General features: G+C 61.8%; 56 protein-coding genes and 2 tRNA genes (2 of these 58 cut by a window edge). 20 read left to right on the top strand and 38 right to left on the bottom strand.

Annotation, left to right across the window (positions count from 1 at the left end; translation table 11 throughout):
* The 6 genes in view from BUB72_RS10560 to BUB72_RS18830 are tightly spaced (at most 31 nt apart) and all read right to left on the bottom strand, a layout consistent with a single transcriptional unit that may run on beyond the window.
* On the bottom strand, positions 1–394 hold the 5' portion of the coding sequence (locus tag BUB72_RS10560; RefSeq protein WP_073143665.1) for a UPF0262 family protein. Its footprint begins 77 nt before the window's first position; 394 of the gene's 471 nt are visible here — the first part of the coding sequence; the start codon lies at positions 392–394; its stop codon lies beyond the left edge, outside the window.
* Positions 391–1,695 carry a histidinol dehydrogenase gene (hisD, locus tag BUB72_RS10555; protein WP_073143664.1) on the bottom strand — a complete coding sequence of 435 codons (1,305 nt, stop codon included), beginning with the start codon at positions 1,693–1,695 and terminating at the stop codon, positions 391–393. The genes BUB72_RS10560 and hisD overlap by 4 nt, the downstream gene beginning before the upstream one ends.
* A gap of 31 nt (positions 1,696–1,726) precedes the next feature.
* Positions 1,727–2,296: a GNAT family N-acetyltransferase gene (locus tag BUB72_RS10550; RefSeq protein WP_083588633.1), complete on the bottom strand. Its 570-nt coding sequence runs from the start codon at positions 2,294–2,296 to the stop codon at positions 1,727–1,729.
* Positions 2,218–2,697 (bottom strand): DUF2948 family protein, encoded by a 480-nt coding sequence (locus BUB72_RS10545; protein ID WP_073143662.1) that lies wholly within the window; start codon positions 2,695–2,697, stop codon positions 2,218–2,220. The genes BUB72_RS10550 and BUB72_RS10545 overlap by 79 nt, the downstream gene beginning before the upstream one ends.
* Positions 2,694–3,959: a UDP-N-acetylglucosamine 1-carboxyvinyltransferase gene (gene murA, locus BUB72_RS10540; protein WP_073143661.1), complete on the bottom strand. Its 1,266-nt coding sequence runs from the start codon at positions 3,957–3,959 to the stop codon at positions 2,694–2,696. Before murA ends, BUB72_RS10545 begins: the two co-directional genes overlap by 4 nt.
* A 3-nt stretch (positions 3,960–3,962) precedes the next feature.
* The gene (locus BUB72_RS18830; protein WP_175549149.1) at positions 3,963–4,133 is read right to left on the bottom strand and encodes a hypothetical protein; all 171 of its coding nucleotides are present in this window, start codon (positions 4,131–4,133) and stop codon (positions 3,963–3,965) included.
* A 95-nt stretch (positions 4,134–4,228) separates the two neighbouring features.
* Here BUB72_RS18830 and BUB72_RS10535 point away from each other — a divergent pair.
* Both BUB72_RS10535 and hemN read left to right on the top strand, forming a co-directional pair.
* Positions 4,229–4,303, top strand: a tRNA-Thr gene (locus tag BUB72_RS10535).
* 112 nt (positions 4,304–4,415) lie between these two features.
* Positions 4,416–5,771, top strand: a complete 1,356-nt coding sequence (gene hemN / locus BUB72_RS10530) for an oxygen-independent coproporphyrinogen III oxidase (protein WP_073143660.1) — start codon at positions 4,416–4,418, stop codon at positions 5,769–5,771.
* Here the strand turns inward: hemN and BUB72_RS10525 are convergent.
* Genes BUB72_RS10525 through BUB72_RS10490 form a run of 8 tightly spaced genes read right to left on the bottom strand, consistent with a single transcriptional unit; the run spans position 5,768 to position 12,557 of the window.
* Complete coding sequence (locus BUB72_RS10525; RefSeq protein ID WP_073143659.1) at positions 5,768–6,436, bottom strand: NnrU family protein; 669 nt, start codon at positions 6,434–6,436, stop codon at positions 5,768–5,770. The two genes, hemN and BUB72_RS10525, sit on opposite strands and share 4 nt — an antisense overlap.
* Before the next feature lie 4 nt (positions 6,437–6,440).
* Entirely contained in the window at positions 6,441–7,631 is a 1,191-nt protein-coding gene (locus BUB72_RS10520; RefSeq protein ID WP_073143658.1) for an NnrS family protein, read from the bottom strand.
* A gap of 10 nt (positions 7,632–7,641) precedes the next feature.
* Entirely contained in the window at positions 7,642–7,881 is a 240-nt protein-coding gene (locus BUB72_RS10515; protein ID WP_073143657.1) for an NnrT protein, read from the bottom strand.
* Positions 7,878–8,051 (bottom strand): protein NnrT, encoded by a 174-nt coding sequence (locus BUB72_RS10510; RefSeq protein WP_073143656.1) that lies wholly within the window; start codon positions 8,049–8,051, stop codon positions 7,878–7,880. The genes BUB72_RS10515 and BUB72_RS10510 overlap by 4 nt, the downstream gene beginning before the upstream one ends.
* A 1-nt stretch (position 8,052) precedes the next feature.
* Positions 8,053–9,939: a nitric oxide reductase activation protein NorD gene (locus BUB72_RS10505; protein ID WP_083588632.1), complete on the bottom strand. Its 1,887-nt coding sequence runs from the start codon at positions 9,937–9,939 to the stop codon at positions 8,053–8,055.
* 5 nt (positions 9,940–9,944) lie between these two features.
* Positions 9,945–10,739: a CbbQ/NirQ/NorQ/GpvN family protein gene (locus tag BUB72_RS10500; protein ID WP_073143654.1), complete on the bottom strand. Its 795-nt coding sequence runs from the start codon at positions 10,737–10,739 to the stop codon at positions 9,945–9,947.
* A 3-nt stretch (positions 10,740–10,742) separates the two neighbouring features.
* Positions 10,743–12,092: a cbb3-type cytochrome c oxidase subunit I gene (locus BUB72_RS10495; protein ID WP_073143653.1), complete on the bottom strand. Its 1,350-nt coding sequence runs from the start codon at positions 12,090–12,092 to the stop codon at positions 10,743–10,745.
* A 12-nt stretch (positions 12,093–12,104) separates the two neighbouring features.
* Positions 12,105–12,557, bottom strand: coding sequence for a c-type cytochrome (locus BUB72_RS10490; protein ID WP_073143652.1), 453 nt, complete (start codon positions 12,555–12,557; stop codon positions 12,105–12,107).
* A gap of 120 nt (positions 12,558–12,677) precedes the next feature.
* Between BUB72_RS10490 and BUB72_RS10485 the strand changes: the two genes are divergently transcribed.
* Positions 12,678–12,893, top strand: coding sequence for a DUF1858 domain-containing protein (locus tag BUB72_RS10485; protein WP_073143651.1), 216 nt, complete (start codon positions 12,678–12,680; stop codon positions 12,891–12,893).
* A 15-nt stretch (positions 12,894–12,908) separates the two neighbouring features.
* Here BUB72_RS10485 and BUB72_RS10480 read toward each other — a convergent pair whose 3' ends face one another.
* The 4 genes from BUB72_RS10480 to BUB72_RS10465 form a co-directional block, all read right to left on the bottom strand.
* The gene (locus tag BUB72_RS10480) at positions 12,909–13,625 is read right to left on the bottom strand and encodes a Crp/Fnr family transcriptional regulator (protein WP_073143650.1); all 717 of its coding nucleotides are present in this window, start codon (positions 13,623–13,625) and stop codon (positions 12,909–12,911) included.
* A 134-nt stretch (positions 13,626–13,759) separates the two neighbouring features.
* Positions 13,760–15,640: an acyl-CoA synthetase gene (locus tag BUB72_RS10475; protein WP_073143649.1), complete on the bottom strand. Its 1,881-nt coding sequence runs from the start codon at positions 15,638–15,640 to the stop codon at positions 13,760–13,762.
* 146 nt (positions 15,641–15,786) lie between these two features.
* Entirely contained in the window at positions 15,787–16,212 is a 426-nt protein-coding gene (gene lysM / locus BUB72_RS10470) for a peptidoglycan-binding protein LysM (protein WP_073143648.1), read from the bottom strand.
* A 443-nt stretch (positions 16,213–16,655) separates the two neighbouring features.
* Positions 16,656–18,443 (bottom strand): ABC transporter transmembrane domain-containing protein, encoded by a 1,788-nt coding sequence (locus tag BUB72_RS10465; protein ID WP_073143647.1) that lies wholly within the window; start codon positions 18,441–18,443, stop codon positions 16,656–16,658.
* A gap of 156 nt (positions 18,444–18,599) precedes the next feature.
* On the opposite strand from BUB72_RS10465, the gene BUB72_RS10460 reads away from it, so the two are divergent.
* Complete coding sequence (locus BUB72_RS10460; RefSeq protein WP_073143646.1) at positions 18,600–19,445, top strand: DMT family transporter; 846 nt, start codon at positions 18,600–18,602, stop codon at positions 19,443–19,445.
* Here BUB72_RS10460 and BUB72_RS10455 read toward each other — a convergent pair.
* Positions 19,430–20,455, bottom strand: coding sequence for a GlxA family transcriptional regulator (locus tag BUB72_RS10455; RefSeq protein ID WP_073143645.1), 1,026 nt, complete (start codon positions 20,453–20,455; stop codon positions 19,430–19,432). The two genes, BUB72_RS10460 and BUB72_RS10455, sit on opposite strands and share 16 nt — an antisense overlap.
* Positions 20,456–20,591: 136 nt before the next feature.
* On the opposite strand from BUB72_RS10455, the gene BUB72_RS10450 reads away from it, so the two are divergent.
* Entirely contained in the window at positions 20,592–22,193 is a 1,602-nt protein-coding gene (locus BUB72_RS10450; RefSeq protein ID WP_073143644.1) for a thiamine pyrophosphate-binding protein, read from the top strand.
* Here the strand turns inward: BUB72_RS10450 and BUB72_RS10445 are convergent.
* Positions 22,190–23,017, bottom strand: coding sequence for a nitroreductase family protein (locus tag BUB72_RS10445; protein WP_073143643.1), 828 nt, complete (start codon positions 23,015–23,017; stop codon positions 22,190–22,192). The genes BUB72_RS10450 and BUB72_RS10445 overlap by 4 nt on opposite strands.
* A complete protein-coding gene (locus BUB72_RS10440; protein WP_073143642.1) occupies positions 23,010–23,624 on the bottom strand; it encodes a glutathione S-transferase family protein in 615 nt (204 codons plus the stop codon). Before BUB72_RS10440 ends, BUB72_RS10445 begins: the two co-directional genes overlap by 8 nt.
* A 190-nt stretch (positions 23,625–23,814) precedes the next feature.
* Between BUB72_RS10440 and BUB72_RS10435 the strand changes: the two genes are divergently transcribed.
* The 7 genes from BUB72_RS10435 to BUB72_RS10405 are packed head-to-tail and all read left to right on the top strand — an operon-like array spanning position 23,815 to position 29,685.
* Positions 23,815–24,519 (top strand): succinate dehydrogenase/fumarate reductase iron-sulfur subunit, encoded by a 705-nt coding sequence (locus BUB72_RS10435; protein WP_073143641.1) that lies wholly within the window; start codon positions 23,815–23,817, stop codon positions 24,517–24,519.
* Positions 24,516–24,845, top strand: a complete 330-nt coding sequence (locus BUB72_RS10430) for a succinate dehydrogenase (RefSeq protein ID WP_073143640.1) — start codon at positions 24,516–24,518, stop codon at positions 24,843–24,845. The genes BUB72_RS10435 and BUB72_RS10430 overlap by 4 nt, the downstream gene beginning before the upstream one ends.
* Positions 24,842–25,183 carry a succinate dehydrogenase, cytochrome b556 subunit gene (gene sdhC, locus BUB72_RS10425; protein WP_073143639.1) on the top strand — a complete coding sequence of 114 codons (342 nt, stop codon included), beginning with the start codon at positions 24,842–24,844 and terminating at the stop codon, positions 25,181–25,183. Before BUB72_RS10430 ends, sdhC begins: the two co-directional genes overlap by 4 nt.
* Positions 25,183–26,940, top strand: a complete 1,758-nt coding sequence (locus BUB72_RS10420; protein WP_073143638.1) for an L-aspartate oxidase — start codon at positions 25,183–25,185, stop codon at positions 26,938–26,940. Before sdhC ends, BUB72_RS10420 begins: the two co-directional genes overlap by 1 nt.
* On the top strand, positions 26,937–27,896 hold the full coding sequence (locus tag BUB72_RS10415) for a fumarate hydratase (protein ID WP_073143637.1): 960 nt from the start codon (positions 26,937–26,939) through the stop codon (positions 27,894–27,896). Before BUB72_RS10420 ends, BUB72_RS10415 begins: the two co-directional genes overlap by 4 nt.
* Entirely contained in the window at positions 27,893–29,023 is a 1,131-nt protein-coding gene (locus BUB72_RS10410) for a CaiB/BaiF CoA transferase family protein (protein WP_073143636.1), read from the top strand. The genes BUB72_RS10415 and BUB72_RS10410 overlap by 4 nt, the downstream gene beginning before the upstream one ends.
* On the top strand, positions 29,020–29,685 hold the full coding sequence (locus tag BUB72_RS10405) for a fumarate hydratase C-terminal domain-containing protein (RefSeq protein WP_073143634.1): 666 nt from the start codon (positions 29,020–29,022) through the stop codon (positions 29,683–29,685). The genes BUB72_RS10410 and BUB72_RS10405 overlap by 4 nt, the downstream gene beginning before the upstream one ends.
* Here BUB72_RS10405 and BUB72_RS10400 read toward each other — a convergent pair.
* Genes BUB72_RS10400 through BUB72_RS10390 form a run of 3 tightly spaced genes read right to left on the bottom strand, consistent with a single transcriptional unit; the run spans position 29,682 to position 32,469 of the window.
* Positions 29,682–30,815 (bottom strand): mandelate racemase/muconate lactonizing enzyme family protein, encoded by a 1,134-nt coding sequence (locus tag BUB72_RS10400; RefSeq protein ID WP_073143632.1) that lies wholly within the window; start codon positions 30,813–30,815, stop codon positions 29,682–29,684. The two genes, BUB72_RS10405 and BUB72_RS10400, sit on opposite strands and share 4 nt — an antisense overlap.
* Positions 30,816–31,559 (bottom strand): sulfite exporter TauE/SafE family protein, encoded by a 744-nt coding sequence (locus tag BUB72_RS10395; protein ID WP_073143631.1) that lies wholly within the window; start codon positions 31,557–31,559, stop codon positions 30,816–30,818.
* A 4-nt stretch (positions 31,560–31,563) separates the two neighbouring features.
* Positions 31,564–32,469 carry a LysR family transcriptional regulator gene (locus BUB72_RS10390; protein WP_073143629.1) on the bottom strand — a complete coding sequence of 302 codons (906 nt, stop codon included), beginning with the start codon at positions 32,467–32,469 and terminating at the stop codon, positions 31,564–31,566.
* A gap of 163 nt (positions 32,470–32,632) precedes the next feature.
* Between BUB72_RS10390 and BUB72_RS10385 the strand changes: the two genes are divergently transcribed.
* The 3 genes from BUB72_RS10385 to BUB72_RS10375 all read left to right on the top strand — a co-directional run bounded on the left by BUB72_RS10385 (position 32,633) and on the right by BUB72_RS10375 (position 35,659).
* Positions 32,633–33,610, top strand: a complete 978-nt coding sequence (locus BUB72_RS10385; protein WP_073143626.1) for a Bug family tripartite tricarboxylate transporter substrate binding protein — start codon at positions 32,633–32,635, stop codon at positions 33,608–33,610.
* A 70-nt stretch (positions 33,611–33,680) separates the two neighbouring features.
* The gene (locus BUB72_RS10380; protein WP_073143624.1) at positions 33,681–34,163 is read left to right on the top strand and encodes a tripartite tricarboxylate transporter TctB family protein; all 483 of its coding nucleotides are present in this window, start codon (positions 33,681–33,683) and stop codon (positions 34,161–34,163) included.
* On the top strand, positions 34,160–35,659 hold the full coding sequence (locus BUB72_RS10375) for a tripartite tricarboxylate transporter permease (protein WP_073143622.1): 1,500 nt from the start codon (positions 34,160–34,162) through the stop codon (positions 35,657–35,659). The genes BUB72_RS10380 and BUB72_RS10375 overlap by 4 nt, the downstream gene beginning before the upstream one ends.
* On the opposite strand, the gene BUB72_RS10370 is transcribed toward BUB72_RS10375, so the two are convergent.
* Entirely contained in the window at positions 35,656–36,519 is an 864-nt protein-coding gene (locus tag BUB72_RS10370) for a LysR family transcriptional regulator (protein ID WP_073143620.1), read from the bottom strand. The genes BUB72_RS10375 and BUB72_RS10370 overlap by 4 nt on opposite strands.
* A gap of 75 nt (positions 36,520–36,594) precedes the next feature.
* On the opposite strand from BUB72_RS10370, the gene acdA reads away from it, so the two are divergent.
* Complete coding sequence (gene acdA, locus BUB72_RS10365; RefSeq protein WP_073143617.1) at positions 36,595–37,791, top strand: 3-sulfinopropanoyl-CoA desulfinase; 1,197 nt, start codon at positions 36,595–36,597, stop codon at positions 37,789–37,791.
* Here the strand turns inward: acdA and xylB are convergent.
* Both xylB and BUB72_RS10355 read right to left on the bottom strand, forming a co-directional pair.
* A complete protein-coding gene (gene xylB / locus BUB72_RS10360) occupies positions 37,785–39,230 on the bottom strand; it encodes a xylulokinase (RefSeq protein WP_073143615.1) in 1,446 nt (481 codons plus the stop codon). The two genes, acdA and xylB, sit on opposite strands and share 7 nt — an antisense overlap.
* Positions 39,231–39,361: 131 nt before the next feature.
* Positions 39,362–39,435, bottom strand: a tRNA-Gly gene (locus tag BUB72_RS10355).
* Positions 39,436–39,647: 212 nt separating this feature from the next.
* Between BUB72_RS10355 and BUB72_RS10350 the strand changes: the two genes are divergently transcribed.
* From BUB72_RS10350 to BUB72_RS10335, 4 genes are read left to right on the top strand one after another with little or no spacing between them, the layout of a single operon-like run.
* The gene (locus BUB72_RS10350; protein WP_073143613.1) at positions 39,648–40,622 is read left to right on the top strand and encodes an SLAC1 anion channel family protein; all 975 of its coding nucleotides are present in this window, start codon (positions 39,648–39,650) and stop codon (positions 40,620–40,622) included.
* A gap of 31 nt (positions 40,623–40,653) precedes the next feature.
* The gene (locus BUB72_RS10345) at positions 40,654–41,094 is read left to right on the top strand and encodes a hypothetical protein (protein ID WP_342742161.1); all 441 of its coding nucleotides are present in this window, start codon (positions 40,654–40,656) and stop codon (positions 41,092–41,094) included.
* A gap of 60 nt (positions 41,095–41,154) precedes the next feature.
* Positions 41,155–42,471: an FAD-dependent oxidoreductase gene (locus BUB72_RS10340; protein WP_073143611.1), complete on the top strand. Its 1,317-nt coding sequence runs from the start codon at positions 41,155–41,157 to the stop codon at positions 42,469–42,471.
* Between the two features lie 12 nt (positions 42,472–42,483).
* Positions 42,484–42,837, top strand: coding sequence for a DUF5368 domain-containing protein (locus tag BUB72_RS10335; RefSeq protein ID WP_073143608.1), 354 nt, complete (start codon positions 42,484–42,486; stop codon positions 42,835–42,837).
* A 35-nt stretch (positions 42,838–42,872) separates the two neighbouring features.
* Here BUB72_RS10335 and BUB72_RS10330 read toward each other — a convergent pair whose 3' ends face one another.
* The 11 genes from BUB72_RS10330 to BUB72_RS10280 form a co-directional block, all read right to left on the bottom strand.
* On the bottom strand, positions 42,873–43,889 hold the full coding sequence (locus tag BUB72_RS10330; protein ID WP_073143606.1) for a Gfo/Idh/MocA family protein: 1,017 nt from the start codon (positions 43,887–43,889) through the stop codon (positions 42,873–42,875).
* 338 nt (positions 43,890–44,227) lie between these two features.
* Positions 44,228–45,142 (bottom strand): DMT family transporter, encoded by a 915-nt coding sequence (locus tag BUB72_RS10325; protein WP_073143604.1) that lies wholly within the window; start codon positions 45,140–45,142, stop codon positions 44,228–44,230.
* Between the two features lie 3 nt (positions 45,143–45,145).
* A complete protein-coding gene (locus BUB72_RS10320) occupies positions 45,146–46,027 on the bottom strand; it encodes an NAD(P)-dependent oxidoreductase (RefSeq protein WP_073143602.1) in 882 nt (293 codons plus the stop codon).
* Positions 46,024–47,133 (bottom strand): NAD(P)/FAD-dependent oxidoreductase, encoded by a 1,110-nt coding sequence (locus BUB72_RS10315; RefSeq protein ID WP_073143600.1) that lies wholly within the window; start codon positions 47,131–47,133, stop codon positions 46,024–46,026. The genes BUB72_RS10320 and BUB72_RS10315 overlap by 4 nt, the downstream gene beginning before the upstream one ends.
* Positions 47,130–48,020: a phytanoyl-CoA dioxygenase family protein gene (locus tag BUB72_RS10310; RefSeq protein WP_245814797.1), complete on the bottom strand. Its 891-nt coding sequence runs from the start codon at positions 48,018–48,020 to the stop codon at positions 47,130–47,132. The genes BUB72_RS10315 and BUB72_RS10310 overlap by 4 nt, the downstream gene beginning before the upstream one ends.
* Positions 48,021–48,085: 65 nt before the next feature.
* Positions 48,086–49,096 carry a Gfo/Idh/MocA family protein gene (locus BUB72_RS10305; protein ID WP_073143595.1) on the bottom strand — a complete coding sequence of 337 codons (1,011 nt, stop codon included), beginning with the start codon at positions 49,094–49,096 and terminating at the stop codon, positions 48,086–48,088.
* Entirely contained in the window at positions 49,072–50,574 is a 1,503-nt protein-coding gene (locus BUB72_RS10300; RefSeq protein ID WP_073143593.1) for a UxaA family hydrolase, read from the bottom strand. Before BUB72_RS10300 ends, BUB72_RS10305 begins: the two co-directional genes overlap by 25 nt.
* Positions 50,575–50,585: 11 nt before the next feature.
* Positions 50,586–51,515 (bottom strand): phytanoyl-CoA dioxygenase family protein, encoded by a 930-nt coding sequence (locus BUB72_RS10295; RefSeq protein WP_073143590.1) that lies wholly within the window; start codon positions 51,513–51,515, stop codon positions 50,586–50,588.
* A 9-nt stretch (positions 51,516–51,524) separates the two neighbouring features.
* On the bottom strand, positions 51,525–53,150 hold the full coding sequence (locus tag BUB72_RS10290; protein WP_073143588.1) for a TRAP transporter large permease: 1,626 nt from the start codon (positions 53,148–53,150) through the stop codon (positions 51,525–51,527).
* On the bottom strand, positions 53,150–54,055 hold the full coding sequence (locus BUB72_RS10285) for a TRAP transporter small permease subunit (protein WP_083588630.1): 906 nt from the start codon (positions 54,053–54,055) through the stop codon (positions 53,150–53,152). The genes BUB72_RS10290 and BUB72_RS10285 overlap by 1 nt, the downstream gene beginning before the upstream one ends.
* A 146-nt stretch (positions 54,056–54,201) precedes the next feature.
* On the bottom strand, positions 54,202–54,487 hold the final stretch of the coding sequence (locus BUB72_RS10280) for a TRAP transporter substrate-binding protein (protein WP_073143586.1). The gene runs 740 nt beyond the window's last position; 286 of the gene's 1,026 nt are visible here — the last part of the coding sequence; the start codon falls outside the window, past its right edge; the stop codon is at positions 54,202–54,204.

The following is a 54,487-nucleotide window of genomic DNA, read 5'->3' as shown; positions in this document are numbered from 1 at the left end:
CCAGACGGTCCTCAAGCACGCGGGCACCTTCGTTGTGAATACCCCGCCGCGCCATGTCGATGGTTTCGATCTGGCTTGGTGGCAGTTTCTTGACGGCGTCAAAGTAGCTTTCGCAAATCTGGAAGTAGTCCTTCACCACCTGACGGAACGGCCCAAGCGACAGATGGAACTCCGCCGCCTTGTCGCCGCCTTCGGTATGCAGATCAAAGACCAGCCTCCGCTCGCGAATGGACAGGTCCAGCTTATACGGCCCGTCCGGTGCGCCGTCTTGCGGCAGGTCGAACAAATTGTCTTCTATCAGGTCGAAAATAGCGACTTTGCGTTCTTGCTCGATCTCCGCTGTGGGCGTCGGCAAGCCGCTGTCGTCGATGGTGACTTCGCAAAGTTTACTCATTCTTCATTCAACCTATTCAATCTTGCGCGGACCGACAATCCGTGGGCTTCCAAGCCTTCGGCTATGGCCAAAGTCTCTGCAGCGGGGCCGATGGCTTTGAGGGCTTCCGGCGTCATGCGGGCAAGCGTCGTACGCTTCACAAAATCCATCACCGACAGGCCTGACGAGAAGCGCGCCGAACGTGCTGTTGGCAACACGTGGTTCGGCCCGCCGATATAGTCCCCGATGGCTTCAGGTGTATACGCACCAATAAAGATGGCCCCTGCATGGCGCACCCGCGCGGCTAATTCATCGGCATTTTCGCATGCAATCTCAAGGTGTTCCGGCGCAATCTTGTCAGACAGAATTAACGCCTCTTCCATATCGCGCACAACAATCACCGCGCCGTAATCGCGCCAGCTTGGTCCGGCAATCGCCCGACGCTCCAGCGTTTCCAGCCGTGCCTCGACCGCTTTGACGACCTCCAAACCGAACCCTGCGTCGTCGGTGATCAGGATGCTTTGTGCGCTTTCGTCATGTTCGGCTTGCGACAACAAATCAACCGCCACCCAGTCAGGATCGTTGTCCTTATCGGCAATCACCAAAATCTCGGATGGCCCCGCGATCATATCAATGCCGACCCGCCCAAATACGCGACGCTTGGCGGCGGCGACAAACGCATTGCCCGGTCCGGTGATCTTGTCCACCGCGGTGATCGTCTCCGTGCCGTAAGCCAATGCTGCAATCGCCTGAGCGCCGCCAATGCGGTAGACAGTCTCGACGCCAGACAAGCGCGCCGCCAATAGCACCAACGGGTTCGCAACCCCGTCCGGTGTGGGGGCGCAGATCACTAACCGCTCCACACCCGCAACTTGCGCGGGAATGGCGTTCATCAACACCGATGACGGGTAGCTCGCCAATCCGCCCGGCACGTATAGCCCCGCGGCCTCGACCGGAGTCCAGCGCCAGCCAAGCATCTCGCCATGGGGACCGTCCCACGCTTCGTCTTGGGGTAGTTGGCGGTCGTGATAGGCGCGGATGCGCTCGGCGGCCAGCGCAAGTGCTGCGCGCTCCTCAGCCGGAACTTTCGCGATTTCCGCGTCCATTTCCTCGCGAGAGAACGCCAGCGTCTCGGGCGTCAATTCCATCCGGTCAAATTTGGAGGTTAACTCGATAACCGCCGCGTCACCGCGCGATTGCACATCGGCAATTATCCCTGCAACCACAGCGTCCACATCGGGGCTGTCTTCACGCTTCATCGTCAGAAGCCGGGCAAATTGAGTGTCGAATTCAGCGTCAGCGCTGTTGAGAAACATAGGCATGTCGCCTCCATACCGCGCAGGCGCGGAAGGCTCAACGATCCAAAGCACGTACCATCAATAAATCGTCGCACTCTTCGCCGTCGATGATCACGGATCTCGGAATTCGGCCCACTTGTTCGAAGCCGTTGCGGATGTAGAACCGCTGGGCGCGCGGGTTCTTCGCCCAAACGTAGAGTTCCAATTGCAGCACACCCATCTGTCTGGCTTTCACAACCAGCGCGTCCATCAGCGCCTGCGCAGCACCCTGCCCCTGACTGGCCGTGCTCACATAGAACGGCCCGATCATTGCGCGATGCCGTGCCGAGGCAAAGCCGTTCTGGGCCAACCCCGCAAGGCCAATCAGCGTCTTGCCCGCAAAAGCGCCCATAATCTTGCCGCTATCCAGAACCCGCGCCAACTCGTCCAAGCTCGTATCGCGAACCTCACCAAGCGACCTGAGGAACGCGGTCGGGTAGTTGGTGACCCCTTCGATGTGGAGCGCTTGAAACGCCTCCGCATCCGCGCTGGTGAGCGTCCGGATTTTCACTGTGGGTGTGTCGGTGCTTTGCGTGATGGCGCGATATAAGGGCGCGTGACGTCTTGCAGCGTTATGTTCACGCATTCCGCTTCCAGCGCAATTGCGCCGTCGCCTGCGAGTGTCAGCTCGAACCGCCCCGCTCCGTCCTCACCCGCCATCCACGTGATGGACAGCAAAGACAACACAATTTCAGGGTCGGACCGGTCCAAGCCGCTAGACGACACCTTGGTCACGTCATCAAAGGCCAGAACCGCACGCACACGCTCGAAATCCCGCCCACGCCGTTCGGCGGCAGGCAAATCTTCCCACCGGAAGCGGTTCAATAACACTGCAAAGCGACGTTGCGCAGGCTTCCAAGCCATCTCGCTCACCGGAAAGACCGCGTCCTGCGCAAGCGACGAGATCACCGTGACATCATCGGCGTCCTCCGCCGTCAGGCGAAGGGGCCGCTCGGCACCATCCTCGAAGCTTGCGTCACGGCTCATTCTGGCACCCGTTTGATTAACGCGCCTACGCCACCCAGTTTCTGCTCGATCCGCTCGTATCCACGGTCTAGGTGGTAAACACGGCCGACGGTCGTCTCCCCCTCGGCGGCAAGGCCCGCCAGAATGAGGGAAACCGATGCCCGCAGGTCGGTCGCCATAACCGGTGCGCCATTCATTTTCTGAACGCCCGTCACCGTGGCATGGCCACCCTGAACATCAATTTTGGCCCCCATGCGGATCAATTCGGGCGCGTGCATGAAGCGGTTCTCGAAGATCGTTTCGTGCAGTTTCGAGGTGCCATCAGCAAGGCACAGTGCCGCCATCATCTGCGCTTGCAGGTCGGTCGGAAAGCCCGGGAAGGGTTGGGTCTCGACGTCGACAGGCTTCAGACGGTCGCCATTGTGGGACACCTTCAAGCCACGCGCGGTTTCGGTGACCACAACGCCCGTTGCTTCCAGCTTGTTGCAAAACGCATCTACCAGATCACGGCGGCCGCCGATCAGCTCAACCTCGCCCCCTGCAATAGCAGGCGCGATCATGAACGTGCCCAACTCGATGCGGTCGGCGATCACTTCGTGGGTCGCACCATGCAGGCGGTCGACGCCTTCAATGGTAATCTCGGAGGTGCCAGCACCGGAAATCTTGGCGCCCATGGCGCTCAGGCATTTACACAAATCAACTGTATCCGGCTCGCGCGCCGCGTTCTTGATGATGGTCGTGCCTTTCGCCAGTGTCGCGGCGGTAATCGCGTTCTCGGTCCCGCCCACCGTGACGAACGGGAATTCGATTACTGCGCCCGTCAAACCGTTCGGGGCGGAGCAATGCACGTAGCCTTCGTCCAGCGTAATCGTGGCCCCCAGCTTTTCCAGCGCCATCAGGTGCAAATCCACCTTGCGTGCGCCAATGGCGCAACCGCCGGGCAGCGACACCGTCGCCTCGCCTTCGCGGGCAACCAGCGGACCCAGCACGTTAAACGACGCCCGCAACTTGCGCACCATTTCGTATTCGGCTTTGCGATTGGTGATTTCGCCGGCAGACAACACCATGACGTTGCCCCCGTTCAACAGCGCCACTTCGCAGCCAAGGGATTCCAGCAGTTCCGACAATGTCCCGATGTCGGACAGGCGTGGCACATTGGTCAGCGTCAGTGGCTCGTCGCTCAGAAGTGCGGCGGTCATCAGTTTCAGGCAGGTGTTCTTTGCCCCGGAGATCGCGATCTCCCCCTTCAACGGGCCGTTGCCCGTGACGATGATCTTATCCATATATTACTGCCCTTTTGTCTCGTTTTTGCCCGTCTCGTCGGGGGATTTTCGCGCGCGCGCCTGCTGCTTCCTGCGTCCCATATTGGCCTTCAACGCCGCCTTCAACCGCGCTTCGCGCGCTTGCGCGCTGTTTTGCGGCTTTGGCGGGTTATTCGGGGACATCTTGTCGCTCATGGGACCGTCTTAACCTAGGGCGGTAAAAGGGTCCAGATTAGGGTTGCACCGAGTAGACTTTCACCCTAATACCCCGCCCACACGCAAGTGTAGATGCTGTGGTAGCTCAGTGGCAGAGCACACCCTTGGTAAGGGTGAGGTCGAGAGTTCAATCCTCTCTCACAGCACCATCTTTCCAAGCCAGACATTTATCGCCCTCAGATGGCAGCGGGCGCGCAAACTTTTCGACAAAGTTTGATATCGCGCAAAAACAATCGCGTCGATTTCCGTCATTGCAGGGTCATGAAACATATAGACACCCTCAAGGCTCACGGCCTCTTCGATGCGCGCGTGCCGCGCTACACTTCGTATCCGACGGCTGCGGTCTTCACCACGGATGTGCGCGATGATTTCCAAGCGCAATCGCTTGGCTCCCTTGATCCCGATGTGCCGGTGTCTGTCTATCTCCACATCCCGTTTTGCGAGCGGCTTTGCTGGTTCTGCGCCTGCCATACGCAAGGCACCGTGACCCTCAGCCCCGTCGAAAGCTATGTTGGAACGCTGGAAGCCGAACTGGAACTGCTGCGCGCAACCTTGCCCAAGGGCATACGCATGGGGCGGCTGCACTGGGGTGGCGGGACGCCCACCATTTTGCCACCGCACCTGATCCATCGCTTGGCGAAAGCCGTTCGCGATGTCTTCCCACCTGCCAAGGACTTTGAATTCTCGGTCGAGATTGATCCGACTATGGTGGACCGCGCCAAGATCGACGCGCTGGCCGCCGAAGGTATGACCCGCGCCTCTATCGGCATTCAGGATTTCGACCCGCTGGTGCAAGCCGCCATCGGTCGCGAGCAACCGTTCGAAGTTACCCGCGCCTGTGTCGCCGATCTGCGCGCGGCGGGGATCACCTCGCTCAACACCGATCTGGTTTACGGGCTTCCGCACCAAACCGAGGCGCGCATTTCCGACACCATCGACAAAGTTCTCACCTTCGCGCCTGACCGCGTGGCGCTGTTCGGCTATGCCCATGTTCCTTGGGTGTCGAAGCGGCAAAAGCTCATTGACGAGGACGCCTTGCCCGACGATCTGGCCCGCTATCATCTGGCGCAGCTCGCCGCGGAGCGATTCGAGATCGCAGGACTTCCCGCCGTCGGCATCGACCATTTCGCCCGCCCCGGTGACGAGCTGGACACGGCCCGCCGCACTGGCCGTTTGCGTCGCAACTTCCAAGGCTACACCGCCGACACCTGCCAGACGCTGATCGGGCTTGGCGCATCGTCCATCTCGCGCTTTCCCAACGGCTATATCCAGAACGCCCCCGCAACGGCGGCCTATATCCAGCGCATCACGGCAGGCCAGCTTGCAGGTACACGCGGATACGAGATGAATTTCGACGACCAGGTTCGCGCCCGCGTAATCGAGCGCGTGATGTGTGATTTCAGGTTGGACATTGCGGACCTGCAAGATGAGTTCGGCGCACAGGCAGCGAATATTGCACCGCTTTTGCCGCAGATCGCCGCCAAGTTTGACGGGTTGGTATCGCTGCAAAACCAATGTCTCGAGATCAAACCCGAGGGCCGCGCACTGACCCGCATTATCGCAAGTTGCTTTGATGCGCATGTTCCAGAAGGTGTGCGCTACTCCCGCGCGTCCTAGAGCGCGGGCACGCCGATCACCACCGGATGCAGCCACAATAGCGTCGCGAAGGCCACGACGCTTGCGCCGACGCGCACCACCAGTTCCAGCCAAGAGCGCGGGCGGTAGAAGCGCGGGGCTGCGCGGGTCGCATCGCGCAACGCCTGCCACCGTTCCGCGCCCATAACGCACCGTTTGCGCCTGTCGATCAACCGGCGCCCGATGACCGCAAAGCCTCCAAGCGTGCCAAACAGGATCACATGGGCAAGGTCGCCGTTTGGCAGCAAATGCAGCCCTGCCCAAAGGGCCAGCGCCAGCAAAACCGGATGGCGGGACCATCTGACAACGCCCGCCTTGGCCGGATCAAATTCGTCATTCCGCGCCCCGCCAAAAGAAAACGGGTTAGGCCGCCCAAGCGACAGCGCTAGGAGCAAACACACCGCCAGCATGCCCAGATGAACCGCGTGGCGATGCCACGGCATTTGGGGCCACAACACTTCAAACGGCGCCTTCCCAGCGGCCCAGATCAGCAAGGCCAGCATGGCAATGGACAGCGTGGAATAGGCCATGCCGAATCCCGCCGCACCAATCCGCGCGACGATCCGCGACTTCACAGCGGGGCGCACGGGGATCGAATGGGTCACGAAGAACGCCACAAAAACAACGGCAAAGGCAGTCCAGCTCATGGGCTCAGGCACCGTCTTTGCGGCGCAGCAACAGCGGCCCGTAGGCCACGGCGAAGCCGCCAAAGGCAACGATCCACAGCAGCCCTGAGATATGATAGAACACCGGCTCCCCTCCGGCGAATACCCGCGCGGCGACCGACCCGAACAGCGCAAGATAGATAAACAGCGTCCCAACGCCCGCATGCAAGCTCTGCCCAGTATGTCCCAGCGTCGCACGGGTCATCACCGCCAAGGTCATGGCCCCAATCGCACCCGCCATCCACAGATGCTGCGCCGATTGCGTAAGCACAAGGTCAGGCAGCACAATCGCCAACCCGATGACAATCGCGCCCAGCGGAATGAAGGCATAAGCGACGTGCAGCACCCAAACCAAGGCCTCGCCGCCCGTGTGATGCCCTTTCCAGCGCACCACCCGCACCAGATGCAGCGCGCCCAACACAAGAAGCGCCACGCCAGTGACCCCGCTTTCCGGACGCAAAACCCAAAGCAACAATCCCGCGACACTCGCCAGCAAGACACCCTTGTCGAACATTTGCATCGGCGGGGTCGGGCGCGCCTCCTTGCCCTCCCGGGCCAGCCAGTTGCGGGTGAAAGATGGCACGATGCGCCCGCCGATCACGGCAATCATCATCACCCCCGTGCCAACGCCAAGCCGCAGCCCGACGCCCTGCGCGGCAATATCGCCTTGCCCGGCTTCAATGTGGAACAGCAGGTTCGCGAAGGTGAAGACCGCGAGCAGGCCCAGCACCATCAGGTTGCGCCAGTTCTTTCCGGCGACAATCTCGCGCAGGATCACCGCGCCAAGGATAACGGGGAATGCCAGATCAATTGCGGCGGCGACGCCAGACGGCAGAAACTCCGAAAACAGCACCGCCACACGCCCCGCCAGCCATATCCCGAACATCGCCGCCAGCGGCCAGCCAACCAATGGCAGGCGTCCGGTCCAGTTCGGAACCGCCGTCAGCAGGAAGCCCGCCAGCACCGCGCCCAGATAGCCGAACAAGAACGCATGCGCGTGCCATGAGACGGGATCGAACCGCGTGGGTAATGTCACCGCGCCCGACAGCGCCGGTATCCAGAGCAGCATCGCGAAACAAGCCCAAACCGCCCCGAACAAAAAGAACGGGCGGAAGCCGAAGCTGAACAGCGCCGGCCCTTGCCACGCGCGCATCTGCTCTGCGGATGAAGTTGCCATGTCGTGTTCCTTAGTCTGCGCTGCGGGCGTCTGCCGTATCCATAAGATAGCGGATATGGCGGGCGAAATACCATGTGGCGGGAATGCCAATCACACAGCCAATCGAGATTGACCAGAAGGCCGTCAGAACCGGCCCGCCGATCCAGCTGAAGATCAGGGAGGCGAAAAACACATTCACCGCCATGGCCCCTGCCCCGAACGGGTAAAGGACCACCGCGATACGTGCAACGGACCAGCCCCGATCCGTCATTTGCGAGAGACCAATCTGTGCACCAGATACAGCGCTGCGATTAGGCCGAGACTGCCTACGGCGAACCAGAATTCTGCGGTGGCAGATTGGGCCTGCGGGATCGGGCGGTCAAATGAGCTGGCCCAGACGGGCATCGCCATCAGCGAAAAAACGAGAGCAAGGATACGCATGTCAAACCTCCTGCGTGAGTGTGCGGTAAATGTCGGGCAAGGCCCGCGTAAGACGTTCAGGGTTGGGCAACAACGCGAAGCCGCCGCGCCCGAAAATGCGCGCGAACCAGTCCTGCCCGTCCTCGTCGATAATAACGCCGAACAGGTTCTGCCCCGCGCGACGGGCTTCCTTGACGGCCATATGGCTGTCTTCGATGCCGTGCTGGCCTTCGTAGTGGTCAAGGTCATTCGGCTTGCCATCGGTCAGCACGATCAGCAGCTTTCGCGCGCTCGGCTCCTCGGCCAGTTGCGCGCTGACATGGCGGATGGCCGCCCCCAGCCGCGTGTAATGGCCAGGTTTCAACGCACCTATATTGTTGGTCACCTCGGCGTTCATCGGGGCCTCGAACCCTTTGCAGCGGGTCAGGAAAACGCGGTCACGGCGCAAGGACGAAAAGCCCCAGATGCCCAGCCGGTCCCCTGCCGCATCGATACCAGCGGCCAGTGACGCCATGGCCTCTCGGGCAACCTCGATTACCGAAGTATCGCCAATCGCCGCCTCGGTCGAGCGCGACGTGTCAATGAGGAACGCCACCGACAAATCACGCTCCACCTGACGCGCGCTTTGCCAGATCCGGTCGGACCCGCGTCCGGTGGCCAGAAGGTCCGCTCGCGCCGTTAACAGCGCGTCAAGGTCCAGTTCCGTGCCATCCACCTGACGCGGCTGCAGAATGCGGCGCGGGCGCAGGGCCTCAAACTGGCGGCGCACCTCGCGGATGCGGCGCTCGTTGGGGTGGTAGCTGGAGGCCGGATCAGGCTGCGCAGGGGCATCCAGCACACGGCAATGACCATCCATATAGCTGCGGCTGCGGTGGTTCCATTCCGGGTATGTGTGTTTCCCCGCCAGCGCCTCGTGATCCGCGTCCGACGGTGACAGGTCCAGATGCAGCCGCAAGCGCGTCGCGGCTTTGCGGTCATGTTTGGACAAGACAATCTCGTCCTGATCATCCGCCGCCTTCTGGGCGTTCTCGTCGTCGTCATCATCCACGCTGCGGTTGATGTTCATCGACTCGACCCAAGACAGGATCGACTCGAAGCGGTGAATGATGAAGCTGTCCTTGCGGTTTTGCTGCTCCTGATCCTTGCGGCTGCCAAGCTTGCGCGTGGTGGTCGCGGCATTGGGTGGCGGGGCGGCAGGGTCTGCGTGTTCCTCGCTCGCTGCGGCCCCTGAACCGGCGGGCGAAAACCGCAGCCAGATCGGTACAGGCGCGAACGGCATGTAGCCGCGCGGCGTGTCATTGCTCACCATAACGGGGGTTCCACCGCAAAGCTGGTCCCGCAGGGCGGACTCGATGATGCCTTCTTGCGCGGGGCGCGTCACGTCGGGCCGGTTGGCCGCGCAATACTGCACCATTTCAGCGTAGGCACCGCTCAGCCCCGGACAGGTCGCGTAGGCCTGATCGGCGGCGATGGCATTGGCGCGAATTTGGGCGCAATCCGATGCGGCCCCCTCGCCCGACAGATCAAGCGCCAACACATCCGTCACGGCGGCCAGCGCCGTCAGCCAGAAATAGGCGGCACGATTCAGCCGCGCCTCTGGGAAATCCGCGATGACTGGTGGTAACGCCAAGCGCTCCCCGTCAAAGCCCGCGACCCATTCGCGGTCGCGCTCGGCCCCCAGTTTGCGACGCAAAACGCGGCGGTGACGGGCAAGCGTCGCAGGGGCTTCACCCAGTTCAACGCCCGCGGCACCACCCAAGGCGCGAAACAGCACCGCAAGGCTGGGCCGGACCGAGGCGAGTGTAACACCCGCCTCGGGGTACGAAATGTGCGCCCCGATCCCGCTGGCCATGTCATGCCACAGGTTGCCGACCGTTTCTTCGGGTTCCATGAGATCGAGGAGTTTCATTGCGCTTATCCGTAGATCGTGGAGATCAGATTACGCAAAGCCAGACCCACATCCGGCTCGTCGCTCAGAGGCTCGATAATCGCCGCCTCAAGGGCTTGGTCCACCCCCATGCCGCTGGCCATCAATGTGGCGGCGTAGATCAGCAGGCGGGTGGAAACCCCCTCCTCCAAATCCATACCCGACAAGGCGCGGATATGGCCGGCAAGCCGCACCAACGGGGCCACGCGTCCCGCATCCAGCCCGCTTTCCTTCACGACAACAGCAATCTCGATCTCGGGGGTCGGGAAGTCGAACAACACCGACAGGAACCGCTGGCGCGTCGACGGTTTCAGCCGCTTCAGCACGTTCTGGTAGCCGGGGTTGTAGCTTGCCACCAACATGAAGCCTTTGGGGGCCACCAGTTCCTCGCCCGTCCGGTCGATCATCAGCGTGCGCCGCGTATCGGTCAACGGGTGCAAGACCACGGTAACGTCCTTGCGGGCCTCCACCACCTCATCGAGGTAGCAGATGCCGCCTTCGCGCACCGCGCGGGTCAGCGGGCCGTCGACCCAGACCGTCTCCCCGCCTTTCAACAGGTAGCGCCCGATCAGGTCGGCTGCCGACAGGTCGTCATGGCAGGCCACCGTGTAAAGCGGCTTGCCCAACTTGGCGGCCATATGCTCCACAAAGCGGGTTTTGCCGCAGCCGGTCGGCCCCTTCAAAAGAAGGGGCAAACCATTTTCATACGCCGTTTCGAACAGCTCACATTCGCGCGCCGTCGCGTGGTAGAACGGCAAGTGCGGAGTTGTCTGCATGTTCATCACCTACTCCCCCGCAACAGGGTTGGCCGAGCCGGGCGTGATAACTTCACGCTTACGGACCACCAGCATGGAGTAGATGAACAGAATGGCACCAGCGACGACCGCCACCCCTGCGCCAAAGCGCATCAGGTAGAAGATCGACAGCGCATCCTGCACGTCCATGTAATAGTCCCCTACCACACGCTGCATATGCGTCTGGATGGTGCCGGCAAAGGTCAGCACGAAGGTCATGAACGCCATGCCACCCGTCATCAGCCAGAACGACACCATGTTGAGCACTTGGTTATAAGGCTCGCGGTTGCGCAGCATCGGCATCGCATAGGTGAACATTGCCAGGTTCAGCGCCACATACGCCCCGTAAAAGGACAGGTGACCATGGGCGGCAGTGATCTGCGTGCCGTGAGAGTAGAAGTTCACCCCGTGCAGCGTATGCAGAAAGCCCCAGACACCCGCGCCGAAGAAGGCAACGGTCGACGACCCCAGCGACCACAAAAGCGCGGCCTTGTTGGGATGGTTCTTGCGGCCCTTCCAGACCATGACGAAGGCAAAGCTCATCATCAGGAAGAACGGGATCACCTCGAAGGTCGAGAAGATCGAGCCGACCCACTGCCAGTAACCCGGCAAGCCGATCCAGTAGAAGTGGTGTCCGGTGCCAAGGATGCCCGAGAACAGCGCCGTTGCGACGATGACATAAAGCCATTTTTCCACGACCTCGCGGTCTACACCTGTCAGCTTCAAAAGCAGGAAGGCGAGGATTGCGGCCATGACCAGCTCCCACGTGGCTTCCACCCACAGGTGAACCACGAACCACCAGTACATCTTGTCGAGCGACAGGTTGTCGGGGTTGATGAAGGCGAAAATCCATAGCAATGACAGCAGCCACAGCCCCATCAACAGCACGTTGGTGATGGCGGTTTTCTTGCCCGCCAGCACGGTCATCGAGATGTTGAACAAGAAGATCAGCGCCGCGACGAGGATGCCGAATTTAACCCAGAGCGGTTGCTCCAGAAATTCGCGTCCGCCGTGGATGCCCACAAGGTAGGAGCCAACCGCGCCCAGCGTGCCGATCATTAAGATCGCCAGTTGGATATAGGCCAGCTTGACCGAATAGATTTCCCGCTCGGATTCTTCCGGCACAAGGAAGTAGGCCGCGCCAAAGAAGCCCAGCAGCAGCCAGACGATCAGCGCGTTGGTGTGGATCATGCGGATGATGTTGAACGGCAACAGCTCCGACAGAAAGTTGGGCGAGACGTAGATCCAGCCCGCGAGCAACCCGCCCAGAACCTGAATTCCGAACAGCGCCATGGCGCAGACGAAATAGGCCATCGCGACTTTTTGAGATTGATATTTCATGATGTTATCTCCTTAACCCGCGTCATTGGGCGGCCAGCCCTGCGTGTCGGTCTGATCTGCCCAGCGAAGGAACTCGGCCAGGCCGCGCATTTCTTCTTCGGTGATCTCGAAAAGCGGCATCTGGCGACGCCCCTCGATGCCCGATGGCTGGGAACTCATCCAACCTTCCAGCGTCTCGTAGGCAGCTTCGGGGTCGTTTTGCACGTCCCAGCGGGTCATGACGTTGCCAAGTTCGGGCGCGAAGTAAGCGCCTTCTCCGTGTAGCGTGTGACAGTTGATGCAGGAATGGCGCTCCCACACATGTTTGCCAAGTGCCACCTCTTCGGTCAGCGGCATGCCGGCGGTCGATACTTCTACCACGTATTTGTGGCTCTGAACGGTCAACGCAATGAAGACGACCACGAAGAATAATGATCCCCCGTAGAAGATATTGCGCGCCCGCGATTTGGTAAGAAACTCAGCCATTCTCGGGCCTCCTCTTGGTTCGGGATGCCTCGGGCTTAACCCGCACCGAAAACACAGAGTTTGCGCCAGAGCAAAGTTTCAGGCGGTAGGGGTGGTATCATAAGTTTGAAAGGACATGCGATGCCTCACAGGAAATTCGACGACCCAGACCTGCCCTTGCAGGACTTGATGAGTCGCTGGCCTCAAACCATAGAGGTCTTCCTGCGTCATAAGATGCTGTGCGTGGGGTGCATGATCACCCCGTTTCACGCCGTTATCGATGCCTGCATCGAATACCATCTGGATTACGACACGTTCATCGACGAGCTGCGTGCGGTCATAGAAACAGGCGTCTAGATCAAGCGCGCCTTGCTAGGGCTGGCTCAGAACCACCAGTGCGTGGGCGTCGCAAACCATGATCCGTTTGCGTTGGCTTTTCACCAGCCCCTGCTTTTCCCAACCGCTTAAAAGACGGCTCACCGTATGCAATGTGGTGCCAGTCATTTCCGACAGGTCCTGACGGGTGATCGGGAAGTCGATCTCTATTCCGCCCGCAACCTTGCGGCCTGTCTGGTTGATCAGCCGAAGCAGCGAGTTTGCTACCCGTTGCTCGACATGCTGCGTCGCAAGCTCCATGATCCGCTCGCTCATCTCTTCAAGGCGCTGCCCGACCACCGCGTAAGTCTCGGTCGAAAAGCCCTCATACTCGGCGACAAAGCTGTCCCATAACCGTGTCGGCCAACTCAGGACAATCGATTCCGCCGCTGCAACTGCCGTTGCAGGGTAATCGGTACGGCCAAGCGCGCGCGCAATGCCCAGCAATTGCCCGGGCGGGATATGAAGCGCGGTGATGCGCTCTCCGGTCGGTGACAGGCGAACCACCCGCACATATCCATCCAACAACAGGTAGAACCGCTCCGCAGGCGCACCTTCGTCGAAAATGGCAGCCCCCTCCTCGATTCTCCGTGTCGTGGCTTGGTCCAAAATCGCCCTGATCTGCCGCGTCTCCAGCTTGGAGAACGGTGGCAAATGCACCAGCAGGCTTTCATCAAGCTGCGGTTGTGTTTTTCTGGCAAGAGAATCCGACATATCCTCTCATGACACAGCATGCGCGCGGCTTCCACACATCTCGTCGATCTATCTTGGCGCCTCTCGAAGAAACACCCGCCTCGCATTCACTGCGAGACGGGTGCTTTTGGATCACGCGTTTTGGGGAGGCAGTACTAGTCCACCCATTCCCACGGACGGGTGAACGAGCCGAGCACATGGCTCACTGCTTCGGAATTGACGTCGCCGCGCTTGGCAACTTTCGCCACCAAACCGCGCTTCTTGTCTTCAACGACCGAAACCACTTCCGCTGCAATATCGGCTTTTTTCAACGCTTCGTTATAAATGCGTGTGATCGCCATCTTGCGCAGTTCCGGCTTGAAAATCTTGCCGACCGCTGTTTTCGGCAGCTCGTCCATCAGCTCGATATATTTCGGATGGGCCGCGCGTTCGTGCACCTTCTCTTTGGCGAAGGTCATCAAATCGTCAACCGTTGCCGTGCCGCCATCTACAAGCTCCACATAGACACATGGGATTTCGCCAGCATGGGCGTCGGGTTGCCCGATTGCCCCGGCAAAGCCGACATCCGGATGTCCGGCCAAGGCTTCCTCGATCTCGGCAGGGTCAATATTGTGACCGCCGCGAATGATCAAATCCTTGGCGCGGCCTGTGATCCACAAATAGCCGTCCGCATCCAGACGCCCCAAATCACCGGTGCGCAGATACTTGTCGTCATAATACAGGCCTACATTCTTGTCGGCCTCAGTATAGGTATGGCCTTCGTAAACGCCGGGGTTGTGCAGGCAGATCTCGCCGATCTCGTCCACATCGCAGACCGATCCGTCGGCGACGCGGCGGATGGTGACGTCCGTATACGGGAACGGAATACCGATCGAGCCGACCTTCTTCTCACCCGACGGCGGGTTGATCGACACAAGGCAGGTCGCCTCGGTCAGCCCGTAGCCTTCAACGATGGTCACGCCGCAGGCTTTCTCGAAACGGTTATACAGCTCCACCGGCAAGGGCGACGAGCCCGAGAAGGCTATTCTCAGACTGGAGATATCCGCATCAACAGGCCGCTGCATCAACGCAGAAATCGCGGTCGGCACGGTGATCATGAAGGTCACCTTGTATCTGTCGATCAGCTTCCAGAAGTTGTCGAACACCCCGTCGCCGCGATAGCCTTGCGGGGTGGGGAACACCACATGCGCGCCGGAAGCGATCACCGACATCAGCACCACATGCGATGCGAAGACGTGGAACAACGGCAGCGGACACATTAGAACGTCTTCCTCGGTGAACAGCAGCTTGCGCCCCAGCCAGCCGTTATAGACGACGCCGGAATACTTGTGCTGCGCCACTTTCGGCATGCCGGTCGTCCCGCCGGTGTGGAAGTAGAAGGCCACACGGTCACCGGCGCTGTCTTCAAACGCAAGCGAGGTGGGCTGCTTGTTCAACTCGGTGCAAAAGTCGAGCACCTTGGCATGGTGGACGGCATGAACCTTGGGCCGGATAAACGGCACAATGAATTTCTTCAGACCCGTCAGGTAGCGCAGCAGGTCGATTTCCAGCACATGCTTTACATTCGGCGCATGACCAACCGCTTCCGCGACTTTCTGGGCAAGGTCCGTTTTCGGGAACGCTTTCAGCGTCACCACCACCTTGGCGTTGGTTTCGCGCAGGATGGCGCTGATCTGCTCGGGTTCCAGCAGCGGGTTGATCGGGTTCACGATCCCCGCGATGGAGCCGCCAAGCAATGTATATGCGGTCTCCGACGCGTTGGGCAGCACATAGGCCACCACATCATTCTCGCCCACGCCCAAGGAGCGGAACAGGTTAGCCGCCTGACAACATTTGCCGTGCAACTCGTCCCATGTGAGAGTTTCGTTCTTGTCCGTAGGTCCCGAGGTCAGTTGATACGAGAACGCGTTGCGCGACCCGAATTTGTCCTTCGTCGCAGTCAGGAACTGATACATCGTGCGTGGCAGGTCACGATCTTCCCAAGCGCTTTCAGCTTGAATCGCGTCCCGATCCGCCTTTGTGGCGAAGTTTCCCATATTTTCCTCCCTTGGCGGTCCGTTGTCGAACCATTCTTTTGTTGGGATTAAACGTAAAGGGAATGCGGCGTGGTGCAAGTCTGACGCTACGCTAAAATGCGAAAAGGGGCCAAATCGGCCCCCTTTCCAAACATATTTCGAGTGGCTCAGCCCTGCGGGATGCGCAGAACCTGACCGGGGTAGATTTTGTCGGGGTGGGTCAGCATCGGTTTGTTCGCTTCGAAGATCTCTTCGTAGCGTGCGCCGTTGCCCAATGTCTTGGCGGAGATACCCCAAAGGGTGTCGCCTTTTTTGACCGTGTGGAACACAGGATCGCCACCGGCCACCTCGTCCTCGACTTCGGCCACGCCTTCGACGTTGCCCACGGCCAGAATGATCTTTTCCTTGATCTCCTGACTTACGGCGTCACCGGTCACTTTGACCTTGTCGCCCTCGACCGTGATGTCCAGACCAGAGGCATCCAGCCCCAGATCAGCGATTTCCTTTTGCAAGGTCGCCGCATCCGGCTCAGCCGCTTCGGCGGCCCCGAACAGCGATTTACCAGCGTCTTTTACAAAGCTCCAAAGCCCCATGTCGTATCTCCCTTTGATGACATATTAGGTTGCCAAAGACGATGATCGCCCCGGCGCCATTTGGCAAGCGGCGAGTTGCGGGGAATTATTCGGCTTCGTGCGCGCCAATCCCTTCGAGACCTTGCCCGTGAGGAATACTTAAAGCGTCAATTTGGCGCAAGACAGCCGCAATACAGCCACAATAATTTGAGTTAATCTTACTTAACAATCCATTAACAAGCCGAGGTTTTTATTGTGAAATTTATGATTTTTGTCGCTGCATTCGCGCTGTCCATATCAACTGTTCAGGCCGAGCTGTTCATCGCCCCTGAAGCCAGCATAGGCTCATCCACCGTGGGTCACGGCGGAGGGTGCCGCAAGGACTCGCCACAAGGCCAATGCTGTCACGCGGGTTCTAAACCTTACCACTGTCACTAGCTGGATGACGGCTATATCGCGGGGATTTATTCCGCCGCAATACCAGCGGTAAATTGCAGCTTCGCCAGACGCGCATATAGCCCGTCTTGGGCGACCAGCGCGTCATGCGTCCCTGTGGCTACGATGCGGCCCTCGTCGAACACCACGATCCGGTCGGCCTTCTTCACGGTGGCCAGACGGTGCGCCACAACTAGGGTGGTGCGGTCACGGCTCAGGCGGTCGACGGCGGTTTGCACCAGCGCTTCGCTTTCCGCGTCCAGCGCCGAGGTGGCCTCGTCCAGCAACAGGATCGGCGCGTCGCGCAGAATGGCGCGCGCAATGGCAATTCGCTGTTTTTGCCCACCGGACAGCATCACGCCACGTTCGCCCACATAGGTGTCATACCCGTCGGGCAGCTTGCTCAGGAACTCATGCGCGGCGGCAGCTTTCGCGGCCTCTTCCACTTCGGCATCCGTCGCATCGGGACGGCCAAATCGGATATTCTCAAGGGCGGAGGCCGCAAAAATCACCGGATCTTGTGGCACCAAAGCAATGAAGCGGCGGAAATCTTCGCGCGCCATGTCACGCAGGTCGCGGCCATCCAAGCGGATCGCGCCGGTGGTCGGGTCATAAAAGCGCAGCAGCAGTTGGATGATCGTGGTTTTGCCCGCCCCCGATGGCCCGACAAGGGCAATCGTCTCGCCCGCGGCCACGTCCAAGGACACGCCGTCAAGCGCCGCAATATCGGGTCGCGCAGGGTAGCGGAAGGTCACGTTGTCGAACTGGACCGCACCGCTAAGCCGCTCGACGGCGGCAGGGTTTTCGGGGTCTTTCACCGTGTCTTCGGCAGACAGCAACTCAACCAGACGCTCCGTCGCACCTGCGGCGCGTTGCAGCTCGCTCCAAATTTCGGACAGCGCAGCCACGCCCCCCGCCACCATGATCGCGTAGATCAGGAACTGCACCAATTCGCCGGCTGTCATGATGTCCGCGCGCACGTCCCGCGCCCCGATCCACAACACGCCAACGACACCCGTGAACACAAGGAAGATCACAATCACCGTCATCACCGCGCGGGTGCCGATGCGTTTGCGCGCGGCCTCGAACGCGGCTTCTGTGAAGCCTGCGAATTTCGCCCGCGATGGGGCTTCGTTGGTAAACGCTTGCACCGTTTGCACCGACAAAAGCGTCTCGGACGCATTGCCCGAGGATGCCGCGATCTGGTCTTGGTTCTCGCGTGACAAGACGCGCAAACGGCGACCCAATACGATGATTGGCACGATCACGGCAGGGACAATCAGCAAAACCAGCGACGTCAGCTTGGCCGATGTCAGCAGCATCAAAATCAAACCGCCTATTAATATCAATACGTTACGCAACGCGATGGATACGGACGAGCCGATCACCGACAAGATCAACGTGGTGTCCGTGGTAATCCGCGATAATACCTCGCCGGTCATGACGCGCTCGAAAAACTCCGGCCCCATGCCGATGGTTTTGTCGAATACGGCGCGGCGGATGTCGGCCACCACACGCTCGCCCAAGCGGGTCACAAGGTAGTAACGGAACCCTGTCCCAACGGCGAGCAATGCGGCCACGGCCAAGGCGGCGCTAAAATACTGGTCCAGCAAGGCGGCCTCGTCGGTGCCGAACCCGTCGACCACGCGGCGCACCGCAAGTGGCAAAACCAACGACACACAGGCCGTGAGGGTCAACGCCAAGAGCGCTGCAATCATCAAAGGCAGATATGGCTTCATGAACGGCCATAGGGCCCCCAGCGCGCCAATCCGCTTGGATTTTTCGCGCTCTGCTTCGCTGCCTAGTGCCTTTGCCATGGTGCCTCCGGTTATCGTCGGCATGGCTTACCGGAGGGGGGGGACAGCCGCAAGCGCCCAGAGGCCACATGTAACGTGGCGTTTGGGCGCGCTGGTAGGTATATCGCCAGCGATACCACAGATAAGGATCCCCGACATGTCTTTGGACGACACAAGATGAGCGCCTTGGGCCTCGGCCTGATCGCCGCCATGTGCTGGGGGCTGCACGATATCCTCGTGCGGCAGGTAAGCCAGCGCGCGCCTCTAATGGCATCCTTGATGATCGTCTTGGTCGCAGGCTCGGTCCTGCAAGCCGCCTTGATGCTTGGTACCGGAGCAATCGCCCCTGTCGCGCTAGAGGCCGCAGCCTACGCGGCACTTTCAGGCGTGTTCTTCCTGGTCGCCAGCATCAGCCTTTACGGCGCGTTCCAGCGCGGCCCTGTCCGCTTGGTCGCCCCGATCATCGCAAGCTATCCGGTCCTGTCCGTGGGCTGGGCAGCCTTTTCCGGCGCGGCGGTGTCGGGGCTGGACTGGCTCGCCGTGCTGGCCATCATCGCGGGCGTGTCGGTGGTCGCTGCGCTGTCCACTGATGAGGCCGCCGACACCCCACCGGCGGGCCGCACAAATGTATACGCCTTGATCGCAAGCGTCGGTTTCGCAGGCACTTTCGCTATTGGTCAGGTCGCCACCGAAATGGCCTCCGACCTCCCCGTCATCCTGATCACCCGTCTTGTGTCCATCGCCCTGCTGGCGGCCCTGATGATCCTGCGCCGCCTGCCGTTCAATCCCGGCCGCAGCGCCGTGCCTGTGCTGATCGCGATGGGGTGCCTTGATGGTATCGCGTTAATGGCGGTGCTGTCGGCGGGCGGGTTGCCCAACGCGCAATATGCAGCAGTCGCGGCATCGGTTTTCGGATTGCTGACAATCGTTATGGCATGGGCCTTCCTGCGTGAACGCATGGGGGTCGCCCAGTGGGCCGGATGCCTCGTGGCCTTCGCAGGGATTGGCTATCTAGCGCTCTGATCCTCGTCGAAGGCGAGCAATGAAATCTTGCGCCGAGCCCGCATCTTCGAGGGCGTCATGCCATATTCGTCCTTCACCGCCTTGGACAGCGTGTTGACCGAGCCGAACCCCGTCGCCACGGCAATATCGACCATCGGCATCAGGGTTTCCTCGATCATCGTCCGCGCCCGTTTGGCCCTTAGCTTTTTGTAGAACCGCGCGGGGCTGTCGTTGAATACCTTGCGAAACACCCGTTCCAGATGACGGGTCGACAAGCCGACCTGCGCGGTCAGCTCGGCCATAGACATGGGCTCGGCAATCGTATCTTCCATGAGCCGGATCGCTTGCGTCACATGGATGTCGAACAGACCCTCATTGTCGGCAATATCCTTGGGTTGCTCCGCATTGCTCTTGCGGATGGTGTGCAGCAGCAACCGGTTGCCAAGCTCGGCCACATGCGGGGCTTGTAGCTGTGACGCGATCAGGCCGATGACCAGTTCCGCCGTCGCCCCGACCCCTGCGGCGGTGATGATGCCGTCGCTATTTTCGGAGAACCGCGTGGTCAGATTGGGATGGTAGCCGCTTTCTTCCAATGCGGCGATGTCGCGCCAATGGGTTGTCACGCCGCCCGCGGGCTGGGAGGTGGATTTGATATAGACCGTGGCCGCATCCGACAACAAAACCACCAGCCGCGCCTGACGTTGCATGGCCCGCGCCCGCGCCAGCCATGCGGGCTTGTCGTCCTGACGCCCGCCCACGACGATCATCACGTCGGAAAAGCCGTAATTCATAATCGCAGGCTCCGCCCGCACCATCATACCCGACGCTCCCTTCACCAGCCCCGGCGCGTCCGACACATAGCGCCACGAGAACCAGTGTTCCGCGAGCATGTCGTTGGCCTGCGCCAGCGTGTGGGTGATCGCTGACAGTTCCAACTCGGAAAATCCTGCCGTCACGTACAGCTCGAACATGCGTCGCATGGAGGTCCCCGCGGCGTTCGGTGCCGGATCAGTGGGCAGGTGTCCTCCCATGGCGTCCTTCTTTAATAAGCTGGAAACTATGTAGGACGTTTCGCGCCTTATCGGCAACCGCGCTCAAACCGGCGCTGGACGGCGGGGCACAGTTGGGGTCAGATGGTCTTCAAAGAGGCAACAAGGAACCGATAGAATGAGAGGCGCAGACCTTCTGGTAAAAACGCTGGCCGCCGCAGGCGTCACGCGCATCTTTTCGCTGTCGGGCAATCAGATCATGCCGGTCTATGACGCCTGCTTTGATGCAGGGATCGAGATCATCCACACCCGCCACGAGGCCGCCGCGGTGTTCATGGCCGAAGCCTATGCGCAACTCACTGGCACCGTCGGCGTCGCCATGGTCACCGCAGGCGCGGGCGCTGCGAACGCTCTGGGTCCGCTGTTCACGGCGTCCGAGTCGGAAACCCCCGTCCTGCTGCTCACCGGCGACTCGCCCCTTGGCCAGGACGGGAGGGGCGCGTTTCAGGAACTCGATCAGGTGCCGATGACCACGCCCGTCACCAAGCTGTCCTTCCGCCCGATCCGCGCGACCGATTTCGGCACCGACACCGCCCGCGCCTTGCGCGCAGCGCTGTCCGGCAGGTCCGGCCCCGTGCATATGGCCCTGCCCTTCGATCTGGTCGACGCAGATGCGACGGGCGGCACCATCCCCACAGCGCTTGGCAAGGAGCCGATGCCCTTGCCCGCAGCCGACGCTGAAACCATCGCGCAGGCGATCGCCAAGGCGGAGCGTCCGCTGATCCTGTGCGGCCCCGCCATGAATGACACCCGCAACCCCGGCAAGCTCGCCGCGTTGCAGGATGCCTTGGGCGCGCCCGTGATCGCGATGGAAAGCCCGCGCGGGCTGAAAGACCCGGCCTTGGGCAATGTCGGCAAAGCCTTGGCGCAGGCCGACCTTATCGTAACCTTGGGAAAGCGCATCGACTTCACCCTCGGGTTCGGCAGCGCAAACGTCGTCGACCCGTCCTGCGACTGGATCGTCGTCCAACCCTGCGCCGCCGAACGCGACCGCGCCCACCGAAACCTTGGCACCCGCCTCAAAGCCTGCTTCGCTGCCGACCCGCGCGACAGCATCGACGCGCTCATTGCGGCGGGCCATGGCGGCCATGACACATGGCGCGAACAGGTCGCAATCAACCTCGCAGCCCGCAGCTTCAGCGAGGGCGACACCGTGCCGTCCGGCAAAATCACGCCCGCCCAGCTTTGTGCCGCCGTGCAGCGGCAAATCGACAAGGCCGAGCGCTCGATCATGATTTGCGATGGCGGCGAGTTCGGCCAATGGGCGCAAGCCGCCACGCAAGCGGATCTGCGGGTGACCAACGGCATCTCCGGGGCTATCGGCGGCGGGCTGTGCTACGGGATCGGCGCCAAAGCCGCCCACCCCGACGCCACAGTCTTCGCCCTGATGGGCGACGGAACCGTGGGATTCCACTTCGCCGAATTCGAGACCGCCGCCCGCGCAGGCCTCCCCTATGTGGTCGTCATCGGCAACGACGAGCGCTGGAACGCCGAGCACCAAATCCAGCTGCGCGACTACGGCCCCGACCGCCTGATCGGATGCGAACTCAGCGGTGCGCGCTACGACGAGGCAGCTAAAGGCTTGGGTGCGCATGGCGAATACGTCACGGACTTGGCCGACCTCGACGCGGCCCTCGACCGCGCGGTGCAAAGCGGCAAACCCGCCTGCGTCAACGTCCAGATCGAGGGCCTGCCCGCCCCCAGCGGGGCCGCGCACTAGTCCAGCGTGAAGCCCTTGGCCTTGATGAAAGCCCCGAAGTCCACCCGCTCCGGCAGACTGTATTGCCGCGCTTTGTCCATCGACCAAGTGTAGCGGTCGCTGGTTCCATAAAGCTCCGCACTGCGCTGCGTCCGATACGGCTGCACCTGCGCACGGTGGGCATCGTATTCTGCCAAATCCCGCGCAGGGTCTTCGCTGAACCGGTCCACATGCACCGTCGCCCGCAAGGGCAATCGTGGGCTGATCTGCCCCTCGCTCGCAGGATACCCCAATGCCAAGGCCGCCACCGGAAACACATGGTCCGGTAGGCCCAACAACTCGCTCGCCTCCTGCGCGTGGTTGCGAATGGTGCTGATCGGGCAGCAACCCAAGCCAGCCGCCTCCGCCGCGATCACAAAGCTCGCCAAGGCGATCCCCGCATCCACGCTGGCGTTGAAAAACGCGTCCAGATGGTCGTTGGCAAAGCCCAGCCCCTGCATCTCGTGCAATTGCCGCTGGCGGCGGTTGTTGGCGCAAATGACCACCAAAGACGGCACACCCGCGATCCACGCCTGCGCAGACACCAGCTCCACCAACTGCGCCTTCACTTTCGCATCCTCGACAATCACGATGTCGCGCTGTTGCAGGTCGCTTTTCGACGGCGACGACAGCGCCACAGCACTCAGCGTTTTCAGCACCTCCAACGGAACCTGCCTGGGCAGGAACGCCCGACACGACGCCCGCCCCGCGATCCCCTGCAACACAGGGTTTTCCTGCAATTCCTCTGGCACATCAGGGGCATCCATGAACCGCGCGGCCAGAACGTCGGACAGCCCGTTAGTCATGGTGCTTCAAAACCGCCTGCACAGCCGGTCGCGCTTCCACCCGCGCACGGTGCGCCAAAATATTCGGAAACGCGCTGTCATCCACGCCATCGCCCTTCAGCCACCGCGCCACCAAGAATAAATACGGATCGCAAACCGTATACTGCTCGCCCATCACCCACGGCCCTTGCAGATAGCGCGTCTCGATCAGACCCGCACACTCCGTCATGTTCGAGGCCACCTTCGCCCGCATCGCATCCTGCGACGCGGCGTCGTCCGACCACCGCGCCCCACGGTGCTTATGCGCGTGGGCCACATGAACAGTCGCCGCCAGATACTGATTGAACTCCTGCGCCTTTGCGAAGCCGAACGGCGTGTCGGGGATCAACTTAGCTGCCTCGAACACCTGCCCGATATAGGCCAACAGCGCGGGTGTTTCGGTCAACACGCCGTCCGGCGTGACCAGCGCCGGCACGCGGCCCTTGGGGTTAATCGCCAGATACTCCGGCTGCAAATGGTCCTTGTTGGCGAACTCCAGCAGGTGCAAGTCATAGGCGGCCCCTGCCTCTTCCAAGGCAATATGGACCGGCAAGGCGGCGGTCCCCTTGGCATAATAGAGCGTCAACATTCCCGTTCCTCCCCTGAGATTGCCACCCGACAATAGCGTCGACGCGCGGATTGGGAAGGCTCAACCGCTGTAATTATAACTTACAGGATGGGTAAGTCTTTATTCCTTTATGTTAGTAAAACCTGCACCTATATTCTCATACGCGTCGGTCAATCCAAGGGGGAGCAACGCTTTGCCAAAAGAGCAGCAGATGTCCGTATCCGTCTGGCGCGGCGGGGCCACAGGCGCGTTCCAATCCTTTGACGTGAAGATGGAGGACAACCAGACCGTCCTCGACGTCGTCGCGTGGATCCAGCAATACGCCGACCCGACGCTCAGTTACCGTTATGCGTGCCGCGTTGGCATGTGCGGCTCCTGCGCGATGATGGTCAACGGCGTCCCGCGCTGGACCTGCCGCACCCATGTCAACAAGGTGCTGAAAGACGGCCACATGGAAATTGGCCCCCTTCGGAACCTGCCCGTCATCAAGGACTTGGCCACCGACATGGACCCGTTCTTCGACAAATGGGTCGCCGCAGAGGGTCTGCACCACCCGACCCAGACCCGCGACGATCCGATCGAGGCTATAGACCCCACAAACGCCGCCCGTGTCGAAATCAACGCAGGGATCGAATGCATCAACTGCTCCGTCTGTTACGCCGCCTGTGACACGGTTGCGGGCAATCCCGACTACCTCGGCCCCGCCGCCCTGCAACGGGCGTGGAGCGTCTATAACGACAGCAAGGACGCCAACAAGCAGGCGATTTTGGATGCGGTCTCCGGCGTGGGCGGCTGCCACAACTGCCACAGTCAGGGTAGTTGCGCGGTGCATTGCCCCAACGAGTTGAACCCGATGAACGCCATCGCGGGCCTGAAGCGCGAAACCGCCCGCAACTTCTTCAAGAGGCGCACATGACGCTAAAGCTCTACATGGCGCAACGCATCACGGCGCTGATCATGGCGCCGCTGGTGCTGATGCATATCGCGGTGATGATCTACGCCATCCAAGGCGGCTTGTCGGCGGCGGAAATCCTTGGCCGCACCCAAGGCAGCATCCTGTGGTTCTTATTCTACGGCACATTCGTCGTCGCCGTCTCCATCCACGCGGCCATCGGGTTGCGCACGGTGCTCTCGGAATGGGCGGGCCTGCGCGGCATGGGCTTAAACGCGGCCGCATGGGGTATCCTCGCCCTGCTCCTGATCCTCGGGATGCAGGCGGTCTACGGGGTCACCGCGATATGATACACGGACACCGCACCCACACGCTCTGGATCGCGTTCCTGCTGCACCGCATCTCCGGCGTCGCCTTGGCTTTGTTCCTGCCCGCCCATTTCTGGGTGCTATCCTACGCTCTCAACGCGCCGCAAAAGCTGGACGGGTTCCTGCACTGGGCGGAAACACCCATCGTCAAATTCGCAGAATTCGGCCTCGTCTTCCTGCTCTCCGTCCACATGCTCGGCGGATTGCGATTAATGGCGCTGGAGTTCCTGCCGTGGACATCGGGCCAGAAAACCGCCGCCGCCAGCACCGTCGCCGCCTCGACCTTTCTGGCGGGCATTTTCCTTCTGAGGGCCATCTGATGCAGATCGAGAGACACGACACCGACATCCTGATCCTCGGCACCGGCGGGGCGGGCATGTTCGCCGCCCTCCACGCGCAACAAACTGCGCCCGCAGGAACCAAGATTACCATTGCCGTCAAAGGTCTGATCGGCAAATGCGGCTGCACCCGCATGGTGCAAGGCGGCTACAACGTGGCCCTTGGCGGCGGCGACACGGTCGAGCGGCATTTCATGGACACCATCCAAGGCGGAAAATGGCTGCCCAATCAGGATATGGCGTGGAAGCTGTGCGAACAGGCCGTCGTGCGCATTCGAGAGCTGGAAAACGAGATCGGCTGCTTCTTCGACCGCAACCCCGATGGCTCTCTGCACCAAAAGGCCTTCGCGGGCCAGACGGCGGACCGCACCGTGCATAAGGGCGACCTGACCGGTATCGAGATCATCAACCGCCTGATGGAGCAGGTCCTGTCCCGCCCCGTCGAAAAGCTGCAAGAGCACCGCGCCATCGGGCTGATCCCGACCAAAGACGGCAGCGCGCTTGCGGGCGTGTTGATGATCGACATGCGCAGCGGCAAGTTCCGTTTCGTGCGCGCCAAGACCGTGCTGATGGGCACTGGCGGCGGGCCGACCATGTACAAGTATCATACGCCCTCCGGCGACAAGACGATGGACGGCCTCGCCATGGCGCTGCGTGTCGGCCTGCCTCTGCGCGATATGGAAATGGTGCAGTTCCACCCCACCGGACTTCTGGCGGGCGACCACACCAAGATGACCGGCACAGTGCTGGAAGAGGGCCTGCGCGGCGCGGGCGGGCAGCTTTTGAACGGCGCGGAAAACCGCTTCATGTTCGACTATGACGCCAAGGGCGAACGCGCCACCCGCGATGTGGTCAGCCGCGGGATCTTCGCCGAAATGCGCAAGTCGAACACGACGACGCCCAATGGTGGCGTATACATCTCCATGTCCCACCTTGGCCCCGACAACGTCCGCGCAAAATTCCCCGGCATGGTCAAGCGCTGCGCCGATAGCGGCTTCGATCTGGCCGCCGGGCTGGTCGAGGTCGTGCCGACTGCGCATTACTTCATGGGCGGCGTCGTGGTCGATCCCGACACCCGCACCGCGCTGGAAGGCCTTTACGTTGCGGGTGAGGATGCGGGCGGTGCCCACGGCTCCAACCGTTTGGGCGGCAACGGGGTGGCGAACTCCACCGTTTATGGCGGCGTCGCGGGCGACGTGATGGGCATGGATATCCGCAACATGGGCGCGCTCCGCGACCCTGACGAGAGCGTTTTGGAAGCCGAAGTGGCCCGCGCTCTCCGCCCGCTACAAAACAAGATCGCCCCGATCCAGCCGCTTCGTGACAAGTTGCAGGAGGCCATGTGGGAAGACGTGGGCGTCATGCGCACGGAAATCGGGATGGAGCGCGGCCTGACCCGCATCACCGACATTCAGGCCGAATTGCTGGAAGCTGGCGTCGCAGGCGACAACCTCGCCTTCAACCTGACATGGCACGATTGGCTCAACATGGCGTCGCTCTGCGAAATCTCCGAAGTCATCACCAAGGCGGGGCTGGCCCGCGAAAACTCCCGAGGCGCACATTACCGCGAGGACTTCCCGGACAGCGGCGCGATGGAGAGCAGCTATTTCACCGTCGCCCGCCAAACAGGCAACACCCTCGACGTCACCCGCGAGGACGTCCAGTTCACCATCGTCAAACCGGGCGAGACGATCCTGCCCGAAGGCGAACCCGTCTCATTAGTGGAGGCCGCAGAATGATCCCCATCGACATCATCCAGAAAACCGCCGAGACCCTGATGGACAAGGCGGCCATCGAAATCCCGCAGGACTATCTCGACGGGTTGCAAGCCGCCGCAGATGTGGAGGACGGCGACCTGTCCTCCTTCGTATTGCAGGCCATGCTGGAAAACTACGAGGCCGCCAAGGAAGACCGCCGCGCCATGTGCGGCGACACCGGCACCCCGCGCTGGTATGTCAAAATGGGCAACGAGACGCAGATCGAAGGCGGCCCAATCGCACTAGAAGCCGCCCTGCGCCGCGCAACTGCGAATGCCACCAACGGCGTGCCGTTGCGCCCCAATCGCGTGCATCCGCTTTGGCGCACGGACCACGACAACAACGTGGGCATCGGCGCGCCGGAGATCGAATATGGCTACGAGCCGGGCGGTGAATGGATCGACCTGATCACCGTCCATAAAGGCGGGTTGTTCGGCACCGATTACCGGATGCTCTTCCCCTCCGACGGGATCGAGGGGATCAAGCGGTTCTATCTCGACAGCCTCGTGGCCTTCGGCAAACGCGGCCTTGCCTGCCAGCCCGCGATTATCGGCATCGGGCTTGGCGGCTGCAAGGACACCTGCATGGTCTTGGGCAAGCGCGCCGCCTGCCTGCGCACGGTGGGCAGCGAGAACTCCGACCCGAAAATCGCCGCGCTGGAGCGGGAATTCAAGGAGATCGGCAACTCTATCGGCATGGGGGCGATGGGCTTCGTCGGCAAATCCATGGTCGTCGATTGCAATATCGAAGTGGGCTACTGCCACACTGGCGGCATGCAAATGTCCGTCCACGCCTTCTGCCTGTCCTCACGGCGCGCAGTGGCGCGGGTGTTCGCGGATGGTCGGGTGGAATATCGCACCGACCCCGACTGGTTCACCGACTACCAACGCCGCGAAACCGTCGACTGGGACGCCCCCGCGATGGAAGCGGCGGAATGACCCAGCCGCTGACAGGCATAAGAATTCTCGACCTCACCCATGTGCTGGCGGGGCCCTATGCGACGGGCCAACTGGCGCTGATGGGCGCGGAGGTCATCCGCATAGAGCGTCCCGGCAGCGACGACTTCGTGCGCGGCCATGGAGGCACGCAAGCCATGCGCGACGCGGGGCTTGGCGCGTCGTTCCTAAGCCAGAACTCCGGCAAGAAATCCGTGGTGCTGGACCTGAAAAGCAAAGCCGGACTGGACGCCGCTTTGTCGCTGGTCGCCGAGGCAGACGTCTTGGTGCAAAACTTCCGCCCCGGCGTGGCCGACCGCCTTGGCCTCGGGTTCGACGCCACCACAAGCCGCAAACCCGACCTGATCTATGCCAGCCTGTCGGGCTATGGCCCTGACGGTCCCCTCGCCTCCCGCCCCGCTTATGACCACATCCTGCAAGGCGTCAGCGGGTTGATGGCGATGACAGGAAGCCCGGAAAGCGGCCCCCTGCGCGTCGGCATCCCGATCGTGGACTACGTGGCCGGTCAGTCGCTAATCGCCGCCATTCTCGCCGCCCTGCTGCAACGCGCCAAACAGCCGTTGAAGCCGCAGGAGCTGCACGTCTCCATGCTCGACGCGATGACCAATCTCATGGGTGCCTATGCGGTAAACCACCAGACAACCGGCGCGTTGCGGGGCCTTGATGGCAACCGCGCGTTCTCGGACTCGCCGTTTTCCGGTCGGTTCGATTGCGCCGAAGGCCAGATCGTCATCACCGCCAATACCCCTGCACAAACCAGCCGTTTGTGCCTCGCGCTCGGTCGCCCCGAACTGGCGCAGTCAGACCCCGAAACCGTCACGCAAACCCTAACGCAAATCTTCGCCACGCAGCCCGCCAGCTATTGGGACACCGTGCTGGCGGAGGCCGATGTCCCCGCAGGCCCCGTCCTCACCTTAGGCGAGGCACTCGCGCATCCACAGATGCAAAACTCCCCCTGTTGGCACGACCTGCCCGTGCCGGAACTGGACCAGACCGTCCGTGTCCCCGGCCTCAGTTTTCGCGCGCCATGGGCACCCAAAACGCTTAATCCCGCGCCCACATTCGGGCGCGACACGGACGAAATCACATCACCGGAGGCCGCCCAATGAGCCCGCGTAAAATCCGCCTGAGCACCACACCCACGCAAGAGGCGCTCGATGATCTGCAACTTGGCGACATCGTCTATCTGGACGGGTTGATGTATACCGCCCGCGAAGGCGTCTACAAGCGCGCGCTGGAGGAAAAGGCCAACATTCCCATGGAGTTGCCCCGCGACTCAGCGGCCAACTTCCACTGCTCCCCCGCCGCGCGGATCAACCCCGATGGCAGCTTCGAGATGGGGGCCGTCACCGCCACCGCGTCCTTCCGCTTTGCCAAATGGCTGCCGGAATGGATGGAGAAATCCGGCGCGAAGCTGATCATCGGCAAGGGTGGCATGACGTCGAAAGACTACAAGTCGTTCTTTGTCCCAAACGGCGCGATTTATCTGTCCACCGTCGGCTACGGCACCGGCGCGTTGCTGGGCCGCGGGGTCGAGAAGGTGGAGGCCGTTCACTGGAACGAGGAACTGGGCCTCGCCCAAGCCATGTGGGTCATCAGGTGCAACAATATGGGGCCGTTCATCGTGGCCTCTGACAAACACGGCGACTGCCTGTTCGAGCGCGAAAACGCCAAAATCGCCGAGAACCTGCACCGCGTTTATGAAGGCACCCGCCCCGCGACGCTGAAGCGCTATGGCGAGACCGACGACCGCAGCGACGAGGTGATCTAGGCGCGCGCTTCCAGCGCTAGGGTTTGGAACTGGGCCAATTCTTCGGGCAAGTCGTCGATGCCCAGACCGGGTGCGTCGGCAATGGCGAACACGCCACCCTCCACCAACGCGCCACCAAAAGCGTCGCGCAGCGGGTTGGGGTTCACGTCGACTTCCAAAAGCCCGTCGCCGCCAACCGCCGCCAGCAAATGCCCCGAGGCGATCAATCCGATGCCGCCGCCAAGGAAATGCGGGCAGTAGCGCAGGCCGGCTTTGCGCACGTCGCCAGCAACCGAGGCACAGCCGCTTAGGCCACCCCATTTGACGATATCGGGTTGCAGCACGGATAAATGCTGCGCAGCAATTGCCGCAGCAAATCCGTCAAATCCGGTGATGTTCTCGCCCCCTGCCAATGGCGTCTTGAACGCCTCTGCCAAGCGCGCCCAGTCCTCAAATGGCAGGTCCGCACGAATGGGCTCCTCCAGCCAGCGCAACCCCAAGGCGTCAATCTGGTCCGTGCAAGTGAGCGCTTCGGGGACTGACCACGCCTGATTGACGTCCGCCATCAGGTGTTCGCCCTCATGCAGATTTTCGACCACGTCTCGCAGCGCCTCCATATCATCCGCGTCAAAACCGATCTTCACCTTGAACGCGTCATGCCCCGCCGCGCGGGCCTGCGCGATCAGTTCAGGTGCCGCATTAATGGCAATGCCGCTGGCATAGGTCGGCACGCTGTCTGCTGCCTTACTGTTCAGAAACCGCGCCACCGAGACTCCGTTCCGCCGCGCAAACATGTCATGCAGCGCAATGTCCAATCCCGCGATCACTTGGGCGAACGGCCCCCATTCACCCGATTGCAACGCACGGATATGGGTCTGCGCGGTCAGTCGCTCGATCAAGTCGCCCGCCTGCGCCACCTCCGCCCCCACCACCAAATCGCAAATGTCGCGCACCAGAAGCTGCGCACGGTGTTCGGCGGCGGCAGCGGGCCAATTGGCGAAGATCTCTCCCCAGCCGAAGCAGCCGTCCTGATCGGTCAGCTTCACGAACACCGCCGGACGGTCCCGCATCACGCCGAAGGATGTCGCCACCGGCACCTTTACCGGCACGCGGTAGCAAAACACCTCGACCCGTTCGATCACATGCGCCATCTAAAACACCTCCCGCGCCATTAGAACCAGCCCCGAAACGAGCATCATCGCAATCAGCAAGCGGCGGAACTGGTCGTCGGTCAGCCGCTTGAACACGGATATTCCGATCTGCGCGAAGATCATCGTCACCGGTAACGCCACCACGATATAGGTCAGCGTTTGGCCTGTGTAGGTGCCGTTGATCGCAAAAACCAACGCCGTGACGCCCAGCACGATCACATTGAAGGGTTGCAGCACCGCACGCGTCTCGGATTTGGGCCACGGGCGCATGGCGCACCACATCGTGGGCAAAGCACCCGACAGCGACGCCGCCCCGCCCAATACACCCCCCGCGAACCCGACGAGCATGTCTATTACGGGCGTCGGCCGCTCCAGCTTCGGCAAGGACGAACGCAGGGTGAAAAAGCCGCCATAGAGGATCAGAAATCCCGCAATGATCAGTTTCAGTATTCCGGGTTCCAGCACCGACAAGGCCGCCACGCCCAACGGCACGCCGACCAGCGCGGGCAGCACGAAGCGCGCCAACCTGCGCGGCTGGTCCATAATGGAGGCTCGCACCAGCCACACGCCCTGTAGCCCCGCAATGACCGACATGATCACCACAATCGACACCGCCTGTGCGGGTGGCATGATTTGCAGCCAGAACCCCAAGGCGAACAGCGCGGTGCCGAAGCCCGCCAGGCCATTCATGAAGCCCCCCGCCGCCGCACCTAAAGCAAGGATTACAAAGAAGTCCAACGTCATGGCCCTATCCCGCCCCTTGCGGAAACGGATCGAACCGCCCCACCGCAACTGCGTTGAGCAACTCTGCCTCGACCTCTTGAAGCACGCGCAGTTTCACCGTGTTGGCCAGCGACATCAGCCCCAATTCCCGCACCGGCGCGTCGTCACCCAGCGGGATGTGTTTCAACGGCAGCGGGTTGGGCGGTTGCACGCTCCGGCGCGGCACAATCGAGACGCCCAGATCGGCATGCACCATGCTGGAGATGATCTCGAGGTTTTCCAGTTCCATCGTGTCCTTCACCGTGATGTTCTTCTCTTGCAGCCAGTTGTCGATGAAGTCGCTTAGCAACGCCTTGCGGGTGAAGCGGATGTAGGGATGAGTGGCCAGTATCTCGAACGGATCGTCCGAGGTGACATTCAGCGAGGTCAACAGCTCCATCGGCTCCTGACTGATCGGCGCCCAGCGCATATTATGCGGGACCACATGCGGCTTGGTGATCACGGCGGCGTCCAGGACCCCGCGCTCCAGATCAATCAACAACTCTTTGGTTTGACCCGGCGTGACGCCAATATGAAGGTCGGGAAAACGCGCCTTGATCGAGGTGATGGCGAAAGGGATCAGACTGGTCAGCCCCGTCGGCACGCTGCCCAGCGACAGGTTGCCCCGCAACCCGTCATCGCCCAAAACCGAGGGCAACAGATTGTCATAGGCCGCCACAATCTCGCGGGCCCGAGTGACGATGGCGCGCCCGACCGGTGTCAGCTCCGGCGTGCGGCGCGTGCGATCAAACAGCGTGACGCCCCACCCCGCCTCCAGTGCTTTCATCTGCTGGCTGACGGCGGCATGGGTGACGAACACCGCTTCGCCAGCCGCGCTGAAGGTGCCGTTTTCCTCGACGGCAATTAACGTGCGGAGCATTCGTATGGACATGGATGACCGGCTTTATGTTAGCTTGGCTTTCGGTAATTGTAATCAATTGCCGCTTTATACAAGAATGACTTACCAATAACATTTGTCAAGGATCGACGCTGCCCCTAGCATGTCGATAACATAGGCTGCACACTCATCAGCCAGAAGTTTTTGGGAGGAAACTATGAAATTTGCGAAATTCAGCGCTGTCAGCGCAATGGTAATCGGCCTTGCCACGGCCGCATCCGCCGCGGATTACCCTGAGCGGCCGATCAATATGGTCATCCCTTACGGCGCAGGCGGGGCCACCGACATCTCGGCGCGCACAATTGCGGAGCCTTTGGGCAAAGCCGTGGGCCAATCGCTTATCATGGCGAACGTCACCGGTGCTGGCGGGGCGACAGGCTCCGTCGCTGTGAAGAACGCCAAGGCAGACGGCTACACCATGCTGTTCGCCCGCGTGGGCTCGCACTCGGTCAACCCTGCGATGAAGGCGACCTTGCCCTACACGCTGGACGATTTCCGCTTCGTGACGGTCTACGAGATCAACCCGTTCGCCTGCGCGGTCGAGGCCAAATCCGACATCAATTCGATGGATGACCTGATCGCCAAGGTGGCCGAGGGTGGCGTCAGCTACTCCTCCTCCGGCGTGGGGTCCGGTCTGCACTTGGCGGGCGCTATGGTGCTGGACGAGTTTGGCGTCGAGGACCCGCTCAACGCAGCCACTCACATCCCGCAAAAAGGTGGCGGCGCGGCTGTCACGGCGGTGTTGAACGGCACGGCGACCTTCTTGTGCACCAACTCCTCGGCCCTTGCCAGCTTCGTGGCCAACGGCCAGATGAAACCTTTAATGGTCACCACCAAGGAGCCTGTGGTTGGCTTCGACGCACCGACAGCCGCTGATCTGGGCAAGCCTGCCCTGCACCAGCTTGTCGGTTGGACCGGCATCGCGGGCCCGGCAGATATCTCGGACGAGGTCGCTGCGAAATGGGGTGAATGGATGGCTGCCGCCGCAGGTGACGAGGAATTCGTCTCCTCGATGGAAGCCCGTGGCTCGATCATCGACGTGATGAGCCCCGAGGACGCCAACGCGTTCATTCAGGAGCAATACAATACATTCCGCGCGCTGGTCGACAAACTGGGTATGCGGATCGAAGGCTAAGATCTAACGTATGAACGGCGCGCGGGGCTGATGCTCTGTGCGCCGTTTCTTTATCCAGCGAGGCCCGTTCATGCAAAACCTCCACCGGCAAACGCTCATCGGACTATTCGCGGTCGTCGCGGGCCTGTTCCTGATGATCGTGGCGATTCCGAACTGGGTGTCCTCGCCCAGCAATGTGCGCAACATCATCCTGTCGCCGGTGTTCTGGCCCTATACCCTCTCCGCCCTCACCATCGTGATCGGTTTGGGGTTGACGGTCACTGGGCATTTCTCGTCCGAAGACATGTCTCAGGAAAAAGCCGAAGTGCCCGGCGGATACGGCCGCCTCGCCATTATGGCCGTGGTCATGGTGATCTACATGTTCGGCCTGCCGCGCCTTGGTATGGTCTGGACGTCCATGCTAGCCTTCGTGGCCACCGCGTTTCTGGTCCGCACCTCGCATCCCAGAACCGCCGTGATCTGCGCGCTGTGCGTGCCGCTAATCCTCTATGGGTTCTTCGCCCATGTCGCCAGCGTCGCCATCCCGCAAGGTAACTTCGTGAGACTGCCATGAGCCTGATGGACAGCATCCTTGCCGGCCTGTCGCTAGTCGGCAATTTCGAGGCGTTCTTTGCCCTGTTCGCAGGCGTCGCCATCGGCACCATCGCAGGCGCAATTCCCGGCATGTCGGCCACCATGGCCGTGGCCCTGACCCTGCCATTCACATTTTCCATGCAGCCGATCATCGCGATCCTGCTGCTGTTGGGCGTCTATAAAGGCGGCATCTTCGGCGGCTCCATTCCCGCGATCCTGATCAAGACCCCCGGCACCCCCGCCTCCAGCGCCACGGTGCTGGACGGCTACCCTCTCGCCGAGAAAGGTCAGGCGGGCAAGGCGCTTGGCATGGCGCTGTGGGCGTCCTGCACCGCCGATCTGATATCAAACCTCGCGCTGATCCTGTTCGCGGGCTGGCTCGCGTCCTTCGCGCTGAACTTCGGCCCGCCGGAATTCTTCACCCTTATCCTGTTCTCGCTGACCATCATCGCCGGTGTCTCCGGTGCAAGCCTGCTGCGCGGGGCGCTCTCGGCCATGCTGGGGCTTCTGCTGGCGACGGTGGGGCTCGATCTCGTCTACGGCACCAACCGCTTCACCTTCGGTGATCCCAGCATGATGGGCGGGCTCAACTTCATCGCGGTGCTCATCGGGCTGTTCGCGATCCCCGAGGTGCTGGCCATGGTCTGGGACCCGAAACCTCATAAGGGCCAGACCCGTGGTTTGGGTGACGATAAAGTGACGTTCGCGGAATACAGACGCTGCTTCAAATCCATCGTGCGCGGCAGCTTTATCGGGGTGTTCCTCGGCTCCATTCCCGGCATCGGTGCGGCCCCGTCCGCCTTCCTGTCCTATAGCGAGGCGCGGCGCAAATCGCCCAACCGCGACAATTTCGGCAAAGGAGAGCTGGAAGGCGTCGCCGCCTCCGAGGCGGGCAATAACGGCGTGGCAGGTGCGACCCTGATCCCGCTCTTGGCGCTTGGCGTGCCGGGCGACGTGATCACCGCGATCATCATCGGCGCGTTCATGGTGCACGGGCTACAACCCGGCCCGATGATGTTCATCCTCAACGTGGATATCATCTACGGGCTGTTCATTGGCCTGATCGTCAGCTCGGTCTTCCTGTTCTTCATAGGCTCCGTCGCCATTCGCGGCTTCAAATACGTGGCCGACATCCCGCGCGGCGTGCTGTTCCCCGGCGTGCTGGTGCTGTGCGTCTATGGCGTGTTCGCGGTGAACAATAACATCTTCGATGTCGGCGTGATGTTCGTCATGGGCTGGGTCGGCTTTGTGATGCTACGCAACGACATTCCCGCCGCCCCGTTTCTGATCGCCTTCATCCTCGGCCCACTCTTGGAGGACAACTTCCGCCAAGCCATGTTGATGTCCGGAAGCTCTCCCGCGATCCTGTTCCGCGGGCCGATCACGTGGTTCTTCTGGGGGCTGACGGTGCTGACGGTCATCGCCATCATTCGCGCAGGCATCCGCGCCACACGCACTTTGAAACGACGGGCCTAGGCAGCAGACCTTACCAACGACAGCAATCGGGGCCGCCAGCGCTGTGCCTGACTGTCGTCGCGGGTCAGCATCACCAGATCGCGCGTCAGGCCTTCCAGCGCGTTTTCAACCACATGCACGCGCGCATCTTCATACCGGCGAATGTCGGGCAGTGGCAGGACGGTGTAGCCGACGCCTTCCTTCACGCATTCCATGCAGGCCTCGATACTGTCGAGCACCAGCGTATTTTTCGGCGACACCCCTGCCCCCAATGAGGCCGCGATCAGTTTGCCAATCCCCGTGCTGGGGCGGAAATGGATGAACGGCATGTGCTGCGGCAGGTGTTCCACACGCATATGCGACTGGCCCATAGGCACCGCCAAGCCCATCGGCTCCGATGCGATCAGGTCGGCATGCAGACACTGCGCCGCCCCTTCCACCCGCGTGACAATGGCGGCGTCCAACTGACCTTGCACGACCTGCTCCGTCAATACCTCCGACAGGTTGGAGCTATAGCGAAACGTCGCCCGCGGTTCCCGCTCCCCGGCCAGCGTCACGAATTTCGGCAGGATGCGGGCGCTGGCGGACTGAATGAAGCCCAGCTTGAACGCCCCGCTCAACCCCGCGCCCGCACTGCTTAAATCATGCAAGGCGTCAACGGCACTGATGACCCCCTTCGCCTGTTCCGCCACCTTCCGCCCCAAGGGCGTCAGGCGTGGCGGGCGGAAACTGCGGTCGAACAGCTCTGCGTCCAGTTCCGCCTCCAACGCTTTCATCTGCATACTCAGCGCGGAGAGCGTCATATTCTGCAACTGCGCCGCCTCGCTAAAGGACTGCACCTGCAAAATTCTAACCAAGGTCTCCAGCGCGCGGGTTTGCATTAATTCAATCTACCTGAACTTAGATTTCATTCTTATTAGATTGTTTTGGAAAAGCATAGACCTCACACTCGCGTTATGAAACACACATCCTCCTCCGAGTCCTTTCGCGCCATCGCGCGCGATCTTGCCACCAAATTCGCCCCCCGCGCCGCGAAGTGGGACCAAGAGCGGACCTATTGCTGGGACAACATCTCCGATCTGACCAACGCGGGTCTGATGGGCATGACGCTGCCCACGCGCTATGGCGGCCAAGGCGCGTCGTGGTTGGACACCGTGATCGTGGTGGAGGAACTGGCCAAAGCCTGCACCCTGACCGCCCGCATTGTGGTCGAGGCGAACATGGGCGGCATCAGCGCGATCATGGCCTACGGGACCGAAGCGCAAAAAGAATTCGTCGCGCCTTACGTGCTGGCAGGCGACAAGCCCGCGATCTGCATCAGCGAGCCGGACGCGGGCAGTGCAGCCACGCAGATGACCACCACCGCGCAGCGCGTTGATGGGGGTTATGTGCTGACCGGCACCAAGCACTGGATCACCGGCGGAGGGGTTTCCAAGCTGCATCTGGTTTTTGCCCGCGTGCTGGACAAGGCAGGTGAGGAGCAGGGCATCGGCGGCTTCATCATGTGTCAGGATGCTGGAAACGGCATGGACCATGACGGCTTCACCGTCGTCTCGCGCGAGCGGACGATGGGGCTGTGTGGCATGCCGGAGACGACTTTGAAATTCGACGATGTGTTCATCGAAGACGCCCTTGTGCTGCGCCCGCCGTCGGGCTTCAAGCGCGGTTTTGCCGACCTGATGAACGCCTATAACAGCCAGCGCGTCGGCGCGGGAACCATCGCCATGGGTGTCGCCGCAGGCGCGCTGGAGCACGCCAAACGCTACCTACTGGAGCGTGAACAATTCGGCCGCCCGCTGGCGGAATTTCAAGGCTTGCAATGGATGCTGGCGGATATGGACGCATCCGTCCACGCGTCGCGGTTGATGCTGCACGAGGCCGCACAATCGCGTGGCCCCAACGGGTCCCCCTTCCCCGACATCGCTATGGCGGCGCGGGCCAAACTGTTCGCCTCCGAGGCGGCGATCAAGGTGGTCAATGACGCGCTGCAAATGTTCGGCGCGCGGGGCTACGGCTCGGACGAGCCTCTGGAGCGGATGTATCGCGACGTGCGCATGTTCACCATCGGCGGCGGCACCGCGCAGATCCTGCGCACGCAGGTCGCGGGCAGCATCTTGGGCATCCGCACGCCGCAAACGCGCGGCGGTTACTGAGCCTTTTTGATGACCGGATAGGCGGCGCGAAACTTCTCATAAGCCGCGTCATACTCCGCCTGCAACGCACGGTCCGGCTCGATAATTTCGCTGATTTCCGGTGTGGCCATGATCTGCTCGAGTGACGCCCCTGTCGCCCCCATCCCCAATCGCGCGGCCCCCAGCGCGGCCCCGAATTCACCGCCCGCAGGCAAGGCCAACGGCACGCCCAGCACTGTCGCGATCAAATGCAACCAATAGCGCGAGCCGGTGCCGCCGCCGATGGCGATCAGTTGTTCCAGATTGGCCCCTGTGGATTTCAACGCCTCGAAACTGTCACGCAACCCGAACGCTACCCCTTCCAGTACCGCGCGGGTCATGTCGTCGCGCGTGGTCCCTGCGGACAGTCCCGTAAAACTGCCGCGAATTTCCGCGTCATTATGCGGTGTGCGTTCGCCAGAGAGGTAGGGCAGGAAACACACCGAGCCGGGCTTTTGCTGCTCCTCGCCCAAGCCTGCGGTCAACTCTTTCGGGGAGGTTCCGGTGATCCGCGCCAGCCAGTTCAGGCTGTCGGTTGCCGACAACATCACCCCCATCTGATACCAGCGATCCGGCACCGCGTGGCAGAAGGTATGCAACGCTGTTTCCGGCGCAGGGCGGTAGCCGTCCCGCGCGGCCAGCACCACGCCGGAGGTGCCAAGGGACACAAAGCCCTGCCCCTCGTCCATCGCCCCGATCCCGCAAGCGGCAGCGGCGTTGTCGCCAGCACCGCCCGCAATCGTCACGTCCGACACGCCCCATTTCGCTGCAAGGTCGCCGCGCAGCAAACCTGCCGCCTGCGACCCTTCAACAAGCCTTGGCATCTGGTCACGGCGCATATGGCCGACCTCAAGCAGGTGGTCCGACCAGTCACGCTTGCCCACATCCAGCCAAGCAGTGCCCGCGCTGTCTGACATGTCGGCCACGTAGTCTCCGGTCAGATAGTAGTTGAGGTAGGCGGCGGGCAGCAGCACGCGGGCGGTCTTGGCGAAAACCTCCGGCTCGTGGGTGCGGACCCAATCAAGCTTGGGGGCGGTGAAGCCGGGAAAGACGATGTTGCCGGACAGCGCGCGTACCTTGTCGGTGCCATCCAGCCGCGCGGCCTCCGCCGATGCACGGGTATCGTTCCACAAGATGCATGGGCGCAGCACGGAGCCCGCATCGTCCAGCAAGGTCGCGCCGTGCATATGCCCCGCAACGCCGATACCTTTAAGCGCGGCAAACTCGGGATGGGTAGATCGCAGCTCGTCCATCGCAGCGTCCAGTGCGGCAATCCAATCGGCGGGGTTTTGTTCGGACCAGCCGGAATGGGGATGCGCCACCTCGTAGTGGTGTTCGGCGGCTCCGATCATTTGCCCGTCAGCGGCGACCAGCAAAGCACGCAGCCCAGAAGTGCCCAGATCAATCCCAAGATACGTCATGTCGTTGCCCTTCCGTTACCGCTCACCGGCCATGCCGATGCATCTTTGTAGAGGATTTGAACGATCATTCAACGGCAACGGCACTGCAAATTATGCAGCGTTGTGAGGCGGTTCGCTACTGTGGGGAATTCTGGAGCGGGTAGCGGGAATCGAACCCGCACCTTAAGCTTGGAAGGCTCTTATGATACCATTTCACCATACCCGCTCAGAGGTTTCAGGCTATATTTTATGGGCTGATGGGCGTCAAGCGCGGAATACCCGTCCAGCGCGGTGACAGGCTTCAAAATCGAAGGCGCGTCGCATCGTTCATGCCTTGATCCTGATTGACCCAGATCAATGCTGCGGGTGCGATTTCTTTATATTCACTAAATGGAATTTATAGAAGGCGAGTCGTCTCGCGCCGCCAGAGGTCTGATCATGTCCGTTTCCGCAGCAGTTCCGAGCCAGACGCGGCTCGCCAACTTTCCCATCACCTTTTTCGCCATCGGCATGGGCATGATGGGCTTCACCCTTGCCGTTCGGGCCGCTGAAACAACCTTCGCCCGAAGCCACACGCTGTCGCAGGCCGTGCTGGTCTTCTCGGTGCTTTTGCTGACCGCGATCTCTGCGGGCTACATCGCCAAAGCCCTGCGCCACCCCGCCGAGGTGGCGGCGGACTGGCACCATCCGGTGAAGATCGCCTTCTTTCCTGCGGTCTCTATCTCGCTGCTGTTGCTCGCCACGGCGCTGGTGGAAACCGCGCCTGCATTGGCGGAGCCGTTATGGCTGCTCGGGACCGGCCTGCAAGGCGTGCTTGCGCTGTCGGTGTTGTCCGCGTGGATTGGTCACCGGTCATTCCAGACAGGGATGATGACGCCAGCGTGGTTCATCCCAGCGGTGGGCAACGTCATCGTGCCATTGGCAGGGGCCAAACTGGGGTATGTGGAGCTGTCGTGGTTGTTCTTCTCCGGCGGGCTGATCTTCTGGATCATCCTGCTGACCTTGGTGATGAACCGCCTGATGTTCCATGACCCGATGCCGGGGAAAATGGTGCCGACACTGATGATCCTCGTGGCGCCCCCTGCAGTGGCCTTCACTGCGTGGGTGCGTCTGGAAGGCGAGGTCGGGCCGTTCGGGCAGGTCTTGCTGAACGCCGGTTACATATTCGCGCTGCTTGTCACCACGCAGGCGTCCAAGCTGCGGAACCTGCCCTTCGCGCTGTCGTGGTGGGCGCTGTCCTTCCCCATCGCGGCGCTGTCCATCGCCAGTTTCGGCTACGCCCATGCGGCAGGCTCCGACGCCCATCGCTGGATCGGCGCAGGGCTTCTGGCGCTGCTGGTGGTCGTCATCTTCGGGCTGATCTGGCGCACGGCCATGGCAGTGCGCGCGGGCGCGATCTGCGTCCCTGAATAAAGGTTTCTCAACGCATCAAAGGAGTATCCAAATGCGTATTTCCAAATTCCTCACCTCATCCGCACTTGCGTTGGGGCTGGCCACGTCGGCCCAAGCGGATGACCCGAACAAGCTGATCACCATCCTGACCGCCCCCGAGCCACAGACCCAGCTGATGGCAATGGTCCTGACCATGAACGCCATGGCCGCGGGGTCGTCAGCCGAGGTGCTGCTTTGTGGCCCTGCCGGTGACATCGCGCTGAAGGACGCGCCTGCGTCTGCCACGACAGGTCAGCCGCCAAAAGACGTCAGCCCGCAAGGCCTGATGAAAATGCTGATGGAAAAACAGGGGCTGAAAGTTCAGGTCTGCGCGATCTATCTGCCCGGCAAGGGGGCTGATGCTTCCGTGTTGCTGGACGGCGTCACCGCCGCTGCCCCGGACGCAATGGGGGCCGCGATAGTTGGCGACGACACCACCGTGATGAGCTTCTAGAGACGGCCACTCACACCCGTGTGCCCTTGTGGCATACGGGCACCTTCAAGGGAGACGACAATGACCGACCTACATGATCTGCACAGCTCGCGCCGCGCCTTTCTGGGCCTTATCGCGGGGGGATTGGCAACGGCGGCGGCGGTGCAGCCCGCATCTGCCGCCAAGCTCCAGACCAAGGCCCGCATCGTGATGATCGGCGCAGGTGCTGCGGGGACGTCGCTGGTCAACCGCTTGATGGACCGGCTGGACGGCGCGGACATCACCATCCTCGACCCCAGTGCGGTGCATCTGTACCAGCCCGGTTTGTCGCTGGTGGCCGCAGGGCTCAAGCCCGCGTCCTACACGCAGTCGAAAACCACCCAATGGCTGCCCAAAGGGATCACGCATATCGCAGAGGCCGCCGCCGCCATTGACCCGATTGCCAAGACCGTGGACACGACCGGCGGCACAACTGTGCCGTATGACTTCCTTGTCGTGGCACCCGGCCTTGTGCTGGACCATAACGCCATTGAGGGGTTCTCGCTGGATCTGGTTGGCACCAACGGCATAGGCGCGCTGTATGCGGGGCCGCAATACGCCGCCAAGACATGGGAGGCCGCGTCTAAGTTTGCAGAAGACGGCGGCGTCGGCATTTTCACCCGTCCCGCCACGGAAATGAAATGCGCGGGCGCGCCGCTCAAGCATACGTTCCTGATCGAGGACATCGCCACACGGACAGCGGGCGCAGGCAAGCACCAAATGCATTACGCGGCCCATGATGGCGCGCTGTTCGGGGTGCCGATTGTCTCCGAGAAAGTGCGGATGCTGTTCACCGATCGCGGCATCACCCCGCATTACAGCCATGTGCTGAAAGCCGTTGATCCGGGCAAAAAGCGCGCAACCTTCGCGACGCCGGAGGGCGACGCGGAAATGGCCTATGACTACCTCCATGTCATCCCGCCGCAGCGCGCGCCGGAGGTGATCCGCCAGTCCGGCCTGAGCTGGGCCGACAAATGGACCGATCAGGGCTGGGTCGAGGTGGACAAGCATTCCCTGCGCCATCTGCGCTACCCCGAAATATTCGCCTTGGGCGATGTGGCTGGCGTGCCGAAAGGCAAAACCGCGGCCTCGGTGAAATGGCAGGTGCCGGTGGTCGAGGACCACCTGATCGCCGCCATCGAAGGGCGCGAAGGCAGTGCCAGCTATAACGGCTACACCTCCTGCCCGCTGATCACCCGTGTGGGTCGCGCGATGCTGGTCGAGTTCGACTACAACAACAACCTGACCCCGTCATTCCCCGGCATGATCGCACCGCTGGAGGAGCTGTGGATCAGCTGGTTGATGAAGGAGGTGGCGCTGAAAGCCACCTATAACGCAATGCTGCGCGGCAAAGCCTGAGGAGGACGCCCCATGGAACAACTGACATTCGAAACCATGTTCGCCGTGTTCGAGGAAATCTTCGGGCGCGGCCTGTTTTGGGCAATGGTCGTGGCGGCGGTCGTCGTCACGCTGGCCTATCTTTACGTGCTGATCCGTGATCGAGAATTGTCGATGCGCAAATTCCTGTGGGCGCAGCTTTCGATGCCGTTCGGCGCGGTGCTTGCGGTGGTGTTCGTGCAGGCGATGACCCATTCCGGCCTGCGCGACATTGGCGGGCCGATTGACGTCATCGTGCTGCTGGGAATTGCGGCGATGGGGGCGGTCGGGTCTGCGATCCTCGTCTACACCGCGCAATCTCTGGTGCGCAAAACACCGGAACAGTGACGGGTAAACTCAGCCCTAGGGCTGCGGCTTAAGGCCTAGACGTTCCGGACCTTCATGCGTTTGCCTTCCAGCGAGGAATCCATCAGCGCCTCAATCAGCGCATGTGTTTTCAGCGCCGCGCGGCCTGTCACAAGGGGCGGGCGGCCCGCGTCCAAGGCTTGCACGAAGTCATCAAGCACGCCTTGATGCCACGCATGGGTGAAGGCCATCGGGTCGGCCCCGCCGCCGGTCTCGGTGTTTTCGCCGAACGTCTCATGGCGGCCATCCTGCCAGTGAATATGCAGCTCCCCCGATTGCAAACGCGCGGAGGCATCGGCGCAATGGAGCGTGATGCTTTCCGCCGTCCCCGGGAACGCCGCCGTGGTGGCGGTCAGTGTGCCCACTGCGCCGTTCGCAAAGTCGAGCCCTGCGGCCACGACGTCTTCGGCCTCCATCTTGTGCAACTTGGTCGTGCGCGCCAGTGCCTGCACCTGCGACACGGGGCCGGTAAGCGACAGCGCCAGATCAAGCGTATGGATCGCCTGCGTGATCAGCACTCCGCCGCCATCTTGCGCAATCGTGCCGCGACCGGGAGTGCTGTAATAGTCCTGATCACGCCACCAAGGCACGTCGATCTGGGCCATCGCCAACGGACCAAGCGCGCCCTCCGCCATGAGCTGGGTCAGCTTTTGTGACGCCTCCCGCATCCGGTGTTGAAAGACGATGCCAAGCGGCACACCCGCTGCTTCGCAACGCTCCACAAGGGCGGTCGCGGCGGTCAGGCCGCGCTCGACAGGCTTTTCCATCAAGATGGGCTTGCCCGCCTGCACCAGTGCCGCGACGATCTCCGTGCGGGCATTGGGCGGTGTGGCGACAATGGCGAAATCAAGGTCGGGATCGGCGCAGGCTTCGGCCAGCGTGACCGCCCGCAATCCATGCGTTTCGGCAAAGGCAGCGGCGCGCTCCGATCTGCGGGCGCAGACAGCGGCCAAGCGTGCGTGCGAGGACGCCTCCAGCGCCAGACGATGTGTGTCCGACACCATGCCCACCCCGAACAATACGGCGTTCTTCATGTGATCCTCCCAGTCGGGTGGACCGTGCGCCAAACCGTGGGACGGGTCAACGCCACAAGCCCCCGAGCTGGTATGAAACCATCGAGGGTGGGCAAAAATGCTCTATTCGGAAGTAGTAAGGGTGGCGGCGCCGCCGAAGCGTGGTGTGCTGCCGGACAGGGTTTTACCCCCGCATCCCGTCCGGCTTTTTGCCGGATTTGTATCGCGCGATTTGATCGGATGCCCCGCTGCCCATGCTGGTCGCGGCCGGCTGGCGGGATCCTGATTAACCACTCTTGTGACGTCGAGAGATGTTCTACGCCCCTCCCGTTGAGACTGCGTTAACCAAGCGTGCGGTGCTACACGCCGGGCGGCGTGCGCAGCACCGCGCGCTTGCGCGTGCGCACCCAGATCAACAGGCCGGAGCCGATGATGATCGCCGCCCCGATCAGCGTCGCGGCATCGGGGATATGGCCCCAGATCAGGTAGCTGGAAATCGACAGGAACAGCAGGAAGAAATACGCATAAGGCATCAACGTGTTCGCCGTGGCGAAGCGGTGGGCGCGGGTCAGAAGCTCGTGACCTGCCCAGCCGAAGACCCCCAGCAGGACCAGCAGCACCCAATCCAGTGTCGTCGTGGGGTTGGTCCATGTCCAGATCGCCGTGGGCAGCAAAACCACCGTGCCGAACAGCCCCATATAGAACTGCATGATTTCGGTCGACACCACCCCGGACAACTTGCGCGTCAGGATCGAATAAAGCGCCATTGCCAGCGCGTTGTTGAGCGACAAGAGCATGGCCCAATGGAACTCTGTCCCGAAGGGCCGCATCACCACCAGCACGCCGACAAAGCCCAGAAGGATGCCGAAGATGCGCCATGGCCCCGCGCGTTCGCCCAGCAAGGGCCAGCCCAGAAGGCACACCAAAATGGGCGAGGTGAACATGATCGACGCGGTCACCGTCAGCGGCAGGTAGATCAGCGCGATGAAGTTCAACGCGGTCGACGAGGTCAGCAGATAGGCGCGGAACAACACCAGCCCCAGACGGTCGGTCTTGAAGCGCTCGACGTCCATGCCGCCGCGCGCCACCAGCCATGTGGAGATGACGAAATGCCCGACATAGCGCATGAAGGCCAGCTGCAACGCCGGTAACCCCGCCAGCACCAGCCACTTCACCGAGGTGTCGATCATCGAGAAAAACAGCCACGCCGCCAGCATCATTCCGATGCCAAGGGTTGCGCGATCTTCCAGTGCTGGAACGGCGACGCGGCTCATGTTTTACGGCTTCATCTTGGCGGCATAGAAGTCCACCATCTGGGACACCATGTCCTCGCCGTGACCCTCGTCGCGGGCGGTTTCCAAGGCTTTCAGGGTACTTTTCGACATGATCGAATCCACCCCTGCGTCATCCGCCATCTTGGCGTAATACCCCACATCCTTGGCGGCGTTCTTGATCGCGAAGGCCAGCTGGTTCGGGTCACCATCGACCCCGTAGCCCTTGACGAAATCCATCATGCCGGAATGCAGCGGGCCTGCGCTCATCACGTCATAAAGCCCCTTGCGATCGACGCCTTGCACGTCTGCCATCGCGAACGCCTCGGCCATGGCATTGGCCACGGTCATGCCGAAGAAGTTGTTGATCAGCTTGATCGTGTGGCCGGAGCCAAGCGCGCCCAGATGGAAGACATTTTCGCCCAGATCGTCCAGCACAGGTTTGACCTTGTCGAACGCCGCCTTGTCGCCTGCGCACATGATATTGAGCAAACCGTCCTTGGCGTGGGATGGCGTGCGGCCCAATGGCGCGTCCAGATAGGCACCACCTGCGGCCGCGACCTCCTCGCCCAAGGCTTTGGTCGAGGCGGGCAGCGAGGTGCCGAAATCAAGCACGACCGTGCCGGGTTTCAGACCTGCGATCACACCGGCGTCGCCGTGCATCCGGCCTTCGACCTGATCTGATGTGCCCATGCACAGCATCACGATGTCACAGGCTTCCGCCACCTCCCGCGCGTTTGCGGCCTCAGTCGCGCCGCGTGCGAGTGCCTGATCCAGATAGGTGCGGTCGCGGTTGCCCAAAACCACCAGATCGTGGCCCTTGTCCTGCAACCGCCCCACCATTGCGCCGCCCATCAGGCCAAGGCCGATAAATCCGATTTTGCTCATCTGTTCACTCCAGTTTCATTTAATATCAGCGCCGCCCCTTGGCGGCCAATCTCGTCGCTGCATTTGGCCCCTGCCCCGTTGCCGCCTGTGCAAACCACAAGGCGGTCGGACAGTCGCGCGATCTCCGGCAGCCGGTCCTGCGTCCAAGAGGTCACGCAGGCCTCCATGCTTACAGCTAGTATGTCAAGCTCCGGCATCAGGGTCCGGATCATCGCGTGCAGGTGATCGCGAACCTGCGCGTTGCCGCCCGCTTGGAACCAGTCGCGGATATTTGTCTCTGTGACCAAGGGCACATCTTCCGGATCGCCCCCCAGTTTGATGTAGAGCTTCCCGTCCGGGTAGCGGATCGGCGGCAGGAGATACGGGTCCTCCGGCGTGTCATAGACGAGCGTCGGCATCGCGCTCAGCCGCGCGGCCTCCGCCTCGCTCACCTCAAAGAACGCGACTGTGCGCGCATAGACGTCCAGCTTTGGCGGGCGCGCCAGAACCGTATCGGTGTTGTAGCCAGCGGCGACCAGAACGTGGTCGAAACGGTGGCGGCCCTGATCGGTGGTCACCTCCACATGGTCGCCGCGCTCGTCCAGCCCCGTGACGGTTTCCTCCACCAGCTTGGCGTTGAAAGTTTGCGCCGCCTTGGTCTGGGCCGCGACCAGATTGCGCGGACTGACATGGCCCGCGCGGGTGGGTTCATGATAGCCGGTGAAGTGGGCGGGAAAGCGGAAGAACGGGAACCGTTGCGCCAGCTCTTGGTGGTCCAGCACATCACATGGAACATTGTGCTTCAGGCGGCCCACATCGACGCGGGCCATGAAGCCTTCGCCCCCCGCCATCACCGCGCCGGTTTCAGTGTAAAAGCGGATGCCGCTTTGGCGTTCGATCTCGGAATACCGGTCGATGGCCGTCGTCGAGACTCCGACCCAGTATTCATCCAGCGCATTTTTGCGGGTGATCCGCCCCTCGTCATAATGCGAGCCGAACACGCCTGCGTGGCTTCGCTTGTCGTGTGGCTCGGGCGGGCCGATCAACGTCACGTCCTCCCCCGCCATCGCCAGATGCCGCGCCGCCGCCGCACCCCAAAGCCCCCGACCGATGACGGCAATGCTCACTTGGCCACCTCGAAAGACCGCGCGTGAAGGCGCTTCTGGATTTCGTAAATCGTGAAGTTGTCCGTCGGCAGTGGCGCGGGGATACGCGCGCCGATGCTTTGCACCCGCGGCTCCAGTGTCGGATCTCCGCACAGCATGCGGTCGTTGTAGTCCTTGATGTCGCTCCAGCGGGTTAGCGAGCCCATGATCGGGAACGCATCCGCTGCCATCATTTCATAAAACAGCAGGCGGCGGTCGCGGGTCGACTGGTTGAGCGCCGAGCCATGCACGATCCGCCCGTGATGGATCGACACCGAGCCGGCTGGCCCCTTCAACTCCACCGCGTCCTTCATGTCGAAGCCGCTGGCGGCAAGGTCCATGGCACCTGCAAACACCCCATCGACATGGTGGTCATAGATCGGGTGTTTGTGCGAGCCGGGGAAGACCATCAGCGGGCCGTTTTCGCTTTCCATGTCGTCGAGGATCACCGCGATCGCCAGCACGTCGTCATTGGTGTGCGGATAAAATGCGAAGTCCTGATGCCATTCCACCGCCGCGCCGAAGCCTGCCGATTTCATGTTCAACTTGGTCGTGTGCAGCCGCAGGTCCGGCCCGATCAAGTCGCGGGCGGGGGCAAGTATCAGGTCGGAATACATCAAATCGCGCATCACCTTGTTATGGGTATGCGGCAGCTTGATACGCCGCACGCGCGGGGTTTCCGGCGTGTGGCTGTCCTCCAGATCAATCTGGTCGGTGCTCTCAGACAGGCTTTTGGCCTGTTCCTGATACTTGGCGATTTCGGCGCGCAGGCTGGCTAGGATGCTGTCAGGGATGCGCTTCTCCAGCACGAGGTAGCCGTTCTCGTCATAGAAGTCCTTCTGGGATTGCGTCAGTGTTTCCATACTCATCTGTCCTCCGGTTTTGCGCCCATAACGGGATCGCGCGGGTGGGTGGGCCGAGGCCGCAGGCGAGGTCAGCCGCCCGTGCCCGGGGCCACCGCCGCCTCTATTCTCAACGTCGTCTCCAAGGTTTTTCGCCCTTCCAAAGCCGAGACCAACGGCGCTGCTTTACCTGCGCAAACCTGCGCGAAATGCTCCAGCTGCGCCACCAGCGGTACATTGGGCGCGACGCCATGCTCCGCGCGTTGAGGCTCCTGCGACCAGTCCGCCGCCCCCGACCAGACAGTCAGCGACGGGAAAGCGACAGCCCCTTCGGTGCCGCAAATACGCAGGTAATCCTCGCCCGTGGTCGCGATATTCGGGTTCTCCCCCGTCCCCGCCTCGAAGCTGTAGGGCGATGCCGTGGTGTCGGCGAAACTGATGCTCGCCGCCAATCCGCCGTCAAACCCCAGAAGCGCCGTACCGCTTTCCACCCGCGCCGCCCCGCGTTGCGCGTTGGAACCGATGCCATGCACGGAAGCGACCTCGCCGAACAAGTGCCGCAGCAGGTCGACCTCATGCACCAGATTTATCAGCACGGGCGAGCCGTCCGGCCCTGCCCTCCACGGAACGTCGAAATATGGATCGGGCTTTTTCAGCGCCCAGATCATCGACGCCAGAACTGGCGTCCCGATAGCGCCATCGTCCTGCATCTCTTTCAGCTTTGCCACCGCCGCGTGGTGGCGGCGGTGATGGCCCACAAGCGTCTGTACCCCTGCCCGCTCGGCTGCTGCAATGATCCGGTCGGCGGCGTCCAGCGAATGGGCCACAGGTTTTTCGATGAGCATATGCCACCCCCGCGCCGCAGCAGCCTCGGCGTGGTCCGCGTGTAGATGCGAGGGCGTGGCGATCACGATAGCATCGGCCTCCACATCCACCGCGTCGATGCTGTCGAAATGCGGCACATGGTCTTGCGTCAGTTGCGGGTCGATGACGCCGACCACGTCGACCTGCGGCATCTCCAGCGCATGCGCCAGATGCCGCGCGCCGATCAGACCTATGCCCGCAACCAGCAGCCGCACTACATCACCGCGCCGATCTGCCATGGGACGAACTCGAAGTCGCCCAAGCCCTGCGCCTCGGATTTGGACACTTCGCCAGAGGCCACCCTCAAGATCAGCTCGTATATCTCGCGGCCCTTCTCCTCCAACGACACGCCAGCGGTCAGCATGTCGCCTGCGTTCACGTCCATATCGTCGGTCATGCGTTTATACATCTCGGTGTTGGTGGAGACTTTGATGGTCGGGCTGGGCTTCGAACCGAAGGCCGAGCCGCGCCCTGTGGTGAACACCACCACCTGACAGCCGCCTGCGATCTGCCCCGTGACGGAGGCTGGATCGTAGCCGGGGCTGTCCATGAAAGTGAAGCCTTTGGCGGTTACCGGCTCCGCGTATTTATAGACGCCCGTCAGCGGTGAGGTGCCGCCCTTGGCCGCAGCCCCCAGCGACTTCTCAAGGATCGTGGTCAGCCCGCCTTTCTTGTTGCCGGGGCTTGGGTTGTTGTCCATGGAGCCTTTGTTGCGCTCGGTGTAGTCCTTCCACCACTCGATCAGGGCGATGAGTTTTTGGCCCACCTCGGGCGACATCGCGCGGCGGGTGAGCAGGTGTTCGGCCCCGTAGATTTCCGGCGTTTCCGCCAGCACGCCCGTACCGCCTTGGGCCGCGAGCAGGTCGCAGGCGTAGCCCAGCGCGGGATTGGCGGTGACACCCGACCAAGCGTCAGAGCCACCGCATTGCAGCGCGACCTTCAATTCCGACACAGGACACTCGCTGCGCGTCGCCTGATTGGCAATGGGCAGCATCGCCTCGACCTTCTTGATGCCCAGCTCAATGGTCTTTTGCAGACCCGCCACACCTTGAATGTTCATCACCTGAAACGTGTCATTTTGCTTCAGCCCATAGGCGTCCAGCAGCCAGTCGATCTGGTTCATCTCGCAGCCCAGGCCGACCATCAAAACCCCTGCGTGGTTCGGGTGGCGGGCGTAGCCCCACATGACGCGCTGCAAAGCCTCGAACCCGTCGCCGTCGCCTGCCATGCCGCAGCCGGTGCCGTGCACGAAGGCGCAGACGCCGTCGACATTGGGGTAGTCTTTCAAGCGCTCGGGCGTGAAGTAATCAGAGATGCGCCGCGCGGCGGTGGCGGAGCAGTTTACCGAGGTGACGATGGCGATGTAGTTGCGCGTGCCCACGGAGCCATTGTCGCGGCGGTAGCCCATGAAGGTGTCGCCCGTCGCGGGCATGACAGGGCGCATGTCGGTGCCGAACTCGTAATTCTGCGCGGTTGGCACGAAGTCGCAATTGTGGGTGTGAACATGATCGCCCGCCGCGATATCGGTCGAAGCCACCCCGATCATCTGCGCGTATTTGCGGATCTGCTCCCCGGCCCTGATGGGCCGTGTCGCGATCTTGTGGCCCGACGGGATCAGGCCGGTGGTGGTGACGTCCTCGACGGACACCCCCGCTTCCAAGGCACGGGTGGCGGTGACGACATTGTCGTCTGCGTCTAGGCGAATGGTATCTTTCATGGGGTCTACTTTCAGGCGCAATAAGGCGCGTCGGAGGTCCAGCGGTGAATGTCGATATGAGGCTCGGCGGCAAGGCGCGCGCGGGCGTCTTCCCACATGCTGCGCCATGCTTTCCAGTCGTGTAGCTCGGTTTCAGGGTTTGCACGGGAGCGAGCGATGAAGTCGGGAAAATGGCCGCGGCCCGTGGGCTGGCCGGATTTGTTGAAACGCAGATCGAACGACCAACGGATGCCTTGCGATGTGTTCGGCAGCGACGCATGCGGGACCAGCGGGTGGAACAGAACCGCGCAGCCGGATGGCACGGGCAGTGGCACTGCGCCCTCCTCGTCGATGAACTGATCCGCAATGGCGGTCTGCTTTTTCGGGCAATGGGGCAAGATATCTTGCGGGCCATTGAAGGGCTGCACCTTCAGGCAGCCGTTCTCGATGGTGGCGTCGGTGACGGCGAGCCAAACGGTGACCATGTCGGTCTGGTCAGCCTCCTCCAGGGCCACGGCGCGGTCCTGATGCCAGTCGGTGGAGGTGATATGCGCGCGTACCTCGTCGGCGTTCAACTCGGTCGCAGGGGGCTTGATGCGCACGTGCTGGATGGGATTGGAGGTGATCTCCGGCCCGATCAAATCCTCGACCATATCGAGCAGGCGGGCATGCGTTGCCATCTCGAACACGGCGGGGCCGAAATGCATTGGCGTGTCGGCGGCGATGCGGTCGCCCGGCAGGGAGATATCCATCGGCTGGAACCAGTCGCGGCCCGCGCGGTAGGCGGTGATGAGCTTGTCCTCGAAGCTGTGTGCCTCGGGCAAATCCCACTTCGCATAAAGGTCGCCCAGAAGCCCCGCATATTCCGCCCGCACACGGTCCAGCACGTCTTGCGGCACCACATCAGGGACGACCAGATAGCCGTCCCGAGTGTACGCAGCGATCTGGTCTGTGCTGAGCATGGTGCACTCCTATGGCAACAGGATCGAGACGATGGGTGGCCAGATCAGCAGCACCGACAGCGCGGCCATCTGGATGCAGATAAACGGCAGGAAGCCTTTGAAAATGTCGGTCAGCGAAATATGCGCCGGAGCCACAGACTTGAGGTAGAACGCGGCGGGGCCGAAGGGCGGCGACAGAAAGCTGACCTGCATGTTCATACAGAACACCACGCCGAACCAGATGGACAGGTGACGCGGGTTCAGCTCTCCGAAGATACCGATGTCCTCGATGGGCAGGCGCTGCACGATCGGCAGGAACACGGGGATGATCAGCAGCACGATGCCGACCCAGTCCATGAACGCGCCCATAAAGAGAAGGATCAGCATCATTAACAAGATGATGCCCATGCTTGGCAGGTCGGAGCCGACCACGAGATCCGCCACGAAGACCGGACCACCCGCGATGGTGTAGGCCCCTGCGAGGGCCGCGGCACCGATTGTCACCCAGATGATCGTGCCGGTGGATTTCAGCGTCCGCATCAGCGAGTCCCAGACCAGATCGAACGATGCCTCGCCGCGCAGAGCGGACATGACCAGCACGGCAACTGCGCCCATGCCAGCGGCTTCTGTGATGCCCGTGATACCCATGTAGATGGAGCCCAGAACCACGCCGATGATGATGATCGGCGGCACGAGGCCCTTGCCCATTTTCCAGCCCAGACGCGACCGCTCGCGACCGAAGACGAAGTAGCTCAGCAGCAGCGTTATCAGAACCGCGCCGCCGAACCATGGCGCGTAATCCATGGTGCCGAAGCGGATATCCGCACCGGTGTTGCCCGCATTCTGGCCGGAGAATTCGAAGAACAGCACGCGCAGCATGAAGAAGGCAGAGAAGCCCGATACGAGGCGCGACAGGAAGGCGAGGAACAGCATCAGCTTTTCGCGACCTCGCGGCTCGCCCTCAACCGGTGCCGGTAATGGCGCGTCTTCCGGTTTCAACTGGGTGCGCACGATGATGTAGATGATGATGAACGACGCCAGCATGAAGCCCGGCAGGAAGGACGCGGTGAACAGCGCCTTGATCGACGTCTCGGTAATCAAACCGTAAATGATGAGAACGATGGAGGGCGGGATCATCGTGCCGAGGCACCCCGACGCACAGATCGTGCCGATGGCGAGGTTCTGGTTATACCCCAGCCGCAGCATTTGCGGCAGCGCGATCAGGCCCAGAAGGACCACCTCGCCACCGATGATGCCCGACATGGCGGCCATGATCACGGCCATGATCGAGGTGACGATAGCAATGCCGCCGCGGGTGCGGTTCAGCCAGACGTTGAGCGAGGAATACATGTCCTTGGCAATGCCGGAGCGTTCCAGCAGGGACGCCATGAAGATGAACAGCGGGATGGATATGAGGACATAGTCCGTTAAAAGCCCATATATTTTCTGCGCCAGAATATTCAGCGGCCCCGAACCGGGTCTGCCCGTCAATATTCCGTCCCCGAAGGTGAACGGGTTGGCGAGCAGAGTGGGCTCGAACTTCATCACCAGCACCAGTGCGGCGAGGATGGCGGAGGCGAAACCGAGCGGCATGCCGATGGCCAGCAGGACCATCAGGCCCAGCATCAGGACCAGAGAGATTGTGCCGATATCCATTAGTCTTGCCCTGCCTTTGTATGTTGAACCGCGCTTCGGGTGACGTCCATGTCCCCGATGCCGTCGGCGCCGACGGCCTTTTTCAGGCGCTCGATCTCATCCGCGTCGATGTCATCGGCGGCGGAGTGCATCACCGGCTCGGCGTTCCAGTCCGAGAACAGGTTGACCACCGCCTGAACGGCCACCAATGCCACCACGATCAGCACCATGGGTTTCAGCGTCGCGGGGATGGGCGGATCGAAGGCCGTGCCGAAGGTCTCCCAGCGCATGAACTTGGTGAAGGCCTCGCCGTAGCCGCCATAGATCAGGAAGAAGGTGAAGGTGACGATCAGCAAGGTCGAGATCACGTCGCAAACCCGCTGCAGGCTGCGGGGCATCATATCGTAGAGCAGGAAAATGCGGATATGGCTGCGCTGCTGCATGGCGTAGAGCCCTGCGCACAGGAACACAAAACCCGCGAGCCAGAGCGATAGCTCGTTGGCCCACAGCGTCGGGGCCTCGAACACGTAGCGCAGCACCACCTCGAACATCATCACCGAGGTGAGCAGCACGACCAGCATCATGGTCACCCGACCGATGAAGACCGAGGAGCGGTCCGCGGCGCGCCAGCTTTCGAACTCCATCGGCGCGCGGCGCACGGTGCGTGCGCCGAAGACGAACAGGATCGGCACCGAAATCAAGGCGGTCCAGTCGATGATGTCGGCGTTGGGTGTCAGCGGGGTGTGCAGATTGGGGGTCAGGTCCAGCGAGGCGTAGAGCGCGGAAAGCTGATCGTTCGGACCGCCAAAATCGAGGATGAAGGCCGGCATGTGCCATGTCAGCCACGCGGCCGCCGCGATGAAGGCCAAAGGCATGACCCATTCGATCAGGCTGCCGGATTTCGGGTGTTGTGTCGCGTCGCTCATCTGTCCCCCCTATCGTTTTTGGAAACGGACCTCCTTGCCACGCCGTTGGACTGACGTGGATTGGAGACTTTGATTGTAATGATCAAACGTCAGGCCAAAATGTGAGGGAGGTCGCGGCGCGCGCGACCTCCCCCAAGGTTTTGGTCTTACTCGGACACAAGGCCCAGCTGGGTCAGGTAACCCATGTGGCTTTCAACCAGCGCTTTGGCTTCCGGCGTGGTCGCAAACTCGGGCCATGTGGCTTGAGCCGCCTTGCGGAACTCGGCCATATCTTCGTCACCCCAACGCGACAGGGTCACACCATTTGCGCGCAGTTCCGATGCGGATTCGGCGTTCAGCTTCTCGAAGGTCAGCGCGGTGCGCAGAGCCAGCGATTCCATGGCAACCTTCATGATGCGCTGATGTGCTTCCGGCATTGCGTCAAACACTGCT

This window comes from Litoreibacter ascidiaceicola, from assembly GCF_900129235.1.
GTDB classification, from domain to species: Bacteria; Pseudomonadota; Alphaproteobacteria; order Rhodobacterales; family Rhodobacteraceae; genus Litoreibacter; species Litoreibacter ascidiaceicola.
The sequence above is the reverse complement of the archived record's forward strand: the minus strand, read 5'-3'. Positions and strand labels throughout refer to the sequence as shown.

What these genes read in the sequence shown, in the direction of transcription:
- hemN (WP_073143660.1), top strand. Translation starts at nt 4,416, where the DNA reads ATGAAACATATAGACACCCTCAAGGCTCACGGCCTCTTCGATGCGCGC.
- BUB72_RS10545 (WP_073143662.1), bottom strand. Translation starts at nt 2,697, where the DNA reads ATGAGCCGTGACGCAAGCTTCGAGGATGGTGCCGAGCGGCCCCTTCGC.
- BUB72_RS10450 (WP_073143644.1), top strand. Translation starts at nt 20,592, where the DNA reads ATGAGAGGCGCAGACCTTCTGGTAAAAACGCTGGCCGCCGCAGGCGTC.
- BUB72_RS10405 (WP_073143634.1), top strand. Translation starts at nt 29,020, where the DNA reads ATGAGCCCGCGTAAAATCCGCCTGAGCACCACACCCACGCAAGAGGCG.
- BUB72_RS10525 (WP_073143659.1), bottom strand. Translation starts at nt 6,436, where the DNA reads ATGAGCTGGACTGCCTTTGCCGTTGTTTTTGTGGCGTTCTTCGTGACC.
- BUB72_RS10460 (WP_073143646.1), top strand. Translation starts at nt 18,600, where the DNA reads ATGAGCGCCTTGGGCCTCGGCCTGATCGCCGCCATGTGCTGGGGGCTG.
- BUB72_RS18830 (WP_175549149.1), bottom strand. Translation starts at nt 4,133, where the DNA reads ATGAGCGACAAGATGTCCCCGAATAACCCGCCAAAGCCGCAAAACAGC.
- BUB72_RS10390 (WP_073143629.1), bottom strand. Translation starts at nt 32,469, where the DNA reads ATGTCCATACGAATGCTCCGCACGTTAATTGCCGTCGAGGAAAACGGC.
- BUB72_RS10520 (WP_073143658.1), bottom strand. Translation starts at nt 7,631, where the DNA reads ATGGCAACTTCATCCGCAGAGCAGATGCGCGCGTGGCAAGGGCCGGCG.
- BUB72_RS10340 (WP_073143611.1), top strand. Translation starts at nt 41,155, where the DNA reads ATGACCGACCTACATGATCTGCACAGCTCGCGCCGCGCCTTTCTGGGC.
- lysM (WP_073143648.1), bottom strand. Translation starts at nt 16,212, where the DNA reads ATGGGGCTTTGGAGCTTTGTAAAAGACGCTGGTAAATCGCTGTTCGGG.
- BUB72_RS10325 (WP_073143604.1), bottom strand. Translation starts at nt 45,142, where the DNA reads ATGAGCCGCGTCGCCGTTCCAGCACTGGAAGATCGCGCAACCCTTGGC.
- BUB72_RS10510 (WP_073143656.1), bottom strand. Translation starts at nt 8,051, where the DNA reads ATGCGTATCCTTGCTCTCGTTTTTTCGCTGATGGCGATGCCCGTCTGG.
- BUB72_RS10495 (WP_073143653.1), bottom strand. Translation starts at nt 12,092, where the DNA reads ATGAAATATCAATCTCAAAAAGTCGCGATGGCCTATTTCGTCTGCGCC.
- BUB72_RS10370 (WP_073143620.1), bottom strand. Translation starts at nt 36,519, where the DNA reads ATGCAAACCCGCGCGCTGGAGACCTTGGTTAGAATTTTGCAGGTGCAG.
- BUB72_RS10465 (WP_073143647.1), bottom strand. Translation starts at nt 18,443, where the DNA reads ATGGCAAAGGCACTAGGCAGCGAAGCAGAGCGCGAAAAATCCAAGCGG.
- BUB72_RS10330 (WP_073143606.1), bottom strand. Translation starts at nt 43,889, where the DNA reads ATGAAGAACGCCGTATTGTTCGGGGTGGGCATGGTGTCGGACACACAT.
- BUB72_RS10320 (WP_073143602.1), bottom strand. Translation starts at nt 46,027, where the DNA reads ATGAGCAAAATCGGATTTATCGGCCTTGGCCTGATGGGCGGCGCAATG.
- BUB72_RS10430 (WP_073143640.1), top strand. Translation starts at nt 24,516, where the DNA reads ATGACGCTAAAGCTCTACATGGCGCAACGCATCACGGCGCTGATCATG.
- BUB72_RS10440 (WP_073143642.1), bottom strand. Translation starts at nt 23,624, where the DNA reads ATGTTGACGCTCTATTATGCCAAGGGGACCGCCGCCTTGCCGGTCCAT.
- BUB72_RS10485 (WP_073143651.1), top strand. Translation starts at nt 12,678, where the DNA reads ATGCCTCACAGGAAATTCGACGACCCAGACCTGCCCTTGCAGGACTTG.
- murA (WP_073143661.1), bottom strand. Translation starts at nt 3,959, where the DNA reads ATGGATAAGATCATCGTCACGGGCAACGGCCCGTTGAAGGGGGAGATC.
- BUB72_RS10375 (WP_073143622.1), top strand. Translation starts at nt 34,160, where the DNA reads ATGAGCCTGATGGACAGCATCCTTGCCGGCCTGTCGCTAGTCGGCAAT.
- BUB72_RS10500 (WP_073143654.1), bottom strand. Translation starts at nt 10,739, where the DNA reads ATGAACATGCAGACAACTCCGCACTTGCCGTTCTACCACGCGACGGCG.
- BUB72_RS10490 (WP_073143652.1), bottom strand. Translation starts at nt 12,557, where the DNA reads ATGGCTGAGTTTCTTACCAAATCGCGGGCGCGCAATATCTTCTACGGG.
- BUB72_RS10515 (WP_073143657.1), bottom strand. Translation starts at nt 7,881, where the DNA reads ATGACGGATCGGGGCTGGTCCGTTGCACGTATCGCGGTGGTCCTTTAC.
- BUB72_RS10420 (WP_073143638.1), top strand. Translation starts at nt 25,183, where the DNA reads ATGCAGATCGAGAGACACGACACCGACATCCTGATCCTCGGCACCGGC.
- sdhC (WP_073143639.1), top strand. Translation starts at nt 24,842, where the DNA reads ATGATACACGGACACCGCACCCACACGCTCTGGATCGCGTTCCTGCTG.
- BUB72_RS10475 (WP_073143649.1), bottom strand. Translation starts at nt 15,640, where the DNA reads ATGGGAAACTTCGCCACAAAGGCGGATCGGGACGCGATTCAAGCTGAA.
- BUB72_RS10455 (WP_073143645.1), bottom strand. Translation starts at nt 20,455, where the DNA reads ATGGGAGGACACCTGCCCACTGATCCGGCACCGAACGCCGCGGGGACC.
- BUB72_RS10395 (WP_073143631.1), bottom strand. Translation starts at nt 31,559, where the DNA reads ATGACGTTGGACTTCTTTGTAATCCTTGCTTTAGGTGCGGCGGCGGGG.
- BUB72_RS10385 (WP_073143626.1), top strand. Translation starts at nt 32,633, where the DNA reads ATGAAATTTGCGAAATTCAGCGCTGTCAGCGCAATGGTAATCGGCCTT.
- BUB72_RS10550 (WP_083588633.1), bottom strand. Translation starts at nt 2,296, where the DNA reads ATGCGTGAACATAACGCTGCAAGACGTCACGCGCCCTTATATCGCGCC.
- BUB72_RS10380 (WP_073143624.1), top strand. Translation starts at nt 33,681, where the DNA reads ATGCAAAACCTCCACCGGCAAACGCTCATCGGACTATTCGCGGTCGTC.
- BUB72_RS10345 (WP_342742161.1), top strand. Translation starts at nt 40,654, where the DNA reads ATGCGTATTTCCAAATTCCTCACCTCATCCGCACTTGCGTTGGGGCTG.
- hisD (WP_073143664.1), bottom strand. Translation starts at nt 1,695, where the DNA reads ATGCCTATGTTTCTCAACAGCGCTGACGCTGAATTCGACACTCAATTT.
- BUB72_RS10415 (WP_073143637.1), top strand. Translation starts at nt 26,937, where the DNA reads ATGATCCCCATCGACATCATCCAGAAAACCGCCGAGACCCTGATGGAC.
- xylB (WP_073143615.1), bottom strand. Translation starts at nt 39,230, where the DNA reads ATGACGTATCTTGGGATTGATCTGGGCACTTCTGGGCTGCGTGCTTTG.
- BUB72_RS10410 (WP_073143636.1), top strand. Translation starts at nt 27,893, where the DNA reads ATGACCCAGCCGCTGACAGGCATAAGAATTCTCGACCTCACCCATGTG.
- BUB72_RS10310 (WP_245814797.1), bottom strand. Translation starts at nt 48,020, where the DNA reads ATGAGTATGGAAACACTGACGCAATCCCAGAAGGACTTCTATGACGAG.
- BUB72_RS10350 (WP_073143613.1), top strand. Translation starts at nt 39,648, where the DNA reads ATGTCCGTTTCCGCAGCAGTTCCGAGCCAGACGCGGCTCGCCAACTTT.
- BUB72_RS10480 (WP_073143650.1), bottom strand. Translation starts at nt 13,625, where the DNA reads ATGTCGGATTCTCTTGCCAGAAAAACACAACCGCAGCTTGATGAAAGC.
- BUB72_RS10305 (WP_073143595.1), bottom strand. Translation starts at nt 49,096, where the DNA reads ATGGCAGATCGGCGCGGTGATGTAGTGCGGCTGCTGGTTGCGGGCATA.
- BUB72_RS10290 (WP_073143588.1), bottom strand. Translation starts at nt 53,150, where the DNA reads ATGGATATCGGCACAATCTCTCTGGTCCTGATGCTGGGCCTGATGGTC.
- BUB72_RS10295 (WP_073143590.1), bottom strand. Translation starts at nt 51,515, where the DNA reads ATGCTCAGCACAGACCAGATCGCTGCGTACACTCGGGACGGCTATCTG.
- BUB72_RS10505 (WP_083588632.1), bottom strand. Translation starts at nt 9,939, where the DNA reads ATGAAACTCCTCGATCTCATGGAACCCGAAGAAACGGTCGGCAACCTG.
- BUB72_RS10285 (WP_083588630.1), bottom strand. Translation starts at nt 54,055, where the DNA reads ATGAGCGACGCGACACAACACCCGAAATCCGGCAGCCTGATCGAATGG.
- BUB72_RS10335 (WP_073143608.1), top strand. Translation starts at nt 42,484, where the DNA reads ATGGAACAACTGACATTCGAAACCATGTTCGCCGTGTTCGAGGAAATC.
- BUB72_RS10435 (WP_073143641.1), top strand. Translation starts at nt 23,815, where the DNA reads ATGTCCGTATCCGTCTGGCGCGGCGGGGCCACAGGCGCGTTCCAATCC.
- BUB72_RS10445 (WP_073143643.1), bottom strand. Translation starts at nt 23,017, where the DNA reads ATGACTAACGGGCTGTCCGACGTTCTGGCCGCGCGGTTCATGGATGCC.
- acdA (WP_073143617.1), top strand. Translation starts at nt 36,595, where the DNA reads ATGAAACACACATCCTCCTCCGAGTCCTTTCGCGCCATCGCGCGCGAT.
- BUB72_RS10400 (WP_073143632.1), bottom strand. Translation starts at nt 30,815, where the DNA reads ATGGCGCATGTGATCGAACGGGTCGAGGTGTTTTGCTACCGCGTGCCG.
- BUB72_RS10300 (WP_073143593.1), bottom strand. Translation starts at nt 50,574, where the DNA reads ATGAAAGATACCATTCGCCTAGACGCAGACGACAATGTCGTCACCGCC.